This window comes from Ignavibacteria bacterium (genome assembly GCA_025612375.1).
Lineage (GTDB): Bacteria > Bacteroidota > Ignavibacteria > Ignavibacteriales > SURF-24 > JAAXKN01.
In genome coordinates this window covers 57,672-115,342 of record JAAXKN010000007.1, presented here as the reverse complement: position 1 = coordinate 115,342, position 57,671 = coordinate 57,672, and the positions used below count along the sequence as shown (strand labels likewise).

At 43.2% G+C, this 57,671-nt stretch carries 53 protein-coding genes and 1 tRNA gene (2 of these 54 cut by a window edge); 33 read left to right on the top strand and 21 right to left on the bottom strand.

Features of this window, described 5'->3' with window-relative positions:
• A protein-coding gene (locus HF312_07285) for a PAS domain S-box protein (GenBank protein ID MCU7520006.1) crosses the window boundary here: on the top strand, positions 1–973 show its final stretch. 1,751 nt of this gene lie to the left of the window's left edge; the window shows 973 of its 2,724 coding nt (coding positions 1,752–2,724); the start codon falls outside the window, past its left edge; its stop codon occupies positions 971–973.
• 147 nt (positions 974–1,120) lie between these two features.
• A complete protein-coding gene (locus HF312_07280) occupies positions 1,121–1,999 on the top strand; it encodes a hypothetical protein (protein ID MCU7520005.1) in 879 nt (292 codons plus the stop codon).
• An 18-nt stretch (positions 2,000–2,017) separates the two neighbouring features.
• Here HF312_07280 and HF312_07275 read toward each other — a convergent pair whose 3' ends face one another.
• Positions 2,018–3,535 (bottom strand): nicotinate phosphoribosyltransferase, encoded by a 1,518-nt coding sequence (locus HF312_07275; protein MCU7520004.1) that lies wholly within the window; start codon positions 3,533–3,535, stop codon positions 2,018–2,020.
• Between the two features lie 215 nt (positions 3,536–3,750).
• Between HF312_07275 and HF312_07270 the strand changes: the two genes are divergently transcribed.
• Complete coding sequence (locus HF312_07270) at positions 3,751–4,023, top strand: toxin (protein ID MCU7520003.1); 273 nt, start codon at positions 3,751–3,753, stop codon at positions 4,021–4,023.
• A 4-nt stretch (positions 4,024–4,027) separates the two neighbouring features.
• Complete coding sequence (locus HF312_07265) at positions 4,028–4,297, top strand: antitoxin (protein ID MCU7520002.1); 270 nt, start codon at positions 4,028–4,030, stop codon at positions 4,295–4,297.
• 12 nt (positions 4,298–4,309) lie between these two features.
• Here HF312_07265 and HF312_07260 read toward each other — a convergent pair whose 3' ends face one another.
• From HF312_07260 to HF312_07245, 4 genes are all read right to left on the bottom strand, one after another.
• Positions 4,310–4,933 carry a hypothetical protein gene (locus tag HF312_07260; protein MCU7520001.1) on the bottom strand — a complete coding sequence of 208 codons (624 nt, stop codon included), beginning with the start codon at positions 4,931–4,933 and terminating at the stop codon, positions 4,310–4,312.
• Positions 4,934–5,025: 92 nt separating this feature from the next.
• On the bottom strand, positions 5,026–6,027 hold the full coding sequence (locus HF312_07255) for a hypothetical protein (GenBank protein MCU7520000.1): 1,002 nt from the start codon (positions 6,025–6,027) through the stop codon (positions 5,026–5,028).
• 199 nt (positions 6,028–6,226) lie between these two features.
• Positions 6,227–6,502 carry a hypothetical protein gene (locus HF312_07250; GenBank protein MCU7519999.1) on the bottom strand — a complete coding sequence of 92 codons (276 nt, stop codon included), beginning with the start codon at positions 6,500–6,502 and terminating at the stop codon, positions 6,227–6,229.
• Between the two features lie 187 nt (positions 6,503–6,689).
• Complete coding sequence (locus HF312_07245; protein ID MCU7519998.1) at positions 6,690–10,358, bottom strand: multifunctional oxoglutarate decarboxylase/oxoglutarate dehydrogenase thiamine pyrophosphate-binding subunit/dihydrolipoyllysine-residue succinyltransferase subunit; 3,669 nt, start codon at positions 10,356–10,358, stop codon at positions 6,690–6,692.
• 377 nt (positions 10,359–10,735) lie between these two features.
• On the opposite strand from HF312_07245, the gene glmS reads away from it, so the two are divergent.
• The 5 genes from glmS to HF312_07220 all read left to right on the top strand — a co-directional run bounded on the left by glmS (position 10,736) and on the right by HF312_07220 (position 16,856).
• Entirely contained in the window at positions 10,736–12,568 is a 1,833-nt protein-coding gene (gene glmS / locus HF312_07240) for a glutamine--fructose-6-phosphate transaminase (isomerizing) (GenBank protein MCU7519997.1), read from the top strand.
• 23 nt (positions 12,569–12,591) lie between these two features.
• Entirely contained in the window at positions 12,592–13,911 is a 1,320-nt protein-coding gene (locus tag HF312_07235; GenBank protein MCU7519996.1) for a GTPase, read from the top strand.
• On the top strand, positions 13,908–14,852 hold the full coding sequence (gene arcC / locus HF312_07230; GenBank protein ID MCU7519995.1) for a carbamate kinase: 945 nt from the start codon (positions 13,908–13,910) through the stop codon (positions 14,850–14,852). Before HF312_07235 ends, arcC begins: the two co-directional genes overlap by 4 nt.
• 65 nt (positions 14,853–14,917) lie before the next feature.
• On the top strand, positions 14,918–15,850 hold the full coding sequence (argF, locus tag HF312_07225) for an ornithine carbamoyltransferase (GenBank protein ID MCU7519994.1): 933 nt from the start codon (positions 14,918–14,920) through the stop codon (positions 15,848–15,850).
• A gap of 154 nt (positions 15,851–16,004) precedes the next feature.
• Positions 16,005–16,856 (top strand): hypothetical protein, encoded by an 852-nt coding sequence (locus tag HF312_07220; GenBank protein MCU7519993.1) that lies wholly within the window; start codon positions 16,005–16,007, stop codon positions 16,854–16,856.
• Positions 16,857–16,910: 54 nt separating this feature from the next.
• Here the strand turns inward: HF312_07220 and HF312_07215 are convergent, their stop codons facing one another.
• The 4 genes from HF312_07215 to HF312_07200 form a co-directional block, all read right to left on the bottom strand.
• Positions 16,911–18,365 carry a HAMP domain-containing protein gene (locus HF312_07215; GenBank protein MCU7519992.1) on the bottom strand — a complete coding sequence of 485 codons (1,455 nt, stop codon included), beginning with the start codon at positions 18,363–18,365 and terminating at the stop codon, positions 16,911–16,913.
• A gap of 42 nt (positions 18,366–18,407) precedes the next feature.
• Positions 18,408–19,076 (bottom strand): response regulator transcription factor, encoded by a 669-nt coding sequence (locus HF312_07210; GenBank protein ID MCU7519991.1) that lies wholly within the window; start codon positions 19,074–19,076, stop codon positions 18,408–18,410.
• Between the two features lie 76 nt (positions 19,077–19,152).
• Positions 19,153–19,470: a hypothetical protein gene (locus HF312_07205; protein MCU7519990.1), complete on the bottom strand. Its 318-nt coding sequence runs from the start codon at positions 19,468–19,470 to the stop codon at positions 19,153–19,155.
• 152 nt (positions 19,471–19,622) lie between these two features.
• A complete protein-coding gene (locus HF312_07200) occupies positions 19,623–21,455 on the bottom strand; it encodes an APC family permease (GenBank protein MCU7519989.1) in 1,833 nt (610 codons plus the stop codon).
• 184 nt (positions 21,456–21,639) lie between these two features.
• On the opposite strand from HF312_07200, the gene HF312_07195 reads away from it, so the two are divergent.
• On the top strand, positions 21,640–21,954 hold the full coding sequence (locus HF312_07195) for a hypothetical protein (GenBank protein ID MCU7519988.1): 315 nt from the start codon (positions 21,640–21,642) through the stop codon (positions 21,952–21,954).
• A gap of 47 nt (positions 21,955–22,001) precedes the next feature.
• Here the strand turns inward: HF312_07195 and ispE are convergent, their stop codons facing one another.
• The 5 genes from ispE to HF312_07170 are packed head-to-tail and all read right to left on the bottom strand — an operon-like array spanning position 22,002 to position 26,944.
• Complete coding sequence (ispE, locus tag HF312_07190; GenBank protein ID MCU7519987.1) at positions 22,002–22,832, bottom strand: 4-(cytidine 5'-diphospho)-2-C-methyl-D-erythritol kinase; 831 nt, start codon at positions 22,830–22,832, stop codon at positions 22,002–22,004.
• Entirely contained in the window at positions 22,813–23,709 is an 897-nt protein-coding gene (locus HF312_07185) for a homocysteine S-methyltransferase family protein (protein ID MCU7519986.1), read from the bottom strand. Before HF312_07185 ends, ispE begins: the two co-directional genes overlap by 20 nt.
• A gap of 1 nt (position 23,710) precedes the next feature.
• Complete coding sequence (locus HF312_07180; GenBank protein ID MCU7519985.1) at positions 23,711–24,856, bottom strand: glycosyltransferase family 9 protein; 1,146 nt, start codon at positions 24,854–24,856, stop codon at positions 23,711–23,713.
• On the bottom strand, positions 24,856–25,917 hold the full coding sequence (locus HF312_07175) for a glycosyltransferase family 9 protein (protein MCU7519984.1): 1,062 nt from the start codon (positions 25,915–25,917) through the stop codon (positions 24,856–24,858). The genes HF312_07180 and HF312_07175 overlap by 1 nt, the downstream gene beginning before the upstream one ends.
• Complete coding sequence (locus HF312_07170) at positions 25,904–26,944, bottom strand: glycosyltransferase family 9 protein (protein ID MCU7519983.1); 1,041 nt, start codon at positions 26,942–26,944, stop codon at positions 25,904–25,906. The genes HF312_07175 and HF312_07170 overlap by 14 nt, the downstream gene beginning before the upstream one ends.
• Before the next feature lie 138 nt (positions 26,945–27,082).
• Here HF312_07170 and prmC point away from each other — a divergent pair, with 138 nt between their 5' ends.
• From prmC to HF312_07120, 10 genes are all read left to right on the top strand, one after another.
• Positions 27,083–27,934 (top strand): peptide chain release factor N(5)-glutamine methyltransferase, encoded by an 852-nt coding sequence (gene prmC / locus HF312_07165; protein ID MCU7519982.1) that lies wholly within the window; start codon positions 27,083–27,085, stop codon positions 27,932–27,934.
• Positions 27,931–28,380 carry a D-tyrosyl-tRNA(Tyr) deacylase gene (locus tag HF312_07160; protein ID MCU7519981.1) on the top strand — a complete coding sequence of 150 codons (450 nt, stop codon included), beginning with the start codon at positions 27,931–27,933 and terminating at the stop codon, positions 28,378–28,380. Before prmC ends, HF312_07160 begins: the two co-directional genes overlap by 4 nt.
• Before the next feature lie 99 nt (positions 28,381–28,479).
• Positions 28,480–29,370 carry a metalloenzyme gene (locus HF312_07155; GenBank protein ID MCU7519980.1) on the top strand — a complete coding sequence of 297 codons (891 nt, stop codon included), beginning with the start codon at positions 28,480–28,482 and terminating at the stop codon, positions 29,368–29,370.
• Complete coding sequence (locus HF312_07150; protein ID MCU7519979.1) at positions 29,367–31,754, top strand: DNA internalization-related competence protein ComEC/Rec2; 2,388 nt, start codon at positions 29,367–29,369, stop codon at positions 31,752–31,754. Before HF312_07155 ends, HF312_07150 begins: the two co-directional genes overlap by 4 nt.
• Positions 31,755–31,844: 90 nt before the next feature.
• Positions 31,845–32,861: a UDP-N-acetylmuramate dehydrogenase gene (murB, locus tag HF312_07145; GenBank protein MCU7519978.1), complete on the top strand. Its 1,017-nt coding sequence runs from the start codon at positions 31,845–31,847 to the stop codon at positions 32,859–32,861.
• 115 nt (positions 32,862–32,976) lie between these two features.
• Positions 32,977–34,380, top strand: coding sequence for an MFS transporter (locus tag HF312_07140; protein MCU7519977.1), 1,404 nt, complete (start codon positions 32,977–32,979; stop codon positions 34,378–34,380).
• Positions 34,381–34,607: 227 nt separating this feature from the next.
• Positions 34,608–35,234: a hypothetical protein gene (locus HF312_07135; GenBank protein MCU7519976.1), complete on the top strand. Its 627-nt coding sequence runs from the start codon at positions 34,608–34,610 to the stop codon at positions 35,232–35,234.
• A gap of 76 nt (positions 35,235–35,310) precedes the next feature.
• Positions 35,311–35,853: a hypothetical protein gene (locus tag HF312_07130; GenBank protein MCU7519975.1), complete on the top strand. Its 543-nt coding sequence runs from the start codon at positions 35,311–35,313 to the stop codon at positions 35,851–35,853.
• A gap of 535 nt (positions 35,854–36,388) precedes the next feature.
• Positions 36,389–37,867, top strand: coding sequence for a TldD/PmbA family protein (locus tag HF312_07125; protein ID MCU7519974.1), 1,479 nt, complete (start codon positions 36,389–36,391; stop codon positions 37,865–37,867).
• Between the two features lie 38 nt (positions 37,868–37,905).
• Positions 37,906–39,228 carry a TldD/PmbA family protein gene (locus HF312_07120; GenBank protein MCU7519973.1) on the top strand — a complete coding sequence of 441 codons (1,323 nt, stop codon included), beginning with the start codon at positions 37,906–37,908 and terminating at the stop codon, positions 39,226–39,228.
• 75 nt (positions 39,229–39,303) lie between these two features.
• On the opposite strand, the gene HF312_07115 is transcribed toward HF312_07120, so the two are convergent.
• Complete coding sequence (locus tag HF312_07115; GenBank protein ID MCU7519972.1) at positions 39,304–40,818, bottom strand: sigma 54-interacting transcriptional regulator; 1,515 nt, start codon at positions 40,816–40,818, stop codon at positions 39,304–39,306.
• Between the two features lie 38 nt (positions 40,819–40,856).
• Positions 40,857–41,957: a hypothetical protein gene (locus tag HF312_07110; protein MCU7519971.1), complete on the bottom strand. Its 1,101-nt coding sequence runs from the start codon at positions 41,955–41,957 to the stop codon at positions 40,857–40,859.
• Positions 41,958–42,209: 252 nt separating this feature from the next.
• Here HF312_07110 and alr point away from each other — a divergent pair, with 252 nt between their 5' ends.
• The 12 genes from alr to ftsE all read left to right on the top strand — a co-directional run bounded on the left by alr (position 42,210) and on the right by ftsE (position 54,277).
• Positions 42,210–43,319 (top strand): alanine racemase, encoded by a 1,110-nt coding sequence (gene alr / locus HF312_07105; GenBank protein ID MCU7519970.1) that lies wholly within the window; start codon positions 42,210–42,212, stop codon positions 43,317–43,319.
• 2 nt (positions 43,320–43,321) lie between these two features.
• Positions 43,322–44,227 carry a hypothetical protein gene (locus tag HF312_07100; GenBank protein MCU7519969.1) on the top strand — a complete coding sequence of 302 codons (906 nt, stop codon included), beginning with the start codon at positions 43,322–43,324 and terminating at the stop codon, positions 44,225–44,227.
• 10 nt (positions 44,228–44,237) lie between these two features.
• Positions 44,238–45,305 carry an NTP transferase domain-containing protein gene (locus HF312_07095; GenBank protein ID MCU7519968.1) on the top strand — a complete coding sequence of 356 codons (1,068 nt, stop codon included), beginning with the start codon at positions 44,238–44,240 and terminating at the stop codon, positions 45,303–45,305.
• A gap of 40 nt (positions 45,306–45,345) precedes the next feature.
• Positions 45,346–46,008 (top strand): ribose 5-phosphate isomerase B, encoded by a 663-nt coding sequence (rpiB, locus tag HF312_07090; protein MCU7519967.1) that lies wholly within the window; start codon positions 45,346–45,348, stop codon positions 46,006–46,008.
• A gap of 33 nt (positions 46,009–46,041) precedes the next feature.
• Positions 46,042–46,800, top strand: coding sequence for a dihydroorotate dehydrogenase electron transfer subunit (locus HF312_07085; protein MCU7519966.1), 759 nt, complete (start codon positions 46,042–46,044; stop codon positions 46,798–46,800).
• Positions 46,801–46,829: 29 nt separating this feature from the next.
• Positions 46,830–47,738: a dihydroorotate dehydrogenase gene (locus tag HF312_07080; GenBank protein ID MCU7519965.1), complete on the top strand. Its 909-nt coding sequence runs from the start codon at positions 46,830–46,832 to the stop codon at positions 47,736–47,738.
• Between the two features lie 44 nt (positions 47,739–47,782).
• Positions 47,783–49,051 carry a bifunctional folylpolyglutamate synthase/dihydrofolate synthase gene (locus HF312_07075; GenBank protein MCU7519964.1) on the top strand — a complete coding sequence of 423 codons (1,269 nt, stop codon included), beginning with the start codon at positions 47,783–47,785 and terminating at the stop codon, positions 49,049–49,051.
• A gap of 169 nt (positions 49,052–49,220) precedes the next feature.
• Entirely contained in the window at positions 49,221–50,468 is a 1,248-nt protein-coding gene (locus HF312_07070; protein MCU7519963.1) for a transcription termination factor Rho, read from the top strand.
• Between the two features lie 126 nt (positions 50,469–50,594).
• Positions 50,595–51,863 carry a GWxTD domain-containing protein gene (locus HF312_07065; GenBank protein ID MCU7519962.1) on the top strand — a complete coding sequence of 423 codons (1,269 nt, stop codon included), beginning with the start codon at positions 50,595–50,597 and terminating at the stop codon, positions 51,861–51,863.
• Complete coding sequence (gene pdxA, locus HF312_07060; GenBank protein ID MCU7519961.1) at positions 51,860–52,861, top strand: 4-hydroxythreonine-4-phosphate dehydrogenase PdxA; 1,002 nt, start codon at positions 51,860–51,862, stop codon at positions 52,859–52,861. Before HF312_07065 ends, pdxA begins: the two co-directional genes overlap by 4 nt.
• Entirely contained in the window at positions 52,854–53,585 is a 732-nt protein-coding gene (locus HF312_07055) for a class I SAM-dependent methyltransferase (protein MCU7519960.1), read from the top strand. The genes pdxA and HF312_07055 overlap by 8 nt, the downstream gene beginning before the upstream one ends.
• A 5-nt stretch (positions 53,586–53,590) precedes the next feature.
• Positions 53,591–54,277, top strand: coding sequence for a cell division ATP-binding protein FtsE (gene ftsE / locus HF312_07050; GenBank protein MCU7519959.1), 687 nt, complete (start codon positions 53,591–53,593; stop codon positions 54,275–54,277).
• A gap of 90 nt (positions 54,278–54,367) precedes the next feature.
• On the opposite strand, the gene HF312_07045 is transcribed toward ftsE, so the two are convergent.
• The 5 genes from HF312_07045 to HF312_07025 all read right to left on the bottom strand — a co-directional run bounded on the left by HF312_07045 (position 54,368) and on the right by HF312_07025 (position 56,454).
• Positions 54,368–55,012 (bottom strand): adenylate kinase, encoded by a 645-nt coding sequence (locus HF312_07045; GenBank protein ID MCU7519958.1) that lies wholly within the window; start codon positions 55,010–55,012, stop codon positions 54,368–54,370.
• Positions 55,013–55,089: 77 nt separating this feature from the next.
• Positions 55,090–55,560, bottom strand: coding sequence for a nucleoside deaminase (locus HF312_07040; protein MCU7519957.1), 471 nt, complete (start codon positions 55,558–55,560; stop codon positions 55,090–55,092).
• A 60-nt stretch (positions 55,561–55,620) separates the two neighbouring features.
• Positions 55,621–55,694 (bottom strand) — tRNA-Arg (locus tag HF312_07035).
• A gap of 172 nt (positions 55,695–55,866) precedes the next feature.
• Positions 55,867–56,226, bottom strand: a complete 360-nt coding sequence (locus HF312_07030) for a PRC-barrel domain containing protein (GenBank protein ID MCU7519956.1) — start codon at positions 56,224–56,226, stop codon at positions 55,867–55,869.
• Positions 56,227–56,304: 78 nt separating this feature from the next.
• Positions 56,305–56,454, bottom strand: coding sequence for a lmo0937 family membrane protein (locus tag HF312_07025; GenBank protein ID MCU7519955.1), 150 nt, complete (start codon positions 56,452–56,454; stop codon positions 56,305–56,307).
• Positions 56,455–56,730: 276 nt separating this feature from the next.
• Between HF312_07025 and HF312_07020 the strand changes: the two genes are divergently transcribed.
• Positions 56,731–57,671, top strand: partial view of a hypothetical protein gene (locus tag HF312_07020; protein ID MCU7519954.1) — the 5' portion only. The gene runs 892 nt beyond the window's last position; 941 of the gene's 1,833 nt are visible here — the first part of the coding sequence; the start codon lies at positions 56,731–56,733; its stop codon lies beyond the right edge, outside the window.

Sequence of the window (57,671 nt, the reverse complement as noted above, 5' to 3'; positions counted from 1 at the left end):
TAAAGATTCAATAAGGCCGGAGTACACGCAATACTTTAAAAAGTACGGCGTTAATGGAATACTTGTAGTACCGTTAAAAGTAGGCAGGCAGTTAATAGGTACTTTGAGCTTATTAAGAACGCGTCCGGGCAAGCCTTACACATCCAAGGACAGGTCTTTTCTTGAAGAGCTGGCAAACAGAATTGCAATTGCAATTGTAAACTCGCGTCTGCACCAGGAAAAGGTTCATGAAATTGACGAAAGGCGTCTGGCAGAAGAAAAGCTGACAAAAACTCTGGAGGAGCTGGCAAGGTCAAACTCTGAGCTTGAAAATTTTGCCTACGTGGCTTCTCACGACCTGCAGGAGCCTCTTAGAATGATTTCGAGCTATACGCAGCTGATTGCCAAGCGATATAAAGGTCAGCTGGATGAAAAAGCCGACCAGTTTATTGCATTTACTGTCGACGGGGCAAAAAGAATGCAGCAGCTCATCCATGACCTCCTGGAATATTCAAGAGTTGCAACCAGGGGCAAGCCTTTTTCGGCCGTTGATGCCGGCGAAATTATAAGGACAGTCCTGAACAATCTTCAGATCAGCATAAAAAATAACAACGCGGTAATTACCTATGGCTCTCTTCCCATGGTCATGGGTGACGATATTCAGCTCATGCAGCTTTTTCAGAATCTGATAAGCAACTCAATGAAGTTCAGGAGCAATAAGGTACCGGAAATTACCGTTAAAGCGGAAGACAGGGGGCAGGAATGGCTCTTTTCTGTGCATGACAACGGAATAGGAATTGATCCGCAGTTTAAGGAGAGGATCTTTATCATTTTCCAGCGTCTGCACGAAAGGGAAGAATACCCGGGTACAGGTATAGGCCTGGCTGTATGCAAAAAGATAGTTGAAAGGCACGGTGGCAGGATCTGGGTTGAATCAGAACCGGGAGAGGGCTCAACCTTCCTTTTTACGCTTCCCAAAAGGACTTTGGGCTAGCAGAATTCTATCCTTTTTTTATGTTATTGCATAGTGAGCGGTTGTTCACTATATTTGCGTGGTCACTTTCGTCTTTTCAGATTACTAACTGAATGAAAAGGGGAAAGTAAGGCTTAGAAGCCTATTTGAATATGCAGGTGAAAAAACATGGCAGCAAAAACTAACATAAAAAAGAACGGTAAAAGTAGCACGAAAAATAAGGCAGTTCCGCCGAAAAAAATAAAAGCAGCTTCCCCAAAAAAAGAGGAAGCTCAGAAACCTGTCAGGAAGAAGAGGTCTGCAGCTTCAAAAGCCGCAGCAGCTTCAAAAGCAGAAGGTGTTAAAAAAGCAGCTCCCAAAGCGAAGGCAGCTCCGAAAAAAGAAGGAGCACCCAAAAAAGGAGCAGCTTCAGTGAAGAAAAAAGGCCCCGTATTGCCCCGGAGCATTAAAAAGAAAAGTGCCGGAGCAAAGAGCACTAAAGCGAAAACTTCAAGCAAGAAGGATCAGGCACAGAAAAGCAAAGCTGTTCCAAAAGAAGCTGCAAAACCGGCTGCGGTAAAAAGGACTAAAGGAAAAAAGCCCACTGGGAAAAAGGCTAAAAAGCCGGCTCAAAAGAAGGAAACGGCATCAGCAAAGAAAAAGAAATTAAAGCAGCCGGAGCAAAAGAGGCAGGAGCCTGTTTTGGCAAAGAAGAAGAGGTCAGTCCAGAGGGAAGCCCCGGTTCAGGTAAAGAAAACGGAGCCAGCTCCGGAAAAGAAACTCCAAGAGGTAAAGGAGAAAAGCAGTATTGATGCGGGAATAAAAGAAGAGGCAGCTTCCTGGAAATTTTTCGAAAAAGACGGCAGTGTGCAGATTAAGATCTATACTGAAAGTGAAGCAATTTTCTCAAAACTTGCCAGGCTTGAAGGTATACAAAAAAGTGCCAAATACTTCGTTAAGGGGCGCCAGGTTGGGGCCGATTTTATTGTCCCGCTGGAAATGGCAGAATCGGCCTGCAGCATTGCGGGTGTAAAGCCTCCCAAAATAACCATTAGAAAGCCGGAATAAGATCCGGCTTTCCTGTTTTTATGATTTGGAAGCAAAGGGGAATCCCGCCTGCGGGTTATGAGGCTTCATTTCATTTTGAAGCTTCTGCTTCTCCTCAAACATGGCAGGGGAGATTGAAACGTGGTAAGTGTGGGGGTTAATAAGTCTTTTAACACCTGTATCAAGCCTGCTTAAGTCATTTTCCCTCGTCTGTCTTATCTGTTCAATAGACGGGAATTCATAAACAGTCTTACCGTTTTTAAATATCACCTTCAGCAGGTTTTCAATTTCGGTGGAGCTGCTTTTCTTAATTGTACGGCTTTTGCTCTGATCCGAATGGTGAATAAGATGTATCTCGTTTAAGCCCCGTGGGTTTTCACCTTTAAGTGTAATAAGGTCGGCGTTAGCCTTGCCGGATGTGTCATAAATCCGCCACAATTCCTTTTGTCCCGGGTTCGGGATCTTTTCAATGGACTCTGAGATTTTCATTACCGGAATCCAGTCGTTATTTTCCACGGCAACCAGCTTATAGACTCCGCCCAGGGCAGCTTCACCTTCTGAGGTAACGAGGCGGGTCCCTACTCCATAGACGAGCCTGTTAATGATTTCATCCGGATGCATCCCTTCCTTTTGGGCCTCTTCTCCAATTTGCGTAATAATCTGCCATATATTCATTTCATCCAGCTCATTGGAAAGCACAACTTTAGTTTCTGTAAATCCCGCCTGGTTCAGCATTTTTACGACCTTGACGCTAAGGTAAGCCAGGTCGCCCGAGTCGAGGCGGATGCCCTGAGGAATATGCCCTTTTGACCTGAGCTTTTCAAATACCTTAATGGCATTTGGTATGCCGCTTTCAAGTGTATTAATTGTATCGACAAGAAGGGTGCAGTCGTCGGGGTACAGGTCTGCAAAGGCCTGGAAAGCCTCCAGTTCGCTCATGCCCAAAGAGAGGAAAAGCTGTACCATGCTGTGTGCGTGTGTACCTTTCGGGGGGTAGCCGAGGACGTAGGAAATGCCTGCGTTGGAGGAGAAATCGGCTCCTCCAATAAGAGCGCCCCTGACGGCTGCAACGGCGCCGCGGTCCTGCCCGCGCCGGGCACCGAATTCAAGGACTGGCTGGTTTCTTGAAATGTCCTTAATTCTTGAGGCCTTTGTGGCAATAAGGGTTTGGAAGTTCAGCTGGTTCAGGAGCGCCGTTTCAATGATCTGGGCCATGACAAGGGGGCCTTCAACAATTGTAAGGGGCTCGTTGGGATGCACGCATCTGCCTTCAGGAATTGCTCTTATGGTAAGGCTTTGGAAATTTCCGTTAAGTTTAAGCCAGTTGAGGAAGTCGTCCTTAAAAAGTCTTTCACCTTTTGCATTTTTATGGCTTTTTAAGAATTCAATTTCCTCATTTCTGAAGTGCGAATTCTGCATCCAGTCTATGAACCATTCGAGTCCCGCATTTATGCAGTAGCCTGCCTTGTGGGATCCGTAGTCGGGATATTTTCTGAAGAAGTGGTCAAAAACAACTCTTTTATCCTGCAGTCCAAGATTAAAGTAGAGCTGCGACATGACCAGTTCATACTGGTCGGTAAACAGGACTCCTTCAGTAATTGTCTGGTCGAACTTTCTAAGCAAAATATCTCCCAATTGGATTGTGTATCTTTTTAATATTATTAAAAAGGCGTAAAGTTCCAAACTTTGAGGAGGGGGAGTGTATTGGAAAAGTGGCGGGTTGACAAAAGGCACACAAAATAATATATTAAAAGATAATAAATTCAGGTTAAATGAAGTATTTCTCGTGGAATGAAGATAAAAATGAGTGGCTTAAGGATGAAAGGAAGATTTCATTTGAGATCATTATAAGCCAGATTGAAATGGGATATTTGCTTGATATCATAGAGCATCCTAACAAAGAAAAATATGATGATCAAAAGATATTTGTAGTTGAGTATGAAAGTTATGCGTATCTTGTCCAATTTGTTGAAGATTCTGAGAAAGTATTCCTGAAGACAATTATTCCAAGCAGAAAGGCAACTAAGAAATATTTGGAAGGGTAATTGAATGAAAAAGTCAGACAAAAGTGAAGTTGACATCATTAAGTCTTTTGAGAATGATGAATGGAAGCCGGTAAAGGATGTCGAGAAGAATAAGGCTGAATACGTGCGTTATGCAAAAAATACGGGGCTTAAGAATAAAAGGATAAACATACGACTATCAGAAAAGGATCTTGTAAACTTAAAGGCTAAATCTTTGGAAGAAGGGATACCTTACCAGACACTGATTGCCAGCATTATTCATAAGTATGTGCATGGGAAATTCAGGGAAATCTGAGTGAATTCTCTATCATTTCCATAGAATGTTCATGACCTTTGCTTCCAGCCTGCTTTCAAAAATCATCTCTTCAAGTTCATCCAGAAAGGGGCTTTCAGGATTCACGCTTTCAAGCTGAGAGAAGTATTTATCGGCTGCCCCGAAATTATCTGATTTTGCATAATACTGTATCAGAATAGCCAGAAAAGCCTGAACTTCTGAAATATGGAAAACCTCGCGCCCGGGAAGCAATTGCTTTATGTCAAACTTATTGTTAAAGATTTCGGGAATCTTTTCCAACTCGCCTGTATCTAAAAAGTGTTCTGCAAGTCCCATTTTCGCGAAAAAATAATCGGGGAATTTTTCCAGTGCTTTCAGTGTGACTTTGAAACTCTCTATTTCACCATATGCAAGACGTGCAGCAATATAAAGGTAATTGTAGAATTCAGGAACGTTGGGATACTGTGAAATAGCGGTTCGGAGTTTTCTTATAGCCCTCCTGGGCGACTCCTTGCTCATAAAATGTAATTCCTCTAACAGATCCCTTAAGTTTTTATTTTCATCTCCGGAGTACTTATCCAGGGCGTCGAAAGTGACCTTATAAGGAAATACTTTTGCTGAGACAGGGCTTTTCTTCTTTTTTGAAGTTTTCTTCATACCAGCATTCCAGCCTTTTCCAGATAGAATGAAGAAAAATTATCATTTTTTCAACTGCTTAAATATTTCACTGCAGAAAGAGCCAGGGTATATTATTTACCTTTTAGGAACATCCGCATCATTTCCTGTTCCATTTCATCCAATACTTCGATTGATTCAGAGAGTACCGGTTTTACCCTGAGCAATTCATCTACGGGAGAGAATGTAAAATAAATTTCCTCCATTGTTGTTTCCAGGGCGCTGGGAATGAATCCGGCCTTTTTCACAGTAGCTGCAAAAAGGCTTAAGAGTTCCTTTTCCAGGTAGTTATAATCAACAAGCCTGTTGTTTAGTATCAGTCCTGTTTTCCTATCAAGAATTACCAGTGCAAGAGGGAAAAATATATTTTTCTCATTATCATCAAGAACAGGTTCGGGAAGAAAAAACATGCCTAAGGCCCATATTTCACTTCCCCTGGTCCGGAGATTTTTAATCTGACCGGCAATTTCAGAAATAAAAGAATTATCCGGCATTGTAATATCCGGTGTAAGGCCGGGGGAGAACCAATGGTTCATCCATCCTTTTTTATTTTTGTTTAACTTACGGATTACCAGATCCCCCTCAGGAGAGACGAGACAATTGGGATCTTCCTTAACTTTGGGAGCCAGCATCATGGTCTGCTGGAGTGCAACGTTCAGAAATTCAGCCTCAGCTTCATTTATCATTACAGGTATGTGTCCCGGGGAATACCGGCGGAGAAGGGGATAGGCATTCTTCCCCTTAAATTTAAGTCCCAGCTTTTTTATAATTTCTTTGTCCTCCGGCTCAAGTTCTCCCGCGTTTTCAAATGTAACAGAGATGCAGTTCTGCATAAACATGCTGAATGAGTCAACAGGAGTGTCAGTAAGCCTGTCGCTTAACCAGCGCCAGCCTGTATTACCCAGGTAGACTGCGAGTCCGAAAGTTTCTCCTCCTTCTCCCATGATGTCACAGTAGCCGATCTGTCCTGTCGCCGGATTCTCGACTGCAAATATATCAGAGTTAGACATCCAGTTCCAGGGACTCATGTTTTTGAATTCAATAATGGTATTAAAGAGGTTTTTAAATATTTCCATACTGCATCTCTGTAATTGTCTTCTAAGGATATTAAATAATTTATTTAATAATACAAAATCCTTATTTATGAAAACAGAAAAAATTGATGGAGGGTATTAATTTTAAAAGATAAATAAATGGAGAGAAAGGAAGAAAAATCAGAAAGCGGCAGAAATTCTTAATTCCTGCCGCTCCAAAATCATAAGAGGATTTTACGGATCAGTTTTCAATTAAAGATCTCTTCCTCATCAGGCTGTAAACTGCATAGTGAATTGCTGAAGAAAGTGGTTTTCCAGTGGCCATTTCCTCGCAAACCTCTTTTACAAAGTCATCTTTCGAAACAAATTTTGTGTTTACCCCTGCTTCAAGACATATATCAGTTTCAGTGGAGTCACAAACATACTCAAGTTTAGCTGCCTGCGTAATAACATCCTCGTAATTAAGCTCTTTGCCTTTTTCCTTAAAAGCTCTTCCGAAAAAATTTTTAAGATTCACTTTTACCTCCTGACCAAAAACAATTATTTCGTTTATATATATATATGGTGACAGAGGCCGAATTCGGAAAAATTTTTGAAAAAAAATAATATTTTTTTGAAAAAGGTGAAAATTGCTTAAAAAAGGAGCAAGGATTGCCAAAAAAGTGCAGTCCCTTGTTCCTGAAAGATCCTTTTTTTCTATACCTCTACAGTGAAAATGCCTTACTGATCAGCTCCTCCTGTTCCTTCTGGTGCATCTTCAGGGAACCTGAAGCCGGGCTGGCGCTTTCAGTTCTGCCGGCATAGTAAAGTTTCCGGTTCTGCAGGCTTAATTCTTCGGACCTCTGCAGGATAAAACTCCAGGCTCCCATGTTTTTGGGCTCCTCCTGAGTCCAGACGACTGACTTAAGATTCGGATAGGAGTTAAACAGTCTATTAATCTCTTCAGCCGGGAACGGGTATAACTCTTCCAGGCGCACAACTGCCGTATCTTTTAAGTTATTTTTACTTTTATGAGCGAGGAGGTCATAATAAAGCTTCCCGCTTACAAGAAGAAGCCTTGTAATGCTGCTTTTATCCCCGGCTGAGAGGTCGTCAATTACTTTGGAGAACTTTCCAGAGGTCAGTTCGCCAAGTATTGAACGCGCCTCAGGAAGCCTTAGGAGGCTTTTGGGAGTAAAGATTATAAGGGGCCTCGACATATGGTCTTTTATCTGCCTTCTCAGGAGGTGAAAGTATTGTGCCGGGGTGGTTACGTTACAGATTGTCATATTATCTTCGGCAGCCAGAGAAAGGAATCTTTCAATTCTTGCACTTGAGTGCTCAGGACCCTGACCTTCATAGCCGTGGGGCAGTAGGAGTACAAGGCTGTTAGGCAGTTTCCATTTGCTGTAAGCGCTGACGAGGAAGTTATCAATTATCACCTGTGCGCTATTGGCAAAGTCGCCAAACTGAGCCTCCCACAACACCAGTGAGAGCGGGTCGGCCCCGCTATAGCCCAGTTCAAAGCCTAGAACTGCGGCCTCTGAAAGGAGGCTGTCCAGGGCTTCCATTGAGGCCTGGTCCTGATCAATATGGTTTAAGAGCAGCACCTCCTCGCCTGTATTAATGTCGGACAAAATAAGGTGGCGCTGGCTGAAGGTTCCGCGGGCGCTATCCTGCCCGCTTAAGCGGATCGGGGTGCCCTCCAGTAGGAGTGTCCCGAACGCCAGGGCTTCGGCGTAAGCCCAGTCCATTGGAAGCTGCGGGTTAGCTATAAGTTCGCGTCTTTTGGTAAGCATTCTGGCCAGTTTGGGGTTTGCCACAAATCCCTGGGGTAGTGAAGTGATGCCTTCAACAACCTTAATAATTTCATTTTTATCCACTGCCGTAGGCGCATTTTCTTTCTGCTCGTTCAGTTTTTCCTCAGGAACAGCAAGCGGCAGGTCGGTATAAAAATCAAATGTGTCGTGTGCTGATTTATCAAAAGACTCAGTCAGGCATTCATTTACGTTTGATCTTTTATTTATCTCTTCATCTGAAGTAAGGAGCTTTTCAGCAATAAGCTTCTGTTTATAGAGCTCTTTTACTGATGGATGTTCCTTTATGTGCTTATACATTACAGGCTGTGTATAGGCAGGGTCGTCCCCCTCGTTATGTCCGTGCCGGCGGTAGCCGAAGAGGTCGATAACGACATCCTTATTAAATTTCTGACGGTATTCATAAGCCAGGCGTGTAATCCAGAGCGAGGCCTCGGGGTCGTCGCCATTTACGTGAAATATCGGCGCCTGCACCATTTTTGCCACATCCGAGGCGTAAATTGAGGATCGGGCTTCCGCGGGGTCGGTTGTAAAGCCTATCTGGTTATTAATAATCAAATGGATTGTTCCGCCCGTGCGGTAGCCTTTTAGCTGCGAAAGGTTAATTGTTTCAGCCACCACACCCTGGCCCGCGAAAGCGGCGTCGCCATGAATTAAAAGGGGAATAATGATCTTGCGTCCGGTATCATTGGCTCTTTTCTGTTTTGCCCTTACAATACCTTCCACCACCGGATTTACCCATTCCAGGTGGCTCGGGTTTGAGGCAACAGATACGGTCATTTTTTTACCGTTAAGGGCCTTTACTTCTCCTGAGGCTCCGAGGTGGTACTTTACGTCGCCTGAACCCTGGACTGAGTCGGGGTCAATATTGCCTTCAAATTCGGTAAATATTTTCTCATAAGTTTTGCCTATTATGTTGGCCAGCACGTTAAGGCGCCCGCGGTGTGCCATTCCCATAAAAATTTCCTGTACTCCGTCTTCAGCCGAGAGGTTTATGAGATAGTCCAAAAGTGGTATTACGGTTTCCGAGCCTTCAAGGGAGAACCTCTTGTGCCCTACATATTTAGTATGGAGGAAGTGCTCAAACTCCTCTGCAATTACGAGCTGCCAGAGAATGCGTTTTTTCTCCTGGGGGCTGAATGTAAAATGATTTCTAATAGGTTCCATTTTGCTCTGCAGCCACTGTTTTTCCTCCGGGTGCTGAATGTGCATATACTCAATGCCGACTTTGTCGCAGTATGTCTGCTGAAGAATGTCCAGTATTTCCCTCAGGGTTCCGGTTTCCTTTTCCCCCAGGCCTCCTGTTATGAACTTTCTGTCGTAGTCCCAGATTGTAAAGCCCAGGTTTGCGGGATCCAGTTCCGCATGGTATATGGAATTCATGCCGAGAGGGTTCAAGTTTGCAATCAGGTGGCCTCTAACCCTGTAGATATTTATAAGCTGAAGGATTCTTGCCTGTTTTTCCACGTTATCCATTCCGGGCAGTGCCGAATATGCCTTCGACGGTATGTCCTCCCTGTAGTTAACAGGTTTCTGGGGTATATTGAAGTCACGGAAAATATCCTCATAGAAATTCTCTTCTCCTAAAAGGAGGTCATTTATGAGCTTCAGGAAGAGTCCCGATTCAGCGCCCTGTATGACGCGGTGGTCGTAGGTGCTCGTAATATTCATGACCTTCCCGATACCAAGTTCAGCTATGGTTGAGCGACTCATCGCCTGGTACTGTGCCGGGTAATCGATCACGCCAATAGCAATAATGACGCCCTGTCCGGTCATAAGTCTTGGAATTGATGAAACGGTGCCCACAGTACCGGGGTTCGTTAAGGAAATTGTAGTTCCCTGAAAGTCGGATGGTTCAATTTTGCCCGTGCGCGAGCGTTTAATTACGTCGTCATAAGCCTTCCTGAAATCAGAAAAGTCCATTTTCCCGGCGCCTTTAATGTTTGGGACTATAAGCGAGCGGGTTCCGTCTTTTTTTTCTATGTCTATAGCCAGGCCGAAGTTTACCTCGTCTTTCTTTACAAGGTAAGGCTTGCCGTTTACCATGGAAAAGGAATTATTCATTGAAGGGAAGAGCCTGAGGGCCCGTACAATTGCATAGGCCACTATATGAGTAAAAGATATTTTCCCCTGATTTGTTTTCTGGAGGAACTGGTTAATGATCCTCCTGTTTTCTTCGAGCAGTTTGACAGAAATTGTCCTCTGGCTCGTGGCGGTAGGAATTGTAAGGCTGCCCGTCATGTTTTCAATTATTCTTTGCCCTACGCCCGTAATGAGCTGGTAACTTTCGTGATCTCCTGATGGCGGGGGAGCCTGGGTTCCCCTCGGGGGCTCGCGTTTTGTCGCGGGCTGCGTTAATTCCGCAGTCTTTTTTTCTACAGGAGGCGGCGCCTGCTGCTTTTTCCCTCCGGGAACGGGTTTTTTAGTGGCGAGGTTGTCAAAGTAGTTCCGCCAGTACTCTGAGACGGAGCTTTTATCATTCAGATAGCTGTCGTATAAGTCGGCCACATACCAGAAATTTGAGCCGAACTGCTCAAAAAGGATTTCATGCCCATCGGATAAATGCTGTTCATCCATTATGCTATACCCTCAAAGTTATTTTCTTAACGCGTCCGTTATTTCAGTTTAAGAAAATGCGGCTTCAAACTCAACCTGGCAAAAAAAGCCCTCAATTTACCTTTTCAGGAATTCAAAAGGTATGTAGATATAATTACCCCGGAGATTTAATTAAAAAGTGAGATTTTCCTTGCAAATGGTGCATAAATTTGCAAGATTAAGGGATAGAATAAATTAATTAACGATAAAAGAAAGTAAAGATATGCTCTTTACAGATGTAAATACCTTTTATTTCCAGAAATTAAATCCTCTCTTGCTCAGGCATTGCCCTGATTTGTAAGTCTTCCGTTCTACTTGCCCGTTTTTTAACATAGCTTTAATGACTAGGAGGAAATTATATGTGCGGTATAGTTGGATATATTGGCGCAAAGAATTGCATTCCTATATTACTTGGCGGGTTAAAGAGGTTAGAATACCGTGGTTATGATTCTGCTGGTGTCGGCATTCTTTCCCAAGGTAAAGCCCTTGTTGTAAAAAGTGTAGGAAAAGTAACCGTTCTCCAGGATAAATTAGAAAATCTCAGTATTAGTTCAAGTATTGGCATTGGTCACACAAGGTGGGCTACGCATGGCGTTCCAAATGAAACAAATGCCCATCCGCACGTGAATAACGAAAATTCCCTGATGATTATTCATAATGGAATTATTGAGAACTATGCGGCTCTTAAGGAAACGCTCAAACAAAGCGGATATATTTTTAAGAGTGACACTGATACAGAAGTCCTGGCTCATCTGATAGACAGTTTTTTAAGTAAAGGCCTGAAGCTCTTTAATTCTGTAAGGGCTGCGCTAAACGAGGTTGAAGGAACCTACGGAATTGCAGTTATTTCAGAACAGGAGCCGGATAAGATTGTTGTAGCCAAGAAAGGCTCACCTCTTGTCATCGGCATCGGGAATGATGAAAACTTTATTGCTTCTGACGTAAGCGCGCTCGTTGCCCACACCCAGCAGGTAGTTTACCTGGAGGATGGGGAGGTGGTTGAAGTTTATAAGGATAAATTTATTGCCAAGGATGTCACTGACAGGGAAATAGAAAAGAAGGCGCAGGAAATTACACTCAAGCTTGATGAAATCAGCAAAGGTGGTTTCGCCCATTTCATGCTCAAAGAAATCATGGAGCAGCCGGAATCGATCTGTAATTCCATGAGGGGAAGGCTCGTAGCCAGTGAAGGCACTTCAAAGCTTGGCGGCGTTGAGGAATTTGCCGACCGTCTGGCACAGTCGAGGAGGATCATCATTTCAGCCTGCGGCACCTCGTGGCATGCGGGGCTCGTTGGTGAGTACATGTTTGAGCAGTTTATGGAGATCCCGACTGAAGTTGAATACGCATCGGAGTTCAGGTACAGGAACCCGTTAATATATCCTGATGACACGGTTATTTTTATTTCACAGAGCGGAGAGACGGCTGACACGCTTGCGGCCCTTAAGGAATCAAAAAGGCGCGGAGCCTTATGCATCGGGGTATGCAACGTTGTAGGCAGTTCAATTGCCAGGGAAAGCCACGCGGGCGTCTACATTCACGCGGGCCCCGAGATCGGCGTGGCCTCCACGAAAGCCTTTACAAGCCAGCTCATTGTTCTTTCACTCATAACGCTCATGATTGCGAGGAAAAAGCGCATGAGCCTTATTGACGGGCAGAATATTGTTTCCGAGATAGAGCAGATTCCGGATAAAATTGAGCGCATACTTAAGCTGAATGATGAAATTGAAAAAATTGCCGAAGAGTTTAAGGACGCACAGAATTTCCTCTATTTAGGAAGAGGATACAATTTCCCTGTGGCTTTGGAAGGGGCCTTAAAGCTCAAGGAGATCTCCTACATTCATGCCGAAGGATATCCTGCGGCTGAAATGAAGCATGGCCCTATTGCACTGGTTGACAGGAATATGCCTGTAGTTTTTATTGCTCCGAAGGATTCAACCTACGACAAGATCCTCAGCAATATACAGGAGGTAAAAGCCAGGCAGGGAAGGATAATTGCAATTGCCTCTGAAAGTGACGACAAGATACAGGACATAGTGGACTACACGATTAAAATTCCGGATACAATAAGGATGTTAATGCCGATACTGACTGTAATACCTTTACAGCTGTTGGCTTATCATATAGCAGTAAAGAAAGGGCTGAATGTTGACCAGCCAAGAAATTTAGCTAAAAGTGTCACAGTTGAATAACTATTAATTGGAGGTTTAATTTTATGGCTCGTAAGAATGTTCTAATCATGGGCGCCGCAGGGCGCGATTTCCACAACTTTAATGTTTATTTCAGGAACAACAAAGAGTACAATGTAGTTGCTTTTACAGCTACACAGATCCCGAATATTGACGGCCGCGTATACCCGAAGGAACTGGCCGGGGAGCTTTATCCTGAAGGAATTAAGATCTATGATGAATCGGAACTGGAATGCCTTATTGATGAACTTGAGGTAGAGGAAGTAGTATTCTCTTATTCAGATGTTCCTTTTAACTACGTTATGACCAAGGCCTCAATAGTTAACGCTGCCGGCGCATCCTTCAGGCTCCTGGGCGCTGAAGAAACACAGATCAAGAGCTCCAAGCCCTTAATCTCAGTGCTTGCCGTAAGAACCGGAAGCGGAAAAAGCCAGACTTCAAGAAAAGTAGTTGAGGTATTAAGGGCCGCTGGTAAAAAAGTTGTTGCAATCCGCCACCCCATGCCTTACGGCGACCTCGTTAAGCAGAAGGTTCAGAGATTCGGATCTATAGAAGACCTGAAGCTCCATGAATGTACAATTGAGGAGATTGAGGAATACGAACCGCATATAGCCTTAGGCGGCGTAATTTATGCAGGTGTTGACTACGGCGCAATTTTAGCCGAAGCTGAAAAAGAAGCAGACGTCATACTCTGGGACGGCGGCAATAACGACATATCATTCTATAAGTCGGACGTAACATTTACGGTTGTTGACCCCCACCGCCCGGGTCACGAAATGACCTATTACCCTGGAAACACATCGCTCAGGATGGCTGACTGTGCAATCATAAATAAAATTGATTCTGCAGATCCCAAAAATATTCTCGAGGTCAGAAACAACATCCGCAAGGTTAACCCGAAGGCCAAGATCATTGACGGCGCAAGCCCGATATTTGTTGATAACCCTGAACTCATTGCCGGCAAAAGAGTACTGGTTGTTGAAGACGGCCCGACACTTACGCACGGCGAGATGGCATACGGCGCCGGTACAATAGCTGCAATGAACTATGGCGCAAAAGAAATTGTGGATCCAAGGCCATATACCGTAAAATCTATTACTGCCACCTACCAAAAGTACCCAAAAATTGGTATTTTACTGCCTGCAATGGGATACGGTGAGGATCAGATGAAAGACCTTGAAGAAACTATTAACAATACGGATTGTGATGCGGTTGTTATCGGGACTCCTATTGATTTAGGCAGAATACTCACGATAAACAAGCCTTCAACCCGTGTGCGTTATGAACTCCAGGAAATCGGAGCCATTACGGTTGAAAGTATTCTTAAAGAAAAAGGGATTATATGAGGAAACTGGCTGTCGTTGCCTTCGGAGGCAACGCGCTTCTGAGGGCTGGGCAGGTTGGTACGGCTGACGAACAGGAGCAGAATTCATATGATACCTGTAAAAATCTGATTGAACTCATTAAGGATGGTTATAACATTGTAATTACGCATGGTAACGGCCCGCAGGTCGGCAGTATTTATTTGAGAAGCGAAGCGGGATATTCCTTATACAAGATTCCGAAGATGCCTCTGGATATATCGGTAGCAGATTCCCAGGGGGAAATAGGCTACATGATTGAGCGCCAGATGAGGAATCTTCTGATCGAAAACCATATGGACAAGAAAGTCCTTACGGTTTTAACGCAGGTATTAGTTGATAAAGACGACAGCGCTTTTGCGGTGCCTACCAAACCGGTAGGCCCCTATTATCTTAAAGAAGAAGCTGACCTGTTGTCGAAGACTAATAACTGGCTTTTTAAGGAAGACCCCAGAAAAAGAGGATGGAGGCGTGTTGTTGCCTCACCCCGCCCGCTTGACATAATAAATTATGAGCTGATCGGGGAGCTTGCCCATGAAGGGCACATCGTAATTGCAGCAGGAGGCGGGGGTATACCCGTTTTTCTGGATGAGAAGAAAACCTTCCGTCCCGTTGAAGATGCTGTAATTGACAAAGATCTGGCTTCGGCTCTTTTGGCAAGCCAGATAAAAGCCGACGCATTCTTTATCCTTACAGATGTTGCAAAGGTATGCCTTAATTTCAATAAGCCGGACCAGGTCCAGCTCGATGAATTAAAGCTTGAGGATGCAAAAAGGTACTTTGAGGCCGGGGAGTTTGCCGCCGGCAGCATGGGACCTAAAATTATGGCCGCAATCAAATTTGTTGAATGCAGCGGAAAGGAAACTATTATTACCGAAGCCACTCAGCTTCACGATATCAACAGCGGGACAAAAATAGTCCTTTAGAAAAATAGTCCTCTGGAGAAGTGGTTTTAAACAGAAAAACAGAAAAAGCAGCAAATGGAGAAAAAATGGCAGTTAATATGAAAGGAAAAAGCCTTATTTCCATAAACGACCTTACAATTGAGGAAGTATGGCAAATTTTTGAACTGAGCGCCACGCTTAAAATGAAACGCCTTACCGGGGAACCCCATAAGTTACTTGAAGGCAAGACCCTCGGAATGATATTCTCAAAGCCTTCTACAAGAACAAGAGTTTCTTTTGAGGTGGGCATATATGAACTGGGCGGAATAGGTATGTATTTCGGCCAGAACGACCTTCAGTTAAAGAAAAGCGAAAGCGTAGCCGATACGGCCAGAGTGCTCTCGCGCTTCCTTAGCGGCATAATGATAAGAACTTTTGACCACCAGGACGTAGTTGACCTGGCAACCTACGGATCTATCCCTGTAATAAACGGACTTACCGACTTGCTGCATCCGTGCCAGGTTCTGACAGACCTGTTTACGGTTTATGAGAAAAAGAAGGTGTTAAAGGGTCTTAAGCTAGCTTATATTGGCGACGGCAACAACATGGCGCACAGCCTTCTGCACGGCTGCTCCAAAGTTGGAATGGACATAGCAATTGCTTCACCTTCGGGCTACAAGCCGGTTGAGCAGATTGTTAAAAATGCCCAGGCCAACGCCAAATACATGGGAAGCAAGGTAGAAATACTGGATGACCCTGTGGCTGCGGTTAAAGACGCCGACGTCGTTTACACTGACGTCTGGGCCAGCATGGGCCAGGAAGCTGAAGCTACTGAGCGTAAAAAGATCTTCCAGAAGTTCCAGGTTAATCCTGAACTCGTAAAGAATGCAAAGGAAGATTACCTCTTTATGCACTGCCTGCCTGCGCACAGGGGCGATGAGGTAGTAAATGAAGTTGCCGATTCACCTAATTCAATCATTTTTGACGAGGCTGAAAACAGGCTTCATGTCCAGAAGGCAATTATGGCTCTTGTTATGTAGTTCTTTGTTTCATAACAGACAGTTGTTTTTCTATAAATGCCGGACTTGTCCGGCATTTATTTTTTTTAGAAAGGATTTTTCAGGCACTATGTACTTTAATTTGTAAATGCTTATTTTATGCAAGCAATTATTTACTATTACGGAGCAGGAAAAAATGAAATATTTTAGCAGGATATTATTTCTTTCAGCCTTAACTCTTATGATGAGCTTCCAGCCTTCATTTGCCAGAGGGGGCGCTAAAGGTAAAAGCCAATGGCTCATTTTACAGAAGAAGGACCTTGCAAAAGGAACTTATCACACAGATCATTATAAAATTTTTAAGAAATACGCCAAAGGCTACAACCTGGAAGTATTAAAAGCAATTGACAAGGTGCAGTCTCATGCAATGAATGGAGGCGGCTACTTTATAGGAAAGGATTCAGTTCCAACCGAATCTCCTGCATATTATGAAGTAAAGCTCTTTAACAAATCTCTCATTACTCCTCCGCGCCACAGCAGCTACTGCTCGGGCAGTTCATATTCAGCTTTCATTGAAGCGCTGAACATGATCCTGGCAAAGAAGGACAATAAGCTTTCTCCGGAGAGGCTTGAAGCCTTAAGGATGCAGGAGCCCGATGGCGGAAGAAGGGAAGACTGGATTAAATTCTGGGGCATATGGAATGCCGATGGCTTTGGAAGCCAGTATGCCATGGTGCAGTATGCAGGCATGGGAGAAAATGTTAAGCCCGAGGATGCACGTCCCGGAGACTTTGTAAATATCTCATGGAAAACAGGCATTGGGCATTCAGTTATATTCCTGGGCTGGTACATGGATGAGAACAACAATAAAAACATGGTCTACTGGAGCAGCCAGAAATCTACAAACGGCTACGGCGATCAGGTGGTGTCACTGGAAAAAATAAAGGAAATTAAAATTGTAAGGCTCACAAAACCAGAGAACCTGTTCAAGTTCGATGTAAACCAGAAAGTAAATAAAGACGTTCCGGGTGACAAGATCGCCTGGTAGAAGGAAATTAAAAGCGGCACTATGTGCCGCTTTTTTTTTTGACTACGGAAAACCCTAGCTGTTGGGTAGAATAATTGAAAATTCTGTTTCTTTGTCTGGAATAGACTTAACCCTGATTTCACCCTGATGCCATGTAACGATCGATTTTACAACTGAAAGCCCCAGGCCCGCGCCTCCCGTGCTCCTGTTTCTTGATGATTCAGCCCTGAAGAACCTGTCGAATATTTTAGGGAGAATTTCCTCCGGAATTCCAGGTCCCTCATTTTTCACCGATATTTTAATTTTCTTATCCTCAGGCTGCGTAACTTCAACTGTTACGGGAGTATTTTCATTCCCGAACTTTATTGCATTGTCGACGAGATTAAAGAGCGCCTGGCGCATCCACTCCGGGTCAAGGAGGACTTTAGGAGTATCCTGCACATTAAAAAGAAGTTCAATCTGGTTTTCTCCTCCAATGAAACTCATGTTTGCCAGAATGTCTTCAAGATAAGCCTTCAGGTTCACTCTTTCCTTATTTATTTTAACCAGGGAGTGGTCAATTTTAGAAATGAAGAAAAGCTTTTCAACAATATTTATAAGCCTTAAGGTTTCCTCATAATTACTGTGAAGGATTTCCCTGTATTCCTCCGGGGTTTTGGGGGATTTAAGCGCAATTTCAATTTCACCGCGCAGGATAGTAAGAGGCGTTTTCAGTTCGTGTGAGGCTGAAATGGAGAACTGGTTCATATACTCGATGGAAGTTTTTATCCTGTGTATCATTTCATTCAGCCTTCTTACCAGGCGGCCGTATTCATCCTCAAATTCCTCGCCTTCAATCTTTTCATTCAGGTTCTGTGCTGTTATTTCATCCATGCGGTTAATTACCTGGTCAATTCTGGAAAGTGAGCGGGCTGAAATGATGGAGCCGCCGACTATAGAAATGATAAAGAATATTGGGGCAATAATTGCGTAAATGTCTTTCAGGCTGTTCAGTGTTTCATGAATAAGATCGGCAGGGAAGGCAACTACAATCTTATATCTCCCTTTATGCAGATAGGCGCCTCTGATGGTATAAGGGGAAAGCTTTTCATTCTTAAATGTCTGTACGTCCACCTTGTTCGGTTTGACGTCAGGAAAAGCCAGTTTATGCCCCATAAGGTTTTCTGTTCTGAAGACTATCTTATCCTTCAGCTGCACCTGGACATAAGTGTTTCTTGGGTTCAGCGTTACGGCTTCAAAGATGAGGTCGTATACAACGTCTTCCGGTGAAGCATAGACAGAGTCGGGCTGAAAATCTCCCAGATCAACCTTGCTGTCTGAAACGAAATTATATATTGCCTCGGCTTGTCTTGTAAGGGCAATATCCAGCTGTTCGTTAAGGCTTTGATGTGTGTAAAAATAGATAGCAATTCCAATCATGGCCTCAAGCAGCAGGAAGAGTGATGAGTACCATAATGTGGTCTTAAAGCGTGTAGTCTTGACGAATAAAGCTGCTTTAAAAATTGTGTGTCGCAGGTTCAATTTTTTCACTTTTCTGAAACTTTTCTCCCAATAAACTGTGGCGCGTCTTAGTTATTCCTTTATTGAGTATCCGACTCCTCTTATTGTATACAACAGCTGTTTTTCAAAGTCCTTGTCAATTTTATTTCTGAGTTTATTGATATACACGTCAATTACATTGGTATCGGTATCGAAGTGGTAGTCGTAGACGTGTTCTGAAAGCCTGGTTCTGGATATAACCTTATTTTTATTCCTCAGGAGAAATTCCAGTACGGCGTACTCTTTAGGGGTAAGGGAAATTTCAACCCCATTTCGCTTAACGCTGTGCGTCTGGAGGTCAAGCGTAAGGTCCCCGGCCTTAAGTGAGAGGGATTTTTCCGTTTCTTTCCGTCTTAAGAGTGCGCGGATCCGGGCCAGCAGTTCTTCAAAGGCGAAAGGTTTCGTTAGGTAGTCATCAGCCCCGGCATCCAGCCCTTCGACCTTGTTTTCCACGGACTGTCTTGCAGTAAGCAGGAGGACGGGTGTGGAAATTCTGCTACGTCTGATTTCCTCGAGGAGCATAATGCCGTTAATATAAGGGAGCATGATATCAAGGATGATGAGGTCATATTCCTGTGACAAAGCCAGTTCGCGCCCCTGCCTTCCATCGAAGGCCACGTCAACTGTGTAGTATTCCTCCTCAAGACCTTTCCTGATAAAGGAGGCTACCTTTTTTTCATCTTCAACGAGCAGTACTTTCATTTGGATAAAATACTCAAAAAAAAGGAGAGTTAAAAACTCTCCTTATGACGCGAAATTATTCAGAGGTTAACTGAAATTACTTTTTGCTGTTATCGTTAGTGTTTGAAGTAGAAGACTTTTCAGTCTTTGAGCTGGTCTTTGATGATTTATGTTTCATTGAGTGTTTTTTGTGATGACCGGCTTTGGTTGTATCGTTAGCTGCAACGTTTGTCTTTTCCTTCTTGGTAGACATCTTTGTAGTTTCAGATTTCTTGTTTCCCTGTTTGTCTGACTTTTCAACTTTTTCTGTCTTTGTTGTAGTCTTCTGATCCTTTGACTGTGCATAAGTTGATAAATTTACGCCCCAGAAGAGGACTGTAGCTGCCATTAATACTGCAAAAATACGTGATTTCATTTTTATTCTCCTTTAACTTAATAATGTTAGTGTTGTTTGTTAACATTATAAAATTAAGCAATCACTATTAAGGAATTCTTAAGGGAAAATTAAAAAATTTTAATCTTTGGGGGCAGCATGGAAATCCATCTGCCCCTGCAAGGTAGAAAAGCTTATACGGCCTTATAGTCCATATGGAAAGTAAAGTGGGGGAACTTCTTCGGCAGATGGATTATGTTATATATCATAACGCCGATAGACATCCGGTCGAGCCAGGATGACAGGGGCCATCCGAAATGGATATGCAGCGTCTTATCAGGGGGCATTTCGTATTCCAGAGTTCTAAGAAGAGCCACAATCATATCAAAGAGTTTCATTCCTCTTTGAATTGATATCCAGAAATGGTTAGGGCTGATATTCTGCGGCGCCTCGTTCCTGGGGGAATAAAAGCTGACGAAAATGGAGTCGACATTATTGCCCTGCAGCTCAAATTCCGAAGGGCGTCTGAAGTACAGGTGTACGTCGTCTTTGGGAACGTCGCTTATTGCAAATATGATGTCCATAGGCGTACGCGTTGCACGCCTGACGGGGATTTCAGGAGCCCTGAACTTGGATATCCTTATTCCTGCAAGAAGGAACAAAAGTGTAATGCTGAACCAGAGCCCGGTGCCGTAAGGCCTGTTAAGTGCAATATAAATAAATGTGCTCAAAAGAATAATAAAGAGAATTAAGGTGCCGATTCTGGAAGTGTGATATGAGATTTCCTTTGTTCCTTTGGAATACCTGTAAATTATAAGAGACCCGGTGTTGATGCAGAAGCTGGCAATAAGTCCCACGGCATACATTTCAGCCAGAATGGCCTGGCTGCCGTTTGTAACGATAAGGATTATCGTGTAAAAGACACCGTTAACAATATGGATTCTGTAGAGGGACTGCTTTTTATTCAGCTGGATAAGCCATCCGTAATTGTATCTTTCGGCTACTTTTTCAATAAGTTCGGCTGAAGCAACCATGGCGGTGTTTACAGCCATAATAAGTGTAATGCTTGCAAGAACCGAAACTATTACGCCGAAGAGTTCGCCGTTAACACTGGTGGCAAAAGCCGGTATAAGGTCGGTCTCGTGCTTGCTTATATCAACGTTGGATGAGAGTGCAAGCAGCGCAATAAGAGGTGTAACAATGCCGACCGTCACAGCCAGGAAGAGATAAGCTTTCCTGATTTCCTTCCAGTTTTTAACAAGAGAGGCGGTCTGAAGTACAGATTCAATACCCGAGTATGCCAGAATACAGCTTCCGATGCCGATAATAATATTCTGATATGAGTGCAGAATCGATCCTCCCGTCAGGTCGTGCCAGAAGTCGCCAAAGCTGGCATTAAGCATTGTTACCGTATGCTGGTTGAAGCTGGCAAAGCCTCCTACAATGAGGTTAACCAGAACAAAGGAAGCAAATACAAAGATCAGGAATGTGAACTTCGCGTTCTCCTTTATTCCAACTATATTAAGTCCCGTAATAAGCCAGATAACGCCGACTTTAAGGAAGAATTTCATTCCCAGTCCTATGGCCAGGAATGAAGTGCCGTTTTCAACGGCGCTGACGGTTGAAATAGCTGCCGTAAGCACATAACTTACGATAATTGATGATATTGCAATAAAGGAGGTGTTAGGCCCCAGCACCAGGTATGAAAACGAATAAACTCCGCCGCCTTTAATATTATTTGCCTCAAGGATTTCCGAAATTTCCACCATCCTTGTAGAAAGGAAGCGTATCAGGATTGAGGTCAGAGCAATATAAACAATAGCCTTTATACCTATAAACCGGAAAGCTTCAAAGGGGGCATAATAGACCGAAGTCAGTTCATCCATAAGTGTAATTATGCCGACGGCTATCCAGGTCAGCCACCATCTGCCGTTAAAAAGGTAGGAAAGAAAGTCTTTCTTGCTCATTACCTTTATGAAAATGGCGACAAGAAGTATGTTAATTATAGCATATGTAAAAGTTAGCATGTATATTTAGCCGCAGTAATTTCAAAAAAAACAGTCTATAATATATTGAAAACTAATGTTTCTGCAAAAATATTTATCCATCCTAATAATATATAAATTTGGTGTAAATTCTTCATGGAAGCATAGTTTTTGGGTCAACTATTGCCGAATTGTTTCGAAAATATAAATAAAAAACGCAAGTTAAATGAGTGACGAACAAATTTTTGAAAGAATTAAAGACGCTTTAAGAGGGAAGGTGGAAACTTTCCTTGAAAAGGTAACTCCTGTATATGCCGCCTTAAACTGGGAATGGAACGTCAACGGAGAGAAGCGGGTTCCCAATGAAGAGGATGTAATGTTTAAGCTCTATAACTTAATAGACGCCCTTCAGTTTAACAGGAAAGGATACTGGACAGCATCCTGCGGGCTTAAAGTGCAGTACCAGTTCAAAAAAGAGGGGATAGAGGTATCGATGGTTTTTACAAAAGAGATTGCGGATAAAGGCGTTTATAATTTTTAGGTAAGGACGTGATGCCGCCGGATGCGGCATCTGAAAAGTTAAAAACCTTAAAGGCTTAAGAATGTGAAATAGTTTTTGGGCAGACTGTTCCTTACTGCTTCGGCTCCCTCACGCGTGGGGAATATTCCGAAGACGGTGGATCCGCTGCCTGTCATGAGGGAGAACATTGCTCCTTTGCGGTACATTAAATCCTTGATCCCTTCAATTTCCGGATACTTATTAAATGCGTATTCCTCAAAACTGTTTGTAACGTACTTAATGCAGTCCGGTATGTTATTCCAGCAGATGCTCTCAATCATCCTCAAGTCAAAGGGTGCAGGGCCGACCTTAACATTCTGATAAGCTTCCTTTGTGGAAATGTGTATGCCGGGATTTACAATGAGAACAGGGTAGGGGATATCCAGGTTCAGCATTGTTAGAAGCTCCCCGCGCCCATGTGCAAATGCGCTTCTGGGTTTGATAAAGAAAGGTACATCGGAGCCAAGTGTTAAGGCAAATTCCCTCATTTGGTCCATATTAAAGTTCAGCTGAAACATTTCGTTCAGTGATACAAGAGCCGCCGCGGCATCTGAACTTCCGCCACCCATACCGGCACCCATCGGAATAGTTTTCTTAAGCTCGATTTTTACGTTAAGTTTTTTTTTTGAGTGTTCTTCGAGGAGTTTCTTTGCCTTGACGATAAGGTTATTTTCATCTTCAATTTCCTTTACATCGGAATGAAACTCAAATGTGCCGCACCGTGAGAAAACCAGTTCATCGAAAAGGTCATAGACGGGGTAGAACACAGTTTCAATATTATGAAAGCCGTTACTCCTTTTTTCAGTTACAAAAAGCCCGAGGTTTATTTTGGCAGGTGCTTTAATTTCCAGATAGTCCATTTATTGCATCCCTGATTTTTTGAATGTGTTTACTGTTTGAGCCGCAGCAGGAACCGATAAAGCTGGGTTTTAAGGGGAGCATCTTTTTTACAACCCTGTAATAAGCTTTCTCGTCAACGCCGCACGTAATCTTCTCGTCGGTGTAATTGCCGCTTCCGCAGTTAAGGTAAGCGCCCCAGTTATATGAGAATTTGTAGCCCGAAATGAACTCCTCAAACACCTTTGGGGTGATACAGTTTAACCCTATTGCAAGGGGATTAAATTTCTGAACGAATTCAATTACTTCACTGGCATCTTCACCCGAAAGAATCTTATTCTCAGGAGTAATAAAAAGGCTCATTACATAAGGAATGTCATTTCTGCTGCAGTAGCGGCATATGATTTCAATTTCATCGAAGTGGCTCTGGGTTTCATTAAGTATGAAATCGGCCCCGTTAAGCATAAGCAAAGCAATGTGTGTAATGTGATTGCTTTCAAGCTCGTTGCGGCTTAAATTTCTTTCTCTCTGGTAGCAGTCCTCGGCCGGTGCATTTGAGGCTGCTATTAAAACGGGCAGGCCTGCGCGGGCAGATTTAGCAGCATCCATGTTCTTTTTTACAAGGATTTCAGAGCTGAGGCTGGATACTCCGCTTAAATTTATTGCTGCAGGATTGGTCCTGAATGTATTTGCAGTAATTATGTCCGCGCCGGCATTGATGTACTCTTTATGGATGCTGATTACCATATCGGGATTACTGATTCCTGCAAGGCTGGTCCACAGGTCTTCATCCGTCTTTAAGCCCTTCATCTGCAGGAGGCTTCCGATAGCCCCGTCTAAAACTAGGGGGCGGCCGATCTTTTGGGCAAAGCTGAAGATATTGATTCCGGGGAAACTCATTTTACTTGCTTAATACCTGAGCCTTTTGTTCTATATTTTCAAAATAGTTAACCGTTTCCTTTACAATCCTGCCCAAATCCACCATGGAGCGGCACTCAAGGTTGTAAGGGCATTCTTTTTTCCAGCATGGGGCGCATTCCAGTCCTTCGGGATAAAGCTTGACGCCTCTTCCATAGAGCTCAATTTCCGTCCAGCAGCTTAAGCCGAACCAGGCAATGACGTATTTTTTTAGCGCAATTGCCAGGTGCATTCCAAAAGAGTCGCCTGTAATTACAACCTGGGGGATGCTTTCATAGCAGGCGCCGCGCCTTACGCCTCCGTTTACGGGAGTATTGATTACTTTGCCCGGGAAATGTGAAGCGATCTCTTCGTTTCTTTTTTCATCCTCGGGGCCGCCAAGCAAAACAATTTTATATTTCCCAAGTGCAAGAAACTTTTCAATCAGCGTAACATGCTGCTCAATGGTCAGTTTCTTGTTAGGGTAGAGCAGAGAGCATCCTGTGTTAAAGCCTATAACCATATCGCCTTCTTTAATGCCGACGCTGGCCTTATAGTCTTCAATATACTTTAATTCATGGTCAAAGAAGTTAAATACATAGTCATCCATCTGGTAATCGAGTTCGAAAGTTTCAGCCAGGTAATCCTGCCCGCTTCTTTTATTAACCTTAAACTTCAGGTAGTCATCCATACCAAGCTTGTAGTTATATTCCGCGCCGTCATTAAGCGGAATAATTTTCCCGTCCTCATCCATTCCGAATCCCAGGCGGTGCCTTGTCTTTACGCTTTGGGCCAGGGCTCCCGAGCGCAGGGATTTATCCACGTTCAATACATAATCAAACTCCATCTGTGAAAGTACGGAGATTGTTTCAAAGTCGTAAGCCAGCGGCTTATCGATATAGGGATTATTGTAAAGAAGGGGAACTGTTGACTTCAGTGTGACCCAGTAGATAGTTGATTCGGGGAATTTTCTTTTGAGTCCCTTAAGCTGGGCTGTAGTCATCAGTATGTCGCCCATTGCATCCAGGTTAATGAGGAGTATTTTAACTCCAATGGGGACAAGTTCCCTGCATCCTTCCTGAAGGCAGTCGTGTCCGGGGAAGCATGGTTTATAGCCGGTAAAGCGTTTGCACTTTGGAATTTGTATCATCATGATAAATATTTTTCCAGGAATGGTTTAAATTTTTCAATTACCTCATTAAACGTAACGTCATTTAATGTGTTGTTTTCAGTAATGACGCACTCAAAGTCCGAGCGGTACGGCGCCCAGATAATATCCGTTGTATTATAGTGGACGTACATGCCGAATACGGGCACATTATAGGCTGATGCCAGATGTACGGCCATTGTGTCAGGAGTATAGAGCATATCAAGCATTGAGATTGCCGAAGAAAATTCATCAAATGACGGGCTGTAGAAAATATTATTCTCAAGACCGTCATTTATCTCGAGTGCCTGAGGGGCTTCTTTTTCCGAGCACAGTAAAAGGACGTTTACATTATACACTTTTAAGAACCTGATTAGTTCCCTGTATTTTTCAACGCCCCAGAACCGGGCCTGACTGCCGGCTGAAATGTTGATGCCTAAAAGAAATTTTTTTTCAGGGAACCTGCCTTTAAGCACTTCTTTAACTTTTTTTAGCGATTCAGCCTTTGGGAAATAATTCACGTTTACTTCTTCTCTGCAGACCTGAAGGTCAAACAAATCTGCAAGCGCCATAACCCTGTCAATTACGTGGACCTTCCTGGCATCAGGCTTATCAACAGTTTTTGTATAGACCTCTTCATTGCCTTTCTTCAGGCCGAACTTATTTGGCGCCTTTGCCATTGCCAGCAGGTAAGTTACTGTTGTTGAAACGTCATCGTGCAGGTCTACTATGGCGTCAAAGTTTTCTTCCTTTATAAAATCCAGTGTTTCAAAGAAGCCCTTAAAACCTTTGCGGAAAACAACTACCTTATCCACATTAGGGTTATTTGTGAAGACAAATGAGTTATTTTTATCGGCAAGCACATAAACCCTGCATTTTACCTGGCGCTTTACTTCCTGAAGAAGTGGTGTTGTAACAAGGGCGTCGCCTATTCTGTTTAAGCGGATAAAAAGAATTTTTGAACTTTCATTAAAACGAGGCTTTCCCTTTGACTTGCTGCCGGACTTTAAGAGAAGCAGGATTCTTAAGAAAACATTTTTTATGAATATTTCAATCTTCTTCATTTACGGGCAGCTTCAATTTATTTTTTTCAACAATCGACATTACTTTTTTCATCACGTTTTCAACCGGGAGCTCCAGAAAGCATTCATGATGCCTGGGACACTCCAAAAGGTTGCACCCGATGCAACTTAAGCTTTCAAGCCTTATCCACTCATGACGTTCCCCATACGGGCCCTGAAGCCTGGGGTTTGTTGGTCCGTGGAGGCTTAAGACAGGGACCTTTAGGGCTGTTGCCATATGCATGGGTCCGCTGTCGTTGGCAATTAGCATCCGGCATTTCTTCATGAGGGACCCCATCTGACGGATATCCGTTGGAGGAGCCATAACGACTTCAGTTTTCATCAGCTCTTTTGTCCTGAAGGCCTCAATCTTATCCCCGGGTCCCCAGATAATGAGTATTTTAGCTGAAAGCCTGCGCGCTATTTCGTCGCCTATTTCAGCAAACTTAACGGGATCGCATTTTTTTGAAGGCCATCCGCCCGAAGGGCTCAAGCCGACAACAAAATCATTTGACTTAAAGTTTGTCTTAAAGAAGTTGTCTGCAAACTCAATGTCACCATTACCAAGGCTGAAATGGAGCTCTCTAAGTTCAGAAGCGAGATCCAGGTTTTTCAGGAACTGAAGGTGGAGGTCAGCCGCGTGGAATTTGTCGCGTTCTGCTGGGCCAAGGAGGTTATAGGCGTAAGAACGTCCCTTATAAGGGAATCCCGCCCTGTACCTCGACCCGCTAAGAAAAGTAATCAGAGCCGTGCGGGGATTTGTATAAAAATCGAGCACGAGGTCGTACTTTTTTCTTCTGACATCCAGAATAGCGGACAGGCCTTTTTTTCTGTCCAGGATAAGGACTTCATTTAAGAAGGGAAGCCCCTCGAGGGCAGCTTTAGACGGCGCTTCCGTCAGGTAATCTATTTTGGCCTCAGGAAATTCTTTCTTCAGGTTATCAAGAACAACAGTCGATAAAATAACATCCCCGATCCCGCGAAGCTTAATGCAGAGTATCTTTTTAACTTTACTTTTGTCTATTTTCATGCTCAAAAATAGAGAAAAATCACTCTTTTGGCAAAGGTAAAATTTAATAGTCCCGGGGCGTGAATACTGTGAAGAAAACGGCTTGAAATTGATTATATTTAAAGCAAGATTCCAAAATTTAAAGTAAAACTAAAGAAAATGACTGTTTTAGAAGCAATCAGGCTGACAACTGAATTCTTTGAGAAAAAGGGGATTGAATCCCCCCGGCCGAACGCCGAGATACTGCTGGCGCATATACTGAAATGCAAGAGGCTGGACCTTTATCTTGCCTTCGACAAGCCATTACAGGAAGAGGAAGTATTAAAATACCGCGAATACCTGAAAAGAAGATCGCAGAATGAGCCTCTGCAGTACATTTTAGGGGAAGTTGAGTTCTACGGGATGCCCTTTAAGGTAAATCCTTCGGTTTTAATTCCGAGGCAGGAGACTGAGATATTAATTGAAGTGATGATAAACGCCCTGGATAAAAATAAGCCGATGAGCTTTCTGGACATAGGAACGGGTACGGGGAATATACCAATTACGCTTGCCCCGCATTTTCCGGCTTCTTCATTTATTTCAATTGACGTCAGTGAAAGCGCGCTTAAACTTGCAAAAGAAAATGCAGAGCTGAACCGTCTTGAAGGAAAAATCGAGTTTGTAAAAGGGGACATACTGGATAAAACCTTCTCACCTGGGAAAATCTTTGAGGTCATTGTCTCAAATCCGCCCTATGTTTCGCTTGAGGAGTATAAGACGCTTCAGCCCGAGATTACTAAATATGAGCCGATGGAAGCTGTAACGGATAATTCCGATGGGTATACTTTTTATAAGACCATATCTTCACGTGCAATGGAGATGCTGAGTACAGGGGGAAAACTGTTCTTTGAGGTTGGGCAGGGGCAGTCGGATGCGGTGGCCATGCACATGAAAAACTGCGGCTTTACTAACATTACAGTTAAAAAGGATTACTTAAATATTGAACGCGTAGTTTATGGAGAAAAACTTTGAGAGCTTTGGTGCAGAGGGTTTCAGAAGGGGGAGTTTACATAGAGAGCCATAAGTATTCGGCTGAAATCCCCAACGGCATAGTTATACTTTTAGGTGTCAGGACTAGCGACACCGAAGAAGACGTTAATTTTGTTGCAGATAAGTGCAGCAACTTAAGGATTTTTGAAGACAGTGAAGGAAAGATGAATCTTCCCTTAAAGGATGTGGATGGCGAGGTTTTGATCATTTCGCAGTTTACGCTCTACGGGGACGCCAGAAAGGGCAACAGGCCGAACTTTACAGAGGCTGCCAAATCTGAGCAGGCTGAAAGCCTGTACCTGAAATTTATTGAACGGGTAAAAGGTAATATTGGTGACGGGAAGGTTAAGGCGGGAATTTTCGGGGCCATGATGAAGGTTAAAATAATAAATGACGGTCCGGTTACCATATTGGTTGAATCCAAATAATTGCATCTGAAAGCCTTAATTTCATATCTTGTCTAATAAGAGTTAAAGCTAAAGAAAATACTTATGCCAGAAATAAAAAATACCTCGCATTCAACGCTGATGATATTTATTGACGGGGTGGGCTTTGGGGAGCCTGATGCCCGGAAAAATCCTTTCTTTAAGTTGGGCTTTAAGGCTTTTACTGAGGTTTTCGGGGCGATCCCTAGCCTCAATAACCAAACTTTGACAGCAGAAAACGGCATTTTTCTTTTCCCCACAGACGCACGCCTTGGGGTGGATGGGCTACCGCAGAGCGGAACGGGGCAGACATCCATCTTCTGCGGCTTTAACGCGCCTAAGGTTCTGGGGCAGCATTTCGGTCCGTACCCCTATTCAACGCTTATCCCTCTGATAAAAGAGAAAAACATCTTCCGGGAATTCCTTGATAGAAAGCTTGAAGTAAACTTCGTAAATGCTTATCCTAAAATATTTTTCGATTATCTTGCCTCGGGCAAACAGCGCCTTAGCGCTACTACACTTTGCTGCCGGCTTAGCGGCCTAAGGCTTCATGATTATGAGGACTTAAAAGAGGGGAAAGCCCTATCGGCTGAGATTGATAACTCGAGGTGGGTTACAAAACTTGGGTATGATCTTCCCGTTATTGAGCCTGAAAGTGCCGCTGAAAGGCTCATGGGAATTGCCTCACACAATTCATTTACATTATATGAATACTTCTTAACCGACCACCTGGGCCATGGGCGCAACGCCGACACGTTTGAAGAGACGATGCATACGCTTGACAGGTTTTTATATCACATACTGAAAAACTTTCCGGAGGATATGACGCTGGTGATATGCTCCGACCACGGCAACCTGGAGGACATTTCGGTTAAAAGCCATACGCTTAACCCTTCTATCACAATTACAGCAGGGAAATATGCCTGGGAACTGTCAGAGAAAATTAAGGATCTTACAGATATTAAACCGGCAATACTGGACCTCTATGGATGAAAGACTACCCGGTAATTAGAATATGCCTGATGTTTATGGGCGGAATTATTCTGCAAAAGATCTTTGCCCCGGGCATCAGCGTACTTTTTATACTGGCAGCTTTTTTCACTCTCTTATCCTTAATAAACCTCAAATGGAAATCCACAGAATCGTTACTACTTGTATTGTCCTCAATAGTCATTTTCCTTGCCGGGGCAGTATACTTCGGGTTGTATAAAACGGATCTTAAGCCTTATCCCTTTCAGGTTTCCAGGCTGAAGGATGTGGCGCTGTGGGGAAAGGTAAGCTCCGTTGACCTGAAAAGAGACTATGAAATAAGATTTCTGCTTAAATCGGATTCTCTAAGGCTAAATGATAAAACATACAGCCTGGGGCTTTCAGTTATCTGCCGGCTGAGGGATGAGGAGGCGGGAAGCCTCGATTCTGCATATAAATGCCTTAATCCCGGGCAGTACGTAATGATTAAGGGGACCTTCTCAAAAGGGAGGCAAAGAAGAAATCCGGGAGAGTTCGACTATCAGAACTACCTTGAAGAAAGAGGTATAAGTGCCCTCCACACAGCCTTCAGCACGGGTGACATTTCAATTCTTTATCAGGCTGAAAAGATGCCCCTTGAGGAGCTTGTTTTCAGCGTAAGAAAGAGTATTGATGAGGTATTCAGCAGGCTTCACACAAAAAACTGCGCCTCATTGCTGAGGGGATTTCTCCTTGCAGACAGGAGTGAAGTTGACGAGGAGGTGCAGAGCGACTTTATAAATACAGGCGTAGTGCACATACTGGCAGTCTCAGGGAGCAATGTGTTATTAATTATTATGATCTTTACACTCCTCTTCGGGCGCTTTAATGTGGTTGTGCGTTCTGTTCTGACCCTGACAGGGTTATTTTTATTTTTAATCATAACAGGTTCTTCACCTTCAGTTGTAAGGGCTGTAACAATGGGTGCGGTGGGTTCCGCGGCATTTCTTACAAACAGAAGCTACAACGTATTTAACCTCCTTGCAATTGCGGCCGTAATAATCCTGGGGCTTAACCCGAACCAGCTTTTTGATTCGGGATTCCAGCTTTCCTTTGCTGCGGTCATATCAATTGCTGTAATTTACCCTCACCTGAAATCTCTTCTGGACAGGCTAAATATAAAATCTGCAATAATTTATAAGCCCCTGCTTTTTATTTCAGTTACCATTGCGGCCGAGGTTGGCGTCTTGCCCTTTACGCTTTACTATTTCGGAAGGGTGTCGGTTGTTTCACTTCCTGCAAACCTTTTGGTTATACCGCTTTCTTTCCTTATTTCTGCCCTTGGAATAGTTACGCTAGTTCTAAATCCTGTTTCACAATACATAGCCTCGGTTTATGCCGGAATGAACAATCTTTTTGCCGACGTGCTGATTTATATAACGCACCTTCTTGGCAGCCTCAGCGTGTCGTATCTTTCTATAAGGGAATTCACTTTAGCTGACCTTTTAATATCATACACTTTTTTATGCGGCTACTTTATAGTAATAAGACGCCTGGAGAGCCTTTTGGCAAAGTGGATAACAGCATTGCTTTGTGTAATTAACATATTTTTATTCTGCTCACTGGACAATAAAAGTTTGCTGCCGGAACATGAGCTTACCATAATGGCGATCGACGTAGGGCAGGGGGATGCCACGCTTGTAAAGTTTCCGGATAATACCACAATCCTGATTGATGCCGGGCCGGTGAGCCGGTATTCCGACAGCGGGGAGAACACAATTTTTCCCCTGTTAAACCGCCTGGGGATTGATAAAATTGACTACGGCTTTATTTCTCACGTGGATAACGACCACTACTCGGGCTTTATTTCGCTGATTAAAAAAGGTGTAATAAGAAAGATCTTTAAGCCCAGGCTGGATAAAAATTATCCCAAGGACCTGAGTCTGGAGCAGTTTCTTAAAAAAAGCAGAATCCCCATTCTTTATTACAGGAAAGGAAGTCTTAAGTTCGGCAATGCTAAAGTCTACATTCTGAACACTGAGGAACTGGGAACTTCAGGGAGCTTAAACGACAGAAGCGGCGTAATTAAAATTGTTTACGGCAGTACAAGCTTCCTTTTTGAAGGGGATGCCGGGAAAATGGAAGAGGGAATATTAGCTGAAGAATACGGGGACTTTCTTTCTTCCGATTTCCTGAAAATGGGGCATCACGGGAGTAAACACAGCTCTTCTTCTAAGATGCTGGCCTTAGTTAAGCCTTCATACGGGTTAATAAGCGCGGGTGTACAGAACCGCTTCGGGCATCCATCAAAAGAAGTGCTGGAAAGAAGCAGGCAGTTTAGTATCAGACTTCTCAGGACCGACCAGGAAGGGGCTATAATTCTTAGGAGCAACGGCGATAAGATCAGAAAAGCTGCCTGGAAAGAGTAAAATAATCCGCCCTGGGTAAGAATAAAATTTGTATACCAAAGTCCCTTATAAATGTTTATCTTTCAGCTTATTAAAAATTCATGTGATGTAATGGAAATAAAATCTGACTATTCAATAAAAGAATTAAATACATTTGGAATAGAAGCCAGAGCGAGAAAATTTGCCGCGGCAGAAACTTTAGAAGATTTAAGGGGTTTACTGGAAAGTGATGAGTTCCGCGGAATGCCAAGACTGATCTTAGGCGGCGGCAGTAACGTCCTTTTTACAAAAGATTTTGACGGCATTGTTATAAAAATGCTTCTAAAGGGAATTGAAGTCCTGGGTAAAGATAACTCCTGTGTTTACGTAAAAGCCAGGGCAGGTGAAAACTGGGACGACTTTGTAAGCTACGCGCTGGAGAATAACTTTGGGGGCCTTGAAAACCTCTCGCTCATTCCCGGAACTGTAGGTGCAAGTCCCATACAGAACATCGGGGCATATGGCGTGGAAATTAAGGATGTGCTTCATGAAGTTGAAGGGATTAACCTCTTGACGGGGAAGACAGAAGTATATGATAATAGTTCCTGCCGGTTCGGCTACAGGAATTCAATTTTCAAGCAGGAGCTTAAGAACAGTTTTGTGGTGACTTCAGTTACATACAGGCTCAGTCTTGATCCCAGAATCAACGTCTCTTATGCAGCCTTAAAGCAGGAACTTCTCGGGCTTACTGAAAGTGAAATAACAATAAGGGATGTAAGTGAAGCGGTTAAAAGGGTTAGGATGAGCAAGCTCCCGGATCCCAGTGTGCTGGGTAATGCAGGAAGCTTTTTTAAGAACCCCGAGATAGAAAAAGAGAAATTCCTTAAATTAAAGGCCATGCATCAGGATCTGACAGGCTATGAGACCCAGGCAGGGAAAGTAAAAATTCCTGCCGGGTGGCTTATACAGAATTCGGGCTGGAGGGGTAAAAGGCTCGGCAATGCAGGAAGCTATGACAAGCAGGCGCTTATTCTTGTAAATTACGGCGGGGCAGCGGGAAAAGATGTTGTTGAGCTCTCGCGTGCCATTCAGGCTTCGGTGGAGAAGGAATTTGGTGTACATCTGGAAACAGAGGTAAATATAATCTGATAGCCTGAGCAGTTGAAATTAAATAAATAATCGTTATTTTCGGGATCATAAATCAGAATAAAATCCGGTAACTAATAATCAGGGTATTAATTTTTTTTAAGTTGGGAGAAAAATTATGGCAGACAGCGAAATTGCCAGCCAGGAATCAAAAGAAAGCGTTTCGAAGGGCATATTAAAAGAAATTACGCAGCCCTTTATTGACGTTATGCATACTTCAAGGGCTCTTATGGGCTTAAACATTTCCTATATTCTTGAAGGACTAACATACTTCGGCGTTGTAACACTTCTTGCAATTTACTTCAATGAGTTCATCGGCCTGAATGACATCAACGCGGGGCTTATGGTTGGTGTACTTACAGGCGGCATAACGCTCAGCATGCTTTTCCTTGGTGCCACCGTCGACTGGGTGGGAGTAAGAAAGTCGCTTTTGTTGTCTTTGGGATTCATGCTCATAGGCAGAGTTCTGCTTGCTGTAGCTCCCGGAATAACCGGAACGTCCGGCATGTGGTCCTCGGCGCATATAACAGCAATGCTTGGAATATTCGGGATTATCCTGGGTTACGGCATTTACCAGCCTGCCTGCTATGCCGCGGTTAAGATGTGGACAAATGAGAACACGGCCGCAATGGGCTACGCCATGCTTTATGCGCTGATGAACCTGGGAGGGTTTCTTCCGGGACTCGTTTCACCACCGCTCAGGAAAGCCTTCAGCATAACGGGTGTGTTCTGGTTTTACTCTGTTCTGACAGTTGTGGGAATGCTCGTTGTAGCGTTCATTATTACAAAGAAAGCTGTACGCCAGGCCGAGGCCGAGGCAGGAACACAGGGCAAGGTGGAAGAAAAAGATGAATTTGAGGAGATGACGGGAAAAGAAAAGCTTAAGTTTTACTGGAAGAACTTCCCGCTTAAGGATTTAAGGTTCCTTTATTTCATATTTATCTTAATTCCCGTTCAGACTCTTTTTGCGCATAACTGGCTTACTATTCCGCAATACACAAGCCGTGCATTCTCAGGGTTCGTAAAAGACAACTTTGAATTTTTCTCTAACTTCAATCCTATTCTGATATTTATTCTGACCCCTATGGTTGCGGCGCTTACGGCCAAGAAGAATGCCTACAAGATGATGATACTTGGAACGTTTGTTATGGCATCGCCTACGTTCCTTCTGGTTTTGGGACCGAACGTTTACACACTGTTTGCCTTTCTTATTATCATGACGATTGGTGAAGCCATGTGGCAGCCGAGGTTCCTGCAGTGGGTAGCAGAAATTGCGCCCAAGAACATGACAGGAATTTATATGGGAATAGGACAGTTCCCGTGGTTTCTGACCAAGGTGTTTACAAGCTTTTATTCAGGCTGGTTCCTGATGCACTATTGCCCGGAAAATACACCGCCCAACCAGATGAACACCGAATTCATGTGGCTCATCTACGGCTTCATAGCCATAATAAGTCCGATCGGCTTACTCCTCTCCAGAAAATGGATGATGAAGGGCTTCAAGACGAAGCATGGGGAATAAGTAATAGAAAAATTTTTTTGATCATCGAGGCGCTTTACGGCGCCTCTTTTATTTTATACAATGAATAAAAGCCGTGATCAGTCGCGGCAATTGAATATAGCTGATAGTTACTCAGTTAATACTTGCTTTATAATTTATTGATTAATAAGTTCCAATTGAGAATAGGTGTTTTCATTTATAAGAGAAATATATAGGGGAAAAGTGATTCACTTAAAACAAAATCTATCATGAAAACCATAGCTGCTTTAATCATTGTAATAGTTTCATTATCCAAACTGATAAATGCTCAAGAAATCAAATTGGGTCCAAATGAAATTGACTCACTATTTACTACACAATATTATACTTATTTAGGTAATAATGAATTTACGACAAATTTTAGGAGTCCATGTTATATTCCCTGGGTCGGAATAAAACTGAATGAAATCTCATATGAAAAGGGATCGAGACAGCTGCATCTAAGAGGAAAAGTAATAAATGAGAATGGCAAAGAGTATGAGATTCCCTTTGCCAGAATAATAGCCGGTGACATTTCCGATACGGAAACAGTGATTTCCGGTATCTATATAGGGGATAAGAAAATTGACTATGGGAATAAGAAAACGGGAAACAGTTACTTCCATCCATATCAGGTACTGGAAGCTTACAAAGATGGTGAATTTGACATAACCATTGAAGTTAAAAGCTCGAAAGCTAATTTAGCTTTTCTCTTTCCTGAGGCAGCAAAAGGAGCTATAAATTCAGTAGATAAGGATAATGATGAACCAGGAACTATAATGGCCTGGGTTAAAATAATAAACATCGGTGAAATATATAATCCTGATTATTTTGAGAAGCGGTCACTTCCGAAATGAGGAATTAAATAAAAAATTAATAATTGATCGCGGTTCTGTAGGTCTCGGGTATTCAACTCTTTGATATTTGAGGTTAATGTTGAAAACTGTATCCTTATTTTTATTATTACTAACCAATTTGTGTCTGGCGCAAGAGATTCCATATATAATAACTCTTGCCTCCTCAAAGGATTCCGTTTTGTCGACGGAAGAGTTCACAGTAACTTACTCTCTTTCAGAAGTCGAAGGCTATATATATATAGGAGTTGCGCCGAGCAGTTTTGAAGTAATCGGGCCTGACCGGTGGGAAGGAGAAATAAAGGCTGGGGAAACAAAAACTGTTTCATTTAGATTAAAGCTTAGTAAAGAAGCTTCAGAGAGTCGCTTTATAAGTAAATCAAATCATGTGGAAATTACCTGGGGCCGGGAACCGTTTGGTAAATACGTATTAAGAGGGTTCGTAACAAAATCTGTTTCGATTAAATTGAAAGATTTTGCTGAACTCAGAAGAAGAAATACGGAAAAAGCAAAACAATCCTCGAAAAAAGACGGGAATACTATTCAACTTCAAATACTGCCTGATATTGCAGATACCATACATACCCGGAAAGTCTATATGATTGGACCGAAAACCTATTAAAATGGCAATTCAAAATGCGAGAAATTTTTGTCTGAATAACGGTCTCAGACATTCCCGGAGAGCCCACTTGTGGAACCTGATGTTTAGCCCGTTTCCATACATGGAGCCCATTCAGGGCTCTTAGATTGAGGGGAGATATTCTCGAGCTATAGACAGTGCACACCTTCGGTGCTTGGGGACCTGGCCGTATACCTGCTTCCCTTAAGTTGTCTTTCCGGTATAAGCTATCCGACTAAAGCCCTCAAATTAAATATTTTAGAATTCTTCAGTGAACCGTTGATTTTCTTTTAATTTAAGGCTATTTTGACTAAAGTTTGATAATTGGGATGACAATATCTCTTTTCCAATGACCTTTCCCTTACGATATTTTATCCGTTCTTATTGTTCTGGTACTTTAACTTCATTCTTTCTTTGCTCTTGTAGGAAGACATTTACACTTCTAACATAAATTGGAGCATATATGAAAATTACCAGGCGTGCCTTTCTGGAAAGAACTTCCAAGGGCTTAGTTGCTGCCGCTTTCGTGCCTTATTTTATGAGATTTGATACCGAAAAGGCCTTAAGAGGTCCTTCCGTTTCTTCAGCTAACCTAAAAGAATTCATGGACCATTTCGGCGTCGATGAAAAGACAATCAGTGATGTTATGGCGGAAGCCCTGTCTAAGGGCGGGGACTATTGCGACCTCTACTTCCAGCACTCGATCGATAATTATATCGGCCTTGAGGATAAGGCAGTTAACCGCGCATATACAGACGTCGGCTTCGGCGTTGGTATACGGGTCCTTAAAGGCGACCAGACCGGATACTCCTTTACAGAGGAGATTACACCTAACGCAATGAAGCTTGCCGCAAGAACTGCCGCCAACATTGCCGACTCTGGCAATATAGTCAAACCGGTAGAGCTGAAATTAAAGGAAGTCCCGAACTTCTATCCAATTGAAACTCCATGGGAGCAGGTCGGTGTGGATAAGAAGGTTCCTTACCTCCAGCAGATTAACGACAAGGTTTTTGCCGAGGATAAGAGAATCATTAAGTCTAACATATGGTTTATTAACGGCACCTCCTACGTTATGATAGCAAATTCACAAGGCAAGATTGTATGCGACTATCAGCCGATGGGGCAGATTGCCGTTAACTGTACGGCTGAACAGAACGGGCAGCGAGAACAGAACTACTTTGACCTATCCGGTAGACGCGGCATTGAGTTCTTTACGCCTGAGAATATTGACCGCCTAGCAAAGGAGTCCGTAAGACGGACCCTTATGCTCTTTGACGCCGTAAAGCCTGAGGCCGGGGAAATGGAAGTGGTGCTTGCTCCGGGCATAAGCGGAATTCTTCTGCACGAAGCTATCGGGCATGGAATGGAAGCCGACTTTAACCGCAAGAAAATTTCAATTTTTAGCGACAAAATTGGCAAACCTGTTGCCGAAAACTTTGTAACTATTGTGGATGACGGCACAAACCCGAACCTCCGTGGATCGCTTAACGTGGATGACGAGGGCAATGAAACCGAAAAAACTTACCTCGTGGAAAACGGCACACTTAAAAGCTACCTGCACGACATTATAAGTGCAAATTACTACAAGGTGAAACCAACCGGAAACGGCAGAAGGGAATCCTTCAGGCACGTTCCACAGCCTAGAATGAGAAACACGTACATGGAGCCGGGACCCCATAAAAAAGATGAAATTATTGCCAGCGTTAAGAAGGGCCTCTACGCTGAAGCATTTACAAACGGCGAGGTATTTATAGGCGCCGGTGACTTTACTTTCTATGTGAAGTCGGGCTACCTGATTGAAAATGGGAAGATTACAAAACCCGTTAAGGATGTTAACATTATAGGTAACGGTCCGCAGGTGCTGAGGGACATTGTAATGGTTGCCGATGACCTTAAGATAGGCGAAGGCGGCGGGACCTGCGGCAAAAACGGGCAGGGTGTGCCTGTTTCAATGGGGCTGCCTACGGTTAAGGTTAAGAAAATCACTGTCGGCGGAATCAGCACTGCTAAATCCTAATTCATCCATATTAAAAAGAAATTATAAGGAATTTTCCCATGAATAATAAAGAAAGGCTCGACCTTGCAGAATGGGCCATGAACTACGCCCTGAAGACGGGTGCCGATGAATCCTCTGCCGTAATTTACAACAGCCGCGATATTGAAATTGAGTACAGGGATAAGAAACTGGAGACAATGAAGGAATCCACAAGGAACTCTCTTTCACTTCAGGTCTACGCCGACAAGCGCTATTCAGGGCACTCGACAAATGACTTAAGAAAAGACTCCCTTGAAAAATTTATTAAGGAAGCTGTTGCTGGAACAAAATACCTTACGCGCGATGAATTCAGGGCACTGCCCGATCCCAAATACTATCCTGAGAATACGGATACGGACCTTGGACTTACCGATCCGGGCTACGATAAAATTGAGGCTTCCGAAAGAAAGAATATTGCCTCAGAGATTGAACGTGTTGCCTCAGCTCAAAGCGACCTGATAATTTCGGCTACTGCGGGCTATAACGATTCTTATTATGAATTTGCCCGCGTGCACAGCAACGGTTTTAAGGGAGAAGGCGCAGGCACATTCTTTACAGCCGGAGCCTCGGTTACAGTAAATGATAAAGACGGCGGCAGGCCCGAGGACTGGTACTACGCCACTTCAAGGTTCCGCAATGAGCTGCCCACGCCTGAAATGCTTGGTAGGAATGCCGCCGAAAGGGCATTAAAGAAAATCGGGCAGAAGAAAATCGAGTCGGGTATTTATGAAATGCTGGTTGAAAACAGGGCCGGATCAAGGCTTCTTTATATGCTTGCAGAACCCTTAAGCGCAAGGGCACTACAGCAGAAAAGCTCTTTCCTGGATGGGATGCTGGATAAGCCTATAGCTTCGGATAAACTGACCGTTATAGACGACCCGTTTGTACGCGGCGGATTCGGCTCCAGGATTTTTGACGGCGAGGGGATTGCAGCTAAGAAGAAGATGATAATTGAAAAAGGAGTTTTAAGAAACTACTATGTCGATAATTATTATGGAAAGAAAATAGGAATGGAGCCTAATTCAGGATCAACATCTAACATTCTCTTTGAATATGGGACAAAATCGCTGGAAGACATGATTAAAGATCAGAAAAGAGCAATCCTTGTTAACGGGTTTATAGGAGGCAACTCCAACTCCACAACAGGCGATTTCTCATTCGGAATTGTGGGATTTTTAATCGAGAACGGAAAGATAGTAAAACCTGTAAACGAAATGAATGTAAGCGGTAACGCAAAGGACTTCTGGAAAAGTTTAGCTGAAATGGGGAATGACCCTTATCCCTACAGCTCAATGAAAATTCCAACTATGGCCTTTACAGGTGTAAACTTCAGCGGCCTTTAATCATTTGAAAAACAAAAGGGGCAAAGCCTTAAACTCTGCCCCTTTTTATATGTCAATTCTGAACGGGCTGATGGCTTAGATGAAAGTATCCGAGTTATTCAAATCCTCATCTTCTTCCTTGTTCATTGAAAACATACTGCTCAGCATATCCTTAAACTGCAGACCCTTTTCCAGGCGGAACTTGCTTAAAAGTGAGTATTCAGAAAGCCCGTGCAGTATAAATTCCATTAAAAGAAGCTTATTAGATTCATCCTCATTCGGGTGATATTTATTTACGAGCTCCTTAAGTCCGGGAATTGCTGTAAGTGTCTTCTTATACTCAGCATTTGAGAAGCTGTTCATAAGATCGATCTGGTTACCCTTGCCGAACCAGTTAATGATAGGAAGATAGGGGTTGGAATCCTGGTTCCTCTTCAGCTTATCCGGGTTAGGGAAGTATAAAGAGAACTGACTTCTAATTGCCTTACCCACCAGAATCTGTGCAACCTTGGCCGGGCCTTCCTGCTCACCCTCATAAACGAGCTCAATTTTACCTGTTATGGACGGTATTACCCCTGCAAAGTCGCTAATTCTGATGTGTGTTTCTTTTTCCTTATTTATAAGGAGCCTGCGTTCAGCGGCGCTTACAAGGTTCTCATAAGCCGAGATTGTAAGGCGGGCCGAGACGCCGCTTTTAGCGTCGATGTATTCGCTTTCCCTTGCCTCAAAGGCAATTTGTTCAACAAGAAGCTTAACAAGTTCGGATGAACAAACCCTTTGCGCCTGCTCCACTGTCAGCTTTGCCTCCTGGCTTGTAATTTCTTTTGAAATATGAATTGACTTCGGGTAATGGGTTAAGATCTGGCTGTCAATTCTGTCTTTTAATGGTGTAACGATAGCTCCGCGGTTTGTATAGTCCTCCGGGTTTGCCGTAAAGACGAACTGTATGTCCAGAGGAAGCCTGATCTTAAAGCCTCTTATCTGTATATCCTTTTCCTGAAGGATATTAAAAAGTGCGACCTGTATTCTTGCCTGCAGGTCGGGGAGCTCATTTATGACGAAAATTCCCCTGTGCGAGCGCGGTATAAGTCCAAAGTGAATTACCCTTTCGTCGGAATAGGGGAGTTTCATGTTGGCGGCCTTAATCGGGTCCACGTCGCCAATTAAGTCAGCAATTGAAACGTCCGGTGTAGCCAGCTTTTCCGTATATCTTTCAGAGCGGTGCATCCAGGAGATCGGTGTATCGTCGCCGTGCTCCTTGATCAGGTCCAGAGAATACCTTGAAATCGGGTCAAAGGGGTCGTCGTTAAGTTCAGATCCCTCCACAACAGGGATATATTCATCAAGCAGGTTAATCATGAGGCGGGCAAGGCGTGTTTTTGCCTGTCCGCGAAGTCCCAATAGAAGAATATTGTGCCTGGAAAGAATAGAGGTATCGATGTCCGGAATAACGCTTTGTTCATAGCCGACAATCCCGTGGAAACTGTTCTCGTTGTTCTGCAGCTGTTTAATCAGGTTTTCGCGCATTTCATCCTTGATGGAGCGCGGTTTATAACCGGTGTTTTTTAATTGTCCTAAAGTTCTGATTTCGGAATGATTTTTAATCAACATAGTTTTCGGGCCCTCCATTAGTTTACTCTCAGGCCGCATTACTTAAGAGTTTTGCGGCGGTTTCGGATATAATCTTCAAATATGTATTCACCTAGTCCGGTCGGGCTGCTGTAGAAAGCCTTCCCATTATTAATTTTAGTAAATTCCCTGACAAAATTCTGCAGATAAGGGTCTTTTGCTATCATAAAAGTTGTAATTGTTATTCCCATCCTCCGGCACTTGGCCGCCTGGTCCAGAGTCTTGTTGAGGATTTTCCTGTCCATTCCGAAGCTGTTCTTGTAATACTTGAGGCCTTCCTTAAGACAGGTAGGCTTTCCGTCTGTAACCATAAATATCTGCTTGTTTCCCGTTCTGCGGCGCCTTAAAATATCCATTGCAAGTTCAAGCCCGGCATAGGTGTTGGTGTGATAAGGCCCAACCTGAAGGTAGGGGAGGTCCTTAATTTCAATCGGCCAGGCGTCGTTGCCGAAAACAATAACGTCAAGCGTATCCTTCGGGAATTTTGTTGTTATCAGTTCAGCAAAGGCCATTGCAACTTTCTTAGCCGGTGTTATTCTGTCTTCCCCGTAGAGGATCATTGAATGGGAAATATCTATCATAAGAACAGTAGAAGTAATTGTCTTATATTCTCTTTCCTCAACTTCCAGGTCGTCTTCTGTGAGCGTAAAATCCTTAATTCCATGGTTGATCTGTGCATTTTTAATTGAATCGGTCATATCTATCTGGTCCAGGGCATCACCAAACTCATAGTCGCGCCTGTCTGAAGTTTTCTCATCCCCGCGGCCTGACAAAGGGGTGCGGTGGTTTCCGGCTACAGAACGCTTGAGTTTGCCGAACACCTCCTCGAGCGACCGGCGGCGTATCGACTGTTCACTTTTGGCCGTTATGTTATATACTCCCGGATTTGATTCGTCTTCAGAAAGATAATCCTTGTCCTTCAGATCCTGTATAAAATCACCAATTCCGTATTCATCTGAAGTCAGGTTATACTTTGAATCTAGCTGGCTTAAGAGGTTAAGGGCTTCAGAAACGTTTCCCGAGGTCAGCGTCAGAAGCTGCAGGAATACGTTAAGCAGTGATTCAAAAGAGCTCCCCTGATTATCATCGGGAGTGAAATCTGTGAATCTGTATCCTATCATTTCGCCACTTTATTTTATTTTATAAATAAATTGCCTATATAGTATTAACCTGATAAAAAAGACAAAAGTTCTGATTTGAAAAAGGGGATTTTAAATCCTCTCTTTACATTAAGGGCGGAATTGCCGGAAAACAGGGCAAAAGGAAGGTTATTTTAGGGCTTCACAATAACAAAATAAAAAGATGATTTGATTGATTATCACTTTAATAAAAAGTATATTTTACGGTTATTTTTAATAAAAATATTCGGAAAAATGCGACCTACTATTGCCAAAATAAACCGTTCAAACCTTAAATTCAATTTTCTTAACATTAAAAAGAAAGTAAAAAAAACGAAAATTTGTGCCGTGGTTAAAGCCGATGCATATGGCCATGGAATGACGGAATGTGTAAAAACACTGCTTTCCTTAGAAAGCAAAAAACCTGACTACTTTGCCGTAGCCTTGCTTGAGGAAGCAATTGAATTCAGAAAAGCGGGCTTTAAGGAGCCTGTGCTGGTCTTTGCCCCGGTTCTGAAATCCGAGGTTAATGATTACCTCAAGTACAAAGTACTTTTCACTGTATTTACAGAAGAACACTTAAGCTATTTAAGAGAAACCGGTAAGAAGAATATCAGGATCCACATCAAAATAGATACCGGTATGGGGCGCCTCGGGGTAAGCTATAGTGAGGCGGCTGCATTCATTAAAAAGGTAAGCCTGGATAAGCAGTTCATCATTGACGGCATCTACACACACTTTGCCACCTCAGACGAATACGACAAATCCTATGCGCTCCTGCAGCTGGAAAGATTCAAAGCCATTGTTGATGAATTAAAGAAAAGTAACGTTAACTACGGGCTGGCCCATTGCGCCAACAGCGGGGCTATACTGGATATGCCTGATGCATATTTCGACATGGTAAGACCGGGCATTGCCCTTTACGGATATTATCCTTCGGATGAGACTTCTGAATCTATTAAGCTTAAGCCTGTAATGTCGCTTGTTACAAGCGTTACAAACATTAAGGAAGTAGAGCCAGGGCAGTCGATCAGCTACGGAAGGAAATTTATAGCCAAAGCAAAAACCAGAATTGCCACGGCTTCAGTTGGATATGCCGACGGCTACGTGCGCGGGCTTTCAAACAGGGCTGAAGTAATAATTAAGGGGAAAAAGTACCCGCAGGTAGGGCAGGTTTGTATGGACCGCATAATGTTCGACATCGGGACTAACGGCAGCATTAAGGAAAACGATGAGGTCATTTTGCTCGGAAAATCAAAAGGACTTGAAATTACCGCTTCAGACTGGGCAAAGATGCTGAACACAATTCCTTATGAAATTACCTGTAATATCAGTAAAAGGGTTCCCAGAGTATACACTGACTAAATATGGACTTAATACAGCAATATATTGTCCAGTGTATTATTTGTGCAGCCAATAATTTAAGATTAAATACGGAAAAAATTGAGGTCGTTGCTCTTATAAGGGAGAATATCTGCCAGTCAAAGGACCTTGAAAAAGAAATTCAGAAAATGAAGAAAGTTACAGAGCTATCAACCTTTGCCATAAGACTAGGGGAAATACATAACTTTATAGCCAAAAGCAAAGTTGATTTTCTTAAAATTACCGATAAGTTTAAAGAGCACAGCTACTACATAGTTAAGGACCTGAACAACCTGCTTGACAGGGTTACGCCCCAGGCATTCAGGCAGATCCTCTATGATATGAAAATGGAGGATGAGGCTATCAGCGTCGACCTCTCAAAAAGAAGTTCAGATGCGGCTTTTGATGACGAAGTAACTGTAGAAGAGGGGGTAGCAGTAACCCCGGCCATAGCGGATAAGTCTCCTGAAAAGCCCTCTGAGGCGAGAAAGCTGTCTGCTGACAGCGCTGCCCAGACAGTCAGGAAGACTGAGGCTGAAGAAAACATACTCTTTGAAGATTATGAAGCCTGCATTTTAAGCCCTATAAAGGAGCTTGATACGTTCTTAAAGAAAATGTCCGATGAGCCTCCTGGCAAAGAAGAGATAGAAAAATACCGTGAAATCATGCAGAAAAATGCGGATCTATCTGATAAAATAGGTTTTGAAATTATAGCCAATATGCATCATGTTTTTGTCAGGGCACTTGAGCTCCTAAAGTCAGATGCAATACCGCCTGTAAGGGAGGTAGCCGAGGGGATGAGGGCCGCTCTTATTGTTATTGTGGCAGTCATAAGGGGTAAGGACGTGGATATAAAAAAATTCTTAAATAAAGCTGAAGATTTTGGAAGAAAAATTCAGAATATAAACTAAAGGAAATCGAATGGAACTATATGCAGTGATCATGGCTGGCGGGGTTGGTGCCCGGTTCTGGCCCAGAAGCAAGGAAAAGAAACCTAAGCAGCTTCTGAAGATCTTTGGTCAGAATTCAATGATCCAGGATACTGTAAAACGCCTGGAAGGATTGGTTGATAAGAAGAATATATTTGTCATTACAAATAAAGTCCAGAAAGCAGAAATTAAAAGTCAGCTCTCAGATTTACCCGCAGAAAACATTATTGATGAACCTTTCGGTAAGAATACAGCAGCTGCTATCGGCCTGGCTTCAATCATAGTCGGAAAGAAAAATAAGGAAGCTGTAATACTGACACTCCCGGCCGACCATATTATAAGAGATAAAGATGAATTCCAGAGGACTTTAAGCTCTGCTGCAAAGTTCGCATATGAAAAGAAGGGGCTGGTTACAATAGGCATTAATCCTACAAGGCCCGAAACAGGATACGGTTACATTCAGATTGAGGAAAAGCCGGTTGAGGACAACATATTCAAGGTGCTTACATTTGCTGAAAAGCCCAATTATGCAACCGCGGTTAGGTTTATTGAAAGCGGCGATTTCCTTTGGAACAGCGGCATGTTCATCTGGAGAATTGATACCATTTTAAGCGAAATTGAAACCTATATGCCCGAGCTCTTTGATGGCCTGAAGGAAATTGAAGGAAGCCTGGATACTCCTGCCTTTGAGAAGACTTTAGGCCACGTCTACGGACAGCTAAAGAGCATCTCAATCGATTACGGCGTGATGGAAAAGTCTTCAAACGTTTATCTTACGCGCGGCATGTTCATCTGGAGCGACGTTGGAAGCTGGGAAGAGGTTTACCAGCTGACTGAAAAAGACGAGGACGGAAACGCACTGGTTGGAAAAACCTACTGCCAGAATACTAGTGACTCCTATGTATATTCGCCCAAGAAGTTTACTGCTGTAGTAGGCGTAGAGAACCTTATTGTCATAAATACAGACGACGCACTCCTGATCTGCAGGCGTGACAAGGCACAGGAAGTAAAGAACGTAGTTGATTATCTGAAGATGAAGAAGCTGACAGAGCACTTATAATTGACCTCTAAGTAAAAATCTTTAGCAAAATCCTAAAAGTATGAAAAAACTCATCCTGGAAAGTGACATTATAAAGCTATTCAGGCAGGGCATTAAAGTTCTGCCTGTTGCTCCAAATGACATTGTTACCCCTCTGGCTTTAGATAAAATAAAGTCCCTTGGTATTACAATTGTGCGCCGTGAGGAGTCTGAGGCAATTGAAGCCGATTCAACGTCAGGCGCTCCAAAGGTAAAGCTTAACAAAGCGGCAATTGGAAGTGACCATACGGGATTCCGGATAAAAGGGGTGCTTTCAAAGGTTTTAACCGACAAGTCCTACGGTGTAATAGACGTAGGGACACATGATGAGGCTTCATGCGACTATCCCGATTTTGCCCTTGGAGTTGCGCTTCAGGTAATTGAGAAAAAAGTTGATTTCGGGATTATTGTGGACGCTACGGGAATTCCCTCGGCAATAACCGCAAATAAAATCCCGGGTATCAGGGCCGCAACCTGCTACAACGAGTTCTCGGCCAGAAGTGCCAGAGAACATAATGATGCAAACGTATTGGTTGTTGGAGCAAAGGCGCTTGGTGAAGAGACCATAAAATCGATTCTGGAAGTTTTCATGACAACCTCTTTTTCTGGCGGCAGGCACCAGAAAAGGCTGGATAAAATTACGGCCGTAGAAGAAAAATTCATGAAACCGGAACTAAAAGCATAGAATTTAGATTTATAAAGAAGACGAGAGTAATATTTGATTATTGCAAATGCAGAAGTTTTACAGCTGATTGAACTGGGAAATGCAGTATTCCTCCTAAAGGTGCATTGCCCGGAAATTGCACGCGAAGCACAGCCCGGCCAGTTCTGTAACGTTAAAGTTTCAGATTCCAATTTCCCCCTTCTTAGAAGGCCTTTCAGCATATGTGACGTTGATGGCGACAGCCTTTCTTTCATGTTCAACGTGCCGGGAGAAGGTACAAAAACGCTTTCGCATAAAAAGGTAGGAGAAGTCCTGGATATACTGGGGCCGCTCGGAAACGGCTTTAAGATCAGTGACGATTATGAATGTGCCGTTTTTGTTGCCGGAGGGCTTGGTTCTGCGCCGTTTCCTTTCCTTACCAAAGCAATGCCCGAAGAAAAAAAGATTTACAGCTTTGTAGGCGGGCGTTCATCGGGTGACGTAATAACATACGGAATGAAGAACGCTATAATTTCCACCGACGACGGCTCAAAGGGCTTTAAGGGAAACGTTGTTGAGCTCCTGGAAGCAAATAAGGCAATTTTAGACGGGGCAAAAATAAAGGTTTTTGCATGCGGGCCAACCCCGATGCTAAGGGCAGTCAAAGATTTCTGCATGAAATACGGCTACAACTGTGAAGTTTCAACCGAATGTGCAATGGCCTGCGGATTCGGCATCTGCCAGGGCTGTCCTATTCAGGCCCTCGATAAAGACGGATACTATCTTGTCTGCAAGGACGGTCCGGTCTTTGACATAAGAAAGGTTGTAATATGATTGAGAAGAGCCTTTTAAGCACTGAGGACATAGACCTCTCGGTTCAGATCGGAAGCATGAGGCTGAAAAATCCAGTCATGCTGGCATCCGGGACCGTGGGATACGGAAACGAGATCTCGAACCTTACCGATTTAAATAAAATCGGGGCCGTTATTACAAAATCCGTAAGCCTGAAGCCGAGGAAAGGCAACCCTCCGCAAAGAATAGTTGAGACCTCGTCAGGAATGCTGAACGCAATAGGCCTGGCAAACGTGGGCGTTGAGGAGTTTATAAAAACAAAAGTCCCGTTCTTGAAGCAGTTTGATACAAATATCGTCTGCAACATTGCCGCAAGCTCAATTGAGGAGTATGTGGAGTGCACGCGGATTCTTTCAGCCGAAGATGTAATTAAGGCCTTTGAAATTAATATTTCATGCCCCAACGTCAGGGAAGGGGGGCTCATATTCGGTCACGACCTGAGGGCCGTGGGCGAGATTACACGGAAGGTTAAGGCCGCAACAGATAAGCCGGTAATAATAAAGCTCTCTCCAAACGTGCCCGACATTGCAAGTTATGCAAGGGTGGTAAGTGAGGAAGGCGGTGACGCCGTTTCAGCCATAAATACGCTCGTTGGTACATCGTTTAATATATATACACGCAAGCCTAAACTCTTTAACGTTACAGGCGGCCTGTCCGGCCCGGCAATTAAACCGGTTGCTTTGGCCAAGGTGCTGGAAATTAAAAGGCAGGTTAAGATTCCGATTATCGGAATAGGCGGGATAATGACGTGGCAGGATGCCGCAGAATTTATGATCGTCGGAGCCACGGCATTTGAGATTGGAACGGTCAACTTTGTTAACCCTAATGCGGGTGTGGAAATAGCAGCGGGGCTGGTGGAATATTGCAGAAAAATGGGCATTAAAAAGATATCGGATTTGACAGGTTCATACATTATATGAAATTATGCCCCGGTAACGTGCCAAGTATAGAATCAGGTTATTAAATGTCAGACAGTGAGATTAAACAAGCTTTGGACAAGCTTTATTCCCTGCAGAAATTCGGGATCAAGCTCGGCCTGGATAATATAACAGCTTTGCTGGAATATCTGGGTAATCCGCATAAAAACTTTAAGTCCTTTCACATAGCAGGCACAAACGGCAAGGGAAGCACAACATCCTTTATTTCCAGCATTTTAATTGAAGAGGGATATAAAACAGGACTCTATACTTCGCCTCATTTTATCAGGTTCAATGAAAGGGTCAGAATACAGGGAAAAGAAATTCCTGATGAATATATTGTGGAATTTATTAACGGCATTAATCGTTTCATAGATATACACAAACCTACGTTCTTTGAGGTTACAACAGCCCTGGCATTTAAGTACTTTTCCGACATGAATGTGGAATATGCCGCAGTTGAAACGGGCCTTGGTGGAAGGCTTGACGCAACGAATACCTTAAATCCTCTTGCTTCCATAATAACTTCAATAAGCCTTGAGCATACTGAAATTCTTGGCGGCACGCTTGAAAAAATCGCCTTTGAAAAAGGGGGAATAATTAAAAACGGGTGCAGGGTATTTACAGGCATTCTGCCCGAAGAAGCTGAAAAGACTATAAGAAATATCTGCAGCGAAAAGAAAGCGGAGCTCTTCCGTCTTAGTGACTATTTGGAAAAGGAAAGCACGGGGCTTAAGACTGAGAGCCTGCGGCTTGAAAAAATTGAGCCGGCTTTATTCGGGCCTTATCAGAAGAATAATGCCGCACTTGCAGTATTAACGCTTAATAAGACGCTTGGCCTTAATAATCCGCGTCATATAGACTCAGGGCTCAAAAACGTTGTAAAAAATTCCGGAATACAGGGTAGGTATGAAGTTTATCTGGAGCAGCCCCGTATAATATTTGATTCAGCTCACAATCCGGAGGGTATAGAAAGTTTCCTAAGCGCATTTATTCCTCAGAAAGATGAGTTCAGAAAGAAGACGCTTCTTTTTGGCGTAATGAGGGATAAGGCGGTTAAAGAAATGCTCACGGCCCTGGCGCCTTACTTTGATGAGATCCACCTTAACACGATTGATTACGACAGGGCAGCAGGGCTTGACGAACTGGAAAGAATCGGGCTTGAGCTGGGTATAAATTGTTTCCAGGAGAAAAACGGCGCTGACTTTGTGGAGAGTTTTTCGAAAAAGGAAAAAGGCGAATGCCTCGTCGTGCTGGGGAGCATGTACGTGCTGGGGAAGATCAAGGAAGAGCTGTTGAAGAAAAAAAAGCCTTGACATTTTTTACCAATAAGTATAATTTTACTATAGTTCCTCTTGTTCCTTTCACAGCTTTCAAAACAGAGTGATCAGTAAATAACCCCGATTAACTAATCCGGTTATAATTTTAACATAATGCACAATAATAGTATTTTAATAATTCTTAATGTAGGATTGAAATATGCCAATGGATATTTCTGAACTTCAATCTAAGAAGATTGTTGATTTAAATAAGATAGCTAAAGAACTTGGAATTACAGGTTACAGCGATCTTAGAAAACAGGAACTTATTTTCAAAATCTTAGAAGCACAGACGACAAAAGACGGATTGACCTTCTCCAAAGGCGTTCTTGAAGTGCTTGCTGATGGCTACGGTTTTCTAAGAAGCTCCGACTATAACTACCTTCCGTCTCCCGACGATATATATGTTTCTCCATCTCAGATAAAAAGATTTAGCTTAAGAACAGGGGATCACGTTTCAGGCCAGGTAAGGCCTCCAAAGGAAGGAGAGCGCTTCTTCGCCCTTTTAAGGGTGGAAGCTGTAAACGGGCAGGACCCCGATACAATCAGGGAAAGAACACTTTTCGACAACCTGACTCCTCTTTATCCGACCAAAAGACTTATACTTGAATCTGCTCCAGGCGAATACTCAATGAGAATAATGGACATACTTTCGCCGATAGGAAAGGGACAGAGAGGACTCATTGTTTCACCACCTAAAAGCGGTAAAACAATCCTCCTTCAGAAGCTTGCCAACTCAATTACACGTAACCACCCCGAAGTCAGACTTATCATGCTTTTAATAGATGAACGCCCGGAAGAGGTTACAGACATGCAGAGATCCGTTCAGGCTGAAGTCATCAGCTCTACGTTTGATGAGCCTGCAGAGCGCCACGTTCAGGTAGCCAATATGGTTATCGAGAAAGCCAAGAGAATGGTTGAAGCAAATATGGACGTTGTCATTCTTCTGGACAGTATTACAAGGCTTGCAAGAGCACACAATACTGTTGCTCCTCACAGCGGCAGAATCCTTTCCGGCGGTGTGGATGCAAATGCTCTCCATAAGCCGAAACGTTTCTTCGGTTCTGCAAGAAATACAGAAGACGGCGGAAGCCTTACAATTATTGCCACGGCACTCATTGAAACAGGCAGCAGGATGGACGAAGTTATCTTTGAAGAATTCAAGGGTACAGGCAACATGGAACTTGTCTTAAGCCGCGACTTAAGTGACAGAAGAATCTTCCCGGCAATTGACATCAACAAGTCGGGTACAAGAAAAGAAGAACTCCTCTTAAGAGAGGAAGAGCTGAATAAGATCTGGATCTTAAGAAAAATCTTCAGCGATTTTGACCCGATTGAGGCAATGGAATTCCTCCTCGACAAAATGAAGGGAACAAAAAATAATAAAGAATTTATAAACAATATGAATAGTTAATCTATTGATTAAAGTTCTTTACTAAAGCCGGATTAACAAGGGCTGAATTATTGCCTTTTTGATCCGGCTTTTTGTTATCTTAAGAAAAACGTCACATTTATATTGCCTTCTGAAAAAAGGATAAATATGAAAAAAATCTTATTACTCTGCCTCATCTTACTTGGCGCAGTTACTTCAGCGCAGCCTTCAAGGCCGGGCTTAAACCAGATGCGCGGGATATTCTTCGATACAATTGTAATCCCTTCGGGAAATAATTCCGACTGCTATATTACTTATCAGACCACCTGCAACAGGCTCGTATTTGTAAAAGCCAAGGATGTTTTTACAACACACTTCAGCCTGAATATTGAAGCCGTGGACAGCCTTACGGGAAAAGTCTACCGGGAAATTACGGAGAATGAATACTCGGTTAATGATTTTGAAGAAACAAATTCAGAGAGCAAATATGTGCAGGGTGTTCTCAAGCTCTCGCTTCCTGCGGGAAGCTATAAGGTTGTGCCGGTAATTTATGACTTTAACACAAACAGCGAGCATGTTCTCTCCCAGTTTGATCTTAAAGTTATGCCTCAGGATGAAAAATGGGCGCTTTCGCCGATAGTCTTAAAGGAAGCCCTTGCAGCGTCCAAAAGTCCGCAGAAGCACGTGCTGGCGGGCTTTGACGGCAACGTGCCGTTTTCACATGAAGATTACGACATGGTTATTCCTGTAACCGATACGAACATTTCTTCAGTTTATGTGGAGCTGAAAAATAACGATTCGCTAATATTTAAGGATTCCCTTAAGAGCTCATTTGTTGCCGGGTTGTCATTCAGCCGCGACAGGGAGAATATTACTGCTGAATATAATTCACACGGCACACTTACGCGCAACTTTGTTCTGCATAAGTTCAATGAAAAGCTTCAGGAAGGGACGCTTACAATAAGCCTTTTAAGCGGAAATAAAGAAAAAACTCTTTTCAGGCGCTCTGTTACCTGGTACAACAAACCCCGCTCACTTAATAATCTTGAATATGCAGTGAAAGTCCTTAAGAATATTGACGCGGACGAAAAGCAAAAGAAAAATATAGCCCAAAGCAAAATGGACTATACACAGCTCGTAAATTACTGGAAGAGGTTTGATCCAACGCCTGAGACGGCATATAACGAGCTGATGGCTGAGTTTTACAAAAGGGTTGATTACGCTGCAGCGAGCTTTTCACTAATCAGTAACCCTGATGGCGCGGAAACGGACAGGGGAAAGATTTACATTAAATTCGGAAAGCCTAAGTCGGTTGAAAGAATATACACCGGTTCAAAAGATGTGCGTGAAGTCTGGGTCTATGACGAGCCTGAGAGGCAGTTTGTTTTTGTTGACAAGTCGGGCCTTGGAAACTTCATCTTAAGCGGGAAGCTATGAATAACTTTGTCTTTACCTGCGGCGACATTAACGGCATAGGACCTGAGATTGTCCAGAAGACAATAAACAGGATTTCCGGCCAGGGAAACCTCAAAATTTACTACCTGTGCCCGGCAGAGGTCTTTGAAAGGATATCGGAGAAGATCCCGCCCGATTTTGCCTACGAGATACAAAATAAGATTCCTGAGGCACCTGTCCGAAAGAAAGGCCCGGTGGAAATAATTAACATCAAAGAAGACGGATTTATTCAGGAGCCCGGCAAGCCTACTGCCATCTCGGGCATTGTAAGCTTCAGGGCAATAAAGGGGTCATTTGAAATTGCTTCGCGCGGGCTTGCCGATGCCATAATAACGGCGCCAATTTCAAAAGAAGCGCTCGGCATGGCTAAAATAGACTTCCCGGGGCACACGGAAATGTATGCCGAATGGAGCAGGGTAAAAGACTTTGTTATGATGTTCTGGTCAAAAAAAATGAAGTGCGCCCTTGTGACAATCCATGAACCTGTAAAAAGGGTTCCTAAGCTTATTACCACAGAAAGCATACAGAGGACGCTTAAGGTGGTAATTTCTTCGCTGAGGCGTGATTTTAATATAATAAGTCCCAGAGTTGCAGTCCTCGGGCTTAACCCCCATGCCGGTGAAAATGGCAGAATTGGCCTGGAGGAACTGGAAGTAATTACGCCTGCCATAAAAACTTCAGGCTTCAGTGATATGGCCTCAGGGCCTTTTGTGCCCGACGCCTTCTTTGCGAACAGGCTTTATTTGAAGTACGACGTTGTAATAGGAATGTATCACGACCAGGTCCTAATTCCTTTTAAGTTTTTGAACTTCTCCTCTGGAGTCAACTTTACGGCAGGGCTTCCCGTTGTAAGGACAAGTCCTGACCACGGGACGGCATTTGACATTGCTGGCAGGTATGTTGCCGACGAGAGCAGCATGCTGCAGGCATTTCTTCTTGCCCGCAGGATTGTAAGAAACCGCAAGAGGCAAAATGTCTGAAGAAGTCAAGCCTTATAAACTGATTGCGGAAATATATTCCCACCTCATGCGCTTTATTAGCTACGATGAATGGGCTGAATACTATTACATGCTTACAAAGGATTATATTCCGCCTGAAAGCAGCGTGCTTGAGCTGGCAGGGGGCAACTGCAAGCTTTCTTCAAGACTAAAGAAGTATTACCAGGACGTAATAGTTTCCGACCTGTCGTATGAAATGCTTCTGCAGTCAGAAGACGCCGAACTCAAAAAAGTATGCTGCAACATGATGGCACTTCCTTTTAAGAAAAAGTTTGACCTCATTGTCTCGGCATTCGACAGCGTTAATTATTTACTGACGAGAAAATCGATAAATCAGTTTTTTAGCGAAGTATATTCTTCTCTTAAGCCCGGCGGCATCTTCTCATTTGACGTGAGCCTGGAGACAAACAGCATTAAGAACATAAGGTACCTAAACCGGAAAGGGGCATATAAAGGGATCCGCTACGTTCAGAAGAGCAGGTACGACAAGGAAAGAAGAATTCATACCAATATATTTGACATCAGGCTTGCTAATGGGACCGTTTTTACGGAAATTCACAAACAGAAAATATTTCCTCTGGAAGTTTATTTTGAGCTTCTGGCCAGGAATAGATTTTTAATCAAAGAATGCTTCAATGCGTTTTCATTTGAAGACGCGGATATGAATGCCGAAAGAGCGCAGTTCATAGCATTAAAAGTAAAGTAGAGTGTATGCTAGTCTTTAATAACGTTTCCTTTAGCTATTCCAAACAGCCTGTATTTGAAAACCTGAACTTCAGGCTGGATGAAGGGGAGTTTACATTTCTTATAGGCAAAAGCGGCGCCGGAAAAAGCACATTCCTTCAGCTGATTTACATGAATGTCCGGCCCGATAAAGGCACCGTGCGCTTTAATGAATATGACTCGTCAATTCTTAAAGATAAAAATCTGCCCGACTTAAGGCGGAAGATCGGGATTGTGTTCCAGGACTTCAGGCTTTTAATGGACAGAAACGTTTACGATAACCTGGCTTTTGTGCTTGAAGTTACTGGAACGCCGCGTAAACAGATAAAAAGAAAGGTGTTTAAGGCACTGGCTGAAGTGGGCCTGTCGCACAAGCAGATGAGCATGCCTTATGAGCTCTCGGGCGGAGAGCAGCAGAGAGTTTCCATTGCGCGCGCAATTATCAATGATCCTATGCTTATTCTGGCAGATGAGCCGACAGGAAACCTTGATCCTGAAACATCGCTTGAGATAATGGAGCTTTTTAAGAAGCTGAATGCCCGGGGCAATTCTGTGATTTTTGCCACGCATAATTACGACCTGGTAAGAAAATTCAGCGCTGGGATAATTAAGCTTGAAGGGGGCAGGGCGCTTAAGGTTACACTGAAGCAGAAAAGCAGCACAGTAGATTCATAGATCAGGAAATTTACAGAAGTGTTATGATTTTTTATATGAAAAAGGCCAGATTTATGCAGTCTGGCCTTTTTTTATTTATAAAACATTTTTTCATGCTTTTATTTCTGCAAGAAGCTCTTCGGCAACCTTGTCGACCGGCATGGTCCCGTCAACAAATTTGAGCCTGCCCTGTGAGGAATAGTAGTCCAGAACCGGTTCTGTTGTTGAATGAAAAACTTTCAGCCTCTGCCTTATAACGCTTTCTTCATCATCTTTTCTCTTAAACAGGCTGTCGACGCCGTTACATTTGGGGCAAATCTTCAGGTCCTTAATGTCGCTAATATTAAAGATATTGCCGCAGATTTTGCAGGTCAGTCTGTTTGTGAGCCTCTGAACAATAACTTCGTCATTGACGTCTATAGCCAGGAAGTATTCACTGTCTTCAGGTAGGGTTTTTAAGATTTCGTCCAGGAGTTTTGCCTGGTCGAGTGTTCTTGGGTATCCGTCCAGTATAAATCCCTTAGCGCATGTTTTATCTGAAAGGGCATCCTTAACGATGCCTGCCATGATATCGTCCGGCACGAGGTTGCCGCTTTCAACAATTTTTTTTGCTTCAAGCCCCAGGGCCGTTTCATTTTTTATAGCATTTCTTAGAATGTCACCGGTTGAAATATGAGGAATCCCGAGTTTTTCCGCCAGGATATGAGCCTGAGTCCCTTTGCCCACACCGGGAGCCCCGAAAATTACTATTCTCATTGTTTTATGTCCTGAAAAATTATTTTCTGTTAATGTAATCTAATACAAAGAGAATATATAATTCAATAAAATAGTAGCTAATTGCCCGAAGATCTTGTTTTTTGAAAGAATTCTTTCATCAACATCCGGCTTTCCTCGGCATATATACCTGAGTAGACTTTAATCTTGTGGTTGAGGCGTCCGTCTTCTGCTATATTGTATAAAGAGCCGCAGGCACCGAATTTGGGTTCATAAGTGGAAAAGTAGAGTGAGTCTATGCGTGCAGCTATCATGGCTCCCGTGCACATTACGCAGGGTTCGACGTTTACATAAATGTCGCATTCATTAAGCCTCCAGTTCTGGAGGTGGTTTGCAGCTGAGGTAATGGCAAGAATTTCAGCGTGTGCCGTAGGGTCTTTTAGCCTTTCGGTCTGGTTGTAGCCCCGGCCGATTATCCTGTTTTTATGGACTACGACGGCGCCAATGGGGACTTCATTTTCCTCCAGCGCCTTTTCAGCCTCGCTTAAGGCGGCATACATGAACCTGTAAACCTCTTCAGAAAACAGCATTATTTCTCCGGCTTTAAAAAAACAAATCCTGCATTTCTTTTGAAAACGCAGGATCATTTGTACACCCGTAGGGATTCGAACCCCAAACCTTCTGATCCGTAGTCAGATGCTCTATCCAGTTGAGCTACGGGTGCATCAAAAATTGTTTTCAAATATAACATTTTAACGTTACAGATACAATAGCTGCAGGCAGTCAAATAAAGCTAAAACAGTGCAAAATTTGCAGAAAAATAGAAAAAAAGAGTTAAGAGCAGAAAGCTGTGCTTTTTTTAATTTTCTGCTCTTAACCTTAATTGCGGGAAAAGTTTATTCTATGTCCCAGTAAGGACGGTAGCCATAATAGCTGTATATATCGGAAACAAACTGCTGATCCGGGTTATCCGGCCAGTTATCCTTGTCGAAACCGGGGGCATTTTCAAGTTTTTCCTTCGGAACATCCAGATAGAACGCATGTTCTTCAGTCGAGAGTCTTAAAGATTCCCACGGAATTGCAAAATATTTGTCGCCAATGCCAAGAAATCCTCCGAATGACAAAACCACATATGCAATCCTGCCTGAATTAACATCGATCATGATTTCTTCTATTTTTCCCAGGTCCTCACCCATAGTATTCTTAACATCATCGCCAGTAATTGTACTTGCGGATAATAAATGATAGTTTTTCATCCTACCTCCTTGTGCTTTTTATAACAGAGCCTGATTTCCTCTTAAATAAGGAATGTTTTTTAGTTGCCAATAGCTAACCTAGACCACGCGACGTCCGCTGAAAAGCCTGACCAATGCAATAATTACAGCTACTACAAGCAGCAAATGAATTAATCCACCGGCTGTTACTTTGAGGATAAGTCCCAGCAGCCAAAGCACAAACAAAATTCCGATAATGGCCCAAATCATGTTGTACTCCTGTTGTTAATTATACATAATTACTAAATGCATCATAACCAACTAGTAACGATTCACCAATCGCCTCTTATGGAGTATGCTGTAGAACATAAAAGGACTATCTCAAAACTAGTCTTAAGTCATACGTCTCTTATATATAATAGCTTTTTTATGTAATTTGTCAATGTTAAACAAAATAACTTGGAACTTAGAAAAAAGGCGCCCCGGGACTATCTTAAAACAGATAAATTACGTTATATTTATACCTAAAATTTGAGGAATCTTAGTATGTCAATGAGCATCCGGCTTGAAGAGCTGAAAAATGTTGAGCTGAGGCTGGGCAGGATTATAGAAAAGCTGATGTCTATAGACAGGCGGTTTTCGTTCTGCAGGCTCTCGGCATTTTTAACCGGAATTGCAGGCGGCCTCGTGCTTTATGTCCTCAGGTACGGATATGCCTCAGCAGCCGTATTAATACTTTCTTTTGGGGCGCTTTTTTTCTTATCCCACAGGCACAGCAAGATCCTCTCAAAGCTTAAGTTTTACAGGATAGCACTCTACGTCAAGCAGTCGAATATTGCAAGGCTCAGTCTCGACTGGAAAAACATCAAAAGTTACTCCGGGGCGGACTATAAGGCAGACTTTAGGGAAACCGACCTGAACCTTGTTGGTGAGGAGTCGCTTCATTTACTGATGGATACCGCCACTTCCAAAGAGGGAAGCGGAATATTAAGGCAGTGGCTGAAAGAGCCTGAACTTTCGATCCCTTTAATTTATAAAAGGCAGGATCTCGTTAAAGAGCTCATTCCGATGGTGAAATTCAGGGAAAACCTGATTGTTTCTGCCTTATTCTCGGGCAAGCCTTCAGACGGAAGCGCAATACTCTCCTGGCTGGAAAAAGAGAGGGACGGAAAAGAAAGAAAGCTCAGGCGTGCGGCAGTGGTGCTTTCTGTTCTGGCGCCCGTAAATATTATACTCATACTGCTTAATATCTGGAACATAATTCCAACTTACTGGGTTATTTCCACGGCCATTTATCTTTCGGTCTACTACATGAATCAGAAGAACATGGAAGACATTCCTGATGAGACCGATATATTAAAAAAAGAGCTTGGAAGCCTGAGCCGTATATTCAGAAATATTGAAACAAACAGGTTCTCAAAATCTCCTGGTCTTAAAGAGTTGTGCCGGCCTTTTCACAGCCTTGAGGCTGGTCCTTCATCTTTTAT

Coding starts and splice junctions, on each gene's coding strand:
- HF312_07110 (MCU7519971.1), bottom strand. CDS start 41,957: ATGATAGGATACAGATTCACAGATTTCACTCCCGATGATAATCAGGGG.
- HF312_07140 (MCU7519977.1), top strand. CDS start 32,977: ATGGCAGACAGCGAAATTGCCAGCCAGGAATCAAAAGAAAGCGTTTCG.
- HF312_07115 (MCU7519972.1), bottom strand. CDS start 40,818: ATGTTGATTAAAAATCATTCCGAAATCAGAACTTTAGGACAATTAAAA.
- HF312_07185 (MCU7519986.1), bottom strand. CDS start 23,709: ATGAGTTTCCCCGGAATCAATATCTTCAGCTTTGCCCAAAAGATCGGC.
- HF312_07125 (MCU7519974.1), top strand. CDS start 36,389: ATGAGATTTGATACCGAAAAGGCCTTAAGAGGTCCTTCCGTTTCTTCA.
- HF312_07100 (MCU7519969.1), top strand. CDS start 43,322: ATGGACTTAATACAGCAATATATTGTCCAGTGTATTATTTGTGCAGCC.
- HF312_07150 (MCU7519979.1), top strand. CDS start 29,367: ATGAAAGACTACCCGGTAATTAGAATATGCCTGATGTTTATGGGCGGA.
- glmS (MCU7519997.1), top strand. CDS start 10,736: ATGTGCGGTATAGTTGGATATATTGGCGCAAAGAATTGCATTCCTATA.
- rpiB (MCU7519967.1), top strand. CDS start 45,346: ATGAAAAAACTCATCCTGGAAAGTGACATTATAAAGCTATTCAGGCAG.
- HF312_07075 (MCU7519964.1), top strand. CDS start 47,783: ATGTCAGACAGTGAGATTAAACAAGCTTTGGACAAGCTTTATTCCCTG.
- HF312_07205 (MCU7519990.1), bottom strand. CDS start 19,470: ATGAAATCACGTATTTTTGCAGTATTAATGGCAGCTACAGTCCTCTTC.
- argF (MCU7519994.1), top strand. CDS start 14,918: ATGGCAGTTAATATGAAAGGAAAAAGCCTTATTTCCATAAACGACCTT.
- HF312_07070 (MCU7519963.1), top strand. CDS start 49,221: ATGGATATTTCTGAACTTCAATCTAAGAAGATTGTTGATTTAAATAAG.
- HF312_07255 (MCU7520000.1), bottom strand. CDS start 6,027: ATGGAAATATTTAAAAACCTCTTTAATACCATTATTGAATTCAAAAAC.
- HF312_07200 (MCU7519989.1), bottom strand. CDS start 21,455: ATGCTAACTTTTACATATGCTATAATTAACATACTTCTTGTCGCCATT.
- HF312_07195 (MCU7519988.1), top strand. CDS start 21,640: ATGAGTGACGAACAAATTTTTGAAAGAATTAAAGACGCTTTAAGAGGG.
- pdxA (MCU7519961.1), top strand. CDS start 51,860: ATGAATAACTTTGTCTTTACCTGCGGCGACATTAACGGCATAGGACCT.
- HF312_07045 (MCU7519958.1), bottom strand. CDS start 55,012: ATGAGAATAGTAATTTTCGGGGCTCCCGGTGTGGGCAAAGGGACTCAG.
- HF312_07025 (MCU7519955.1), bottom strand. CDS start 56,454: ATGATTTGGGCCATTATCGGAATTTTGTTTGTGCTTTGGCTGCTGGGA.
- HF312_07235 (MCU7519996.1), top strand. CDS start 12,592: ATGGCTCGTAAGAATGTTCTAATCATGGGCGCCGCAGGGCGCGATTTC.
- HF312_07130 (MCU7519975.1), top strand. CDS start 35,311: ATGTTGAAAACTGTATCCTTATTTTTATTATTACTAACCAATTTGTGT.
- HF312_07030 (MCU7519956.1), bottom strand. CDS start 56,226: ATGAAAAACTATCATTTATTATCCGCAAGTACAATTACTGGCGATGAT.
- ispE (MCU7519987.1), bottom strand. CDS start 22,832: ATGGACTATCTGGAAATTAAAGCACCTGCCAAAATAAACCTCGGGCTT.
- HF312_07270 (MCU7520003.1), top strand. CDS start 3,751: ATGAAGTATTTCTCGTGGAATGAAGATAAAAATGAGTGGCTTAAGGAT.
- HF312_07155 (MCU7519980.1), top strand. CDS start 28,480: ATGATATTTATTGACGGGGTGGGCTTTGGGGAGCCTGATGCCCGGAAA.
- arcC (MCU7519995.1), top strand. CDS start 13,908: ATGAGGAAACTGGCTGTCGTTGCCTTCGGAGGCAACGCGCTTCTGAGG.
- HF312_07260 (MCU7520001.1), bottom strand. CDS start 4,933: ATGAAGAAAACTTCAAAAAAGAAGAAAAGCCCTGTCTCAGCAAAAGTA.
- HF312_07040 (MCU7519957.1), bottom strand. CDS start 55,560: ATGCTGTTTTCTGAAGAGGTTTACAGGTTCATGTATGCCGCCTTAAGC.
- HF312_07275 (MCU7520004.1), bottom strand. CDS start 3,535: ATGTCGCAGCTCTACTTTAATCTTGGACTGCAGGATAAAAGAGTTGTT.
- HF312_07175 (MCU7519984.1), bottom strand. CDS start 25,917: ATGAAGAAGATTGAAATATTCATAAAAAATGTTTTCTTAAGAATCCTG.
- HF312_07055 (MCU7519960.1), top strand. CDS start 52,854: ATGTCTGAAGAAGTCAAGCCTTATAAACTGATTGCGGAAATATATTCC.
- ftsE (MCU7519959.1), top strand. CDS start 53,591: ATGCTAGTCTTTAATAACGTTTCCTTTAGCTATTCCAAACAGCCTGTA.
- HF312_07280 (MCU7520005.1), top strand. CDS start 1,121: ATGGCAGCAAAAACTAACATAAAAAAGAACGGTAAAAGTAGCACGAAA.
- HF312_07095 (MCU7519968.1), top strand. CDS start 44,238: ATGGAACTATATGCAGTGATCATGGCTGGCGGGGTTGGTGCCCGGTTC.
- HF312_07265 (MCU7520002.1), top strand. CDS start 4,028: ATGAAAAAGTCAGACAAAAGTGAAGTTGACATCATTAAGTCTTTTGAG.
- HF312_07065 (MCU7519962.1), top strand. CDS start 50,595: ATGAAAAAAATCTTATTACTCTGCCTCATCTTACTTGGCGCAGTTACT.
- HF312_07170 (MCU7519983.1), bottom strand. CDS start 26,944: ATGAAAATAGACAAAAGTAAAGTTAAAAAGATACTCTGCATTAAGCTT.
- HF312_07135 (MCU7519976.1), top strand. CDS start 34,608: ATGAAAACCATAGCTGCTTTAATCATTGTAATAGTTTCATTATCCAAA.
- HF312_07210 (MCU7519991.1), bottom strand. CDS start 19,076: ATGAAAGTACTGCTCGTTGAAGATGAAAAAAAGGTAGCCTCCTTTATC.
- HF312_07220 (MCU7519993.1), top strand. CDS start 16,005: ATGAAATATTTTAGCAGGATATTATTTCTTTCAGCCTTAACTCTTATG.
- prmC (MCU7519982.1), top strand. CDS start 27,083: ATGACTGTTTTAGAAGCAATCAGGCTGACAACTGAATTCTTTGAGAAA.
- alr (MCU7519970.1), top strand. CDS start 42,210: ATGCGACCTACTATTGCCAAAATAAACCGTTCAAACCTTAAATTCAAT.
- HF312_07120 (MCU7519973.1), top strand. CDS start 37,906: ATGAATAATAAAGAAAGGCTCGACCTTGCAGAATGGGCCATGAACTAC.
- HF312_07180 (MCU7519985.1), bottom strand. CDS start 24,856: ATGATACAAATTCCAAAGTGCAAACGCTTTACCGGCTATAAACCATGC.
- murB (MCU7519978.1), top strand. CDS start 31,845: ATGGAAATAAAATCTGACTATTCAATAAAAGAATTAAATACATTTGGA.
- HF312_07245 (MCU7519998.1), bottom strand. CDS start 10,358: ATGGATGAACAGCATTTATCCGATGGGCATGAAATCCTTTTTGAGCAG.